Source organism: Vibrio sp. 99K-1 (genome assembly GCF_013114585.1).
Taxonomy (GTDB): domain Bacteria; phylum Pseudomonadota; class Gammaproteobacteria; order Enterobacterales; family Vibrionaceae; genus Vibrio; species Vibrio chagasii_B.
On sequence record NZ_VTXF01000036.1, the window covers coordinates 1 to 54,134 of the forward strand.

At 40.8% G+C, this 54,134-nt stretch carries 71 protein-coding genes; 41 read left to right on the forward strand and 30 right to left on the reverse strand.

Going from position 1 to position 54,134, the window contains the following annotated elements:
• Positions 1 to 1,102 precede the first annotated feature (1,102 nt).
• Positions 1,103 to 1,414 carry a hypothetical protein gene (locus tag F0228_RS22380; protein ID WP_171762759.1) on the forward strand — a complete coding sequence of 104 codons (312 nt, stop codon included), beginning with the start codon at positions 1,103 to 1,105 and terminating at the stop codon, positions 1,412 to 1,414.
• A gap of 215 nt (positions 1,415 to 1,629) precedes the next feature.
• Here the strand turns inward: F0228_RS22380 and F0228_RS22385 are convergent, their stop codons facing one another.
• From F0228_RS22385 to F0228_RS22460, 16 genes are all read right to left on the reverse strand, one after another.
• Positions 1,630 to 2,043 (reverse strand): hypothetical protein, encoded by a 414-nt coding sequence (locus F0228_RS22385; RefSeq protein WP_171762760.1) that lies wholly within the window; start codon positions 2,041 to 2,043, stop codon positions 1,630 to 1,632.
• 41 nt (positions 2,044 to 2,084) lie between these two features.
• On the reverse strand, positions 2,085 to 2,585 hold the full coding sequence (locus F0228_RS22390) for a J domain-containing protein (RefSeq protein WP_171762761.1): 501 nt from the start codon (positions 2,583 to 2,585) through the stop codon (positions 2,085 to 2,087).
• A gap of 444 nt (positions 2,586 to 3,029) precedes the next feature.
• Positions 3,030 to 3,440, reverse strand: coding sequence for a hypothetical protein (locus tag F0228_RS22395; protein WP_171762762.1), 411 nt, complete (start codon positions 3,438 to 3,440; stop codon positions 3,030 to 3,032).
• A gap of 159 nt (positions 3,441 to 3,599) precedes the next feature.
• Positions 3,600 to 3,917, reverse strand: coding sequence for a hypothetical protein (locus F0228_RS22400; RefSeq protein WP_171762763.1), 318 nt, complete (start codon positions 3,915 to 3,917; stop codon positions 3,600 to 3,602).
• A gap of 46 nt (positions 3,918 to 3,963) precedes the next feature.
• Positions 3,964 to 4,173 carry a hypothetical protein gene (locus tag F0228_RS22405; RefSeq protein ID WP_171762764.1) on the reverse strand — a complete coding sequence of 70 codons (210 nt, stop codon included), beginning with the start codon at positions 4,171 to 4,173 and terminating at the stop codon, positions 3,964 to 3,966.
• An 85-nt stretch (positions 4,174 to 4,258) separates the two neighbouring features.
• Complete coding sequence (locus F0228_RS22410) at positions 4,259 to 4,534, reverse strand: hypothetical protein (protein WP_171762765.1); 276 nt, start codon at positions 4,532 to 4,534, stop codon at positions 4,259 to 4,261.
• A gap of 119 nt (positions 4,535 to 4,653) precedes the next feature.
• Positions 4,654 to 5,037: a hypothetical protein gene (locus F0228_RS22415; protein ID WP_171762766.1), complete on the reverse strand. Its 384-nt coding sequence runs from the start codon at positions 5,035 to 5,037 to the stop codon at positions 4,654 to 4,656.
• Positions 5,038 to 5,155: 118 nt separating this feature from the next.
• On the reverse strand, positions 5,156 to 6,202 hold the full coding sequence (locus F0228_RS22420) for a hypothetical protein (RefSeq protein ID WP_171762767.1): 1,047 nt from the start codon (positions 6,200 to 6,202) through the stop codon (positions 5,156 to 5,158).
• 145 nt (positions 6,203 to 6,347) lie between these two features.
• Positions 6,348 to 6,668, reverse strand: coding sequence for a hypothetical protein (locus tag F0228_RS22425; RefSeq protein WP_171762768.1), 321 nt, complete (start codon positions 6,666 to 6,668; stop codon positions 6,348 to 6,350).
• Positions 6,669 to 6,720: 52 nt separating this feature from the next.
• Positions 6,721 to 7,017, reverse strand: a complete 297-nt coding sequence (locus tag F0228_RS22430; protein WP_171762769.1) for a hypothetical protein — start codon at positions 7,015 to 7,017, stop codon at positions 6,721 to 6,723.
• Entirely contained in the window at positions 7,014 to 7,601 is a 588-nt protein-coding gene (locus F0228_RS22435; protein WP_171762770.1) for a hypothetical protein, read from the reverse strand. The genes F0228_RS22430 and F0228_RS22435 overlap by 4 nt, the downstream gene beginning before the upstream one ends.
• Positions 7,602 to 7,655: 54 nt before the next feature.
• Positions 7,656 to 9,113: a ParB/RepB/Spo0J family partition protein gene (locus tag F0228_RS22440; RefSeq protein ID WP_171762771.1), complete on the reverse strand. Its 1,458-nt coding sequence runs from the start codon at positions 9,111 to 9,113 to the stop codon at positions 7,656 to 7,658.
• Complete coding sequence (locus F0228_RS22445; protein ID WP_171762772.1) at positions 9,113 to 9,796, reverse strand: ParA family protein; 684 nt, start codon at positions 9,794 to 9,796, stop codon at positions 9,113 to 9,115. The genes F0228_RS22440 and F0228_RS22445 overlap by 1 nt, the downstream gene beginning before the upstream one ends.
• Positions 9,797 to 9,944: 148 nt before the next feature.
• Positions 9,945 to 10,655: a hypothetical protein gene (locus F0228_RS22450; protein WP_171762773.1), complete on the reverse strand. Its 711-nt coding sequence runs from the start codon at positions 10,653 to 10,655 to the stop codon at positions 9,945 to 9,947.
• Between the two features lie 5 nt (positions 10,656 to 10,660).
• Positions 10,661 to 10,942 carry a hypothetical protein gene (locus F0228_RS22455; protein ID WP_253820320.1) on the reverse strand — a complete coding sequence of 94 codons (282 nt, stop codon included), beginning with the start codon at positions 10,940 to 10,942 and terminating at the stop codon, positions 10,661 to 10,663.
• Between the two features lie 44 nt (positions 10,943 to 10,986).
• Complete coding sequence (locus F0228_RS22460) at positions 10,987 to 11,595, reverse strand: hypothetical protein (protein ID WP_171762775.1); 609 nt, start codon at positions 11,593 to 11,595, stop codon at positions 10,987 to 10,989.
• Positions 11,596 to 11,763: 168 nt separating this feature from the next.
• Between F0228_RS22460 and F0228_RS22465 the strand changes: the two genes are divergently transcribed.
• Together F0228_RS22465 and F0228_RS22470 are read left to right on the forward strand one after the other, a co-directional pair.
• Positions 11,764 to 12,012 (forward strand): type II toxin-antitoxin system prevent-host-death family antitoxin, encoded by a 249-nt coding sequence (locus F0228_RS22465; RefSeq protein WP_345775989.1) that lies wholly within the window; start codon positions 11,764 to 11,766, stop codon positions 12,010 to 12,012.
• Positions 12,002 to 12,286, forward strand: coding sequence for a type II toxin-antitoxin system RelE/ParE family toxin (locus F0228_RS22470; protein ID WP_171762777.1), 285 nt, complete (start codon positions 12,002 to 12,004; stop codon positions 12,284 to 12,286). Before F0228_RS22465 ends, F0228_RS22470 begins: the two co-directional genes overlap by 11 nt.
• Positions 12,287 to 12,317: 31 nt before the next feature.
• Here F0228_RS22470 and F0228_RS22475 read toward each other — a convergent pair whose 3' ends face one another.
• Positions 12,318 to 12,548 (reverse strand): hypothetical protein, encoded by a 231-nt coding sequence (locus F0228_RS22475; RefSeq protein ID WP_171762778.1) that lies wholly within the window; start codon positions 12,546 to 12,548, stop codon positions 12,318 to 12,320.
• Positions 12,532 to 12,858 carry a hypothetical protein gene (locus F0228_RS22480; protein WP_171762779.1) on the reverse strand — a complete coding sequence of 109 codons (327 nt, stop codon included), beginning with the start codon at positions 12,856 to 12,858 and terminating at the stop codon, positions 12,532 to 12,534. The genes F0228_RS22475 and F0228_RS22480 overlap by 17 nt, the downstream gene beginning before the upstream one ends.
• A 120-nt stretch (positions 12,859 to 12,978) precedes the next feature.
• On the opposite strand from F0228_RS22480, the gene F0228_RS22485 reads away from it, so the two are divergent.
• The 12 genes from F0228_RS22485 (at position 12,979) to F0228_RS22540 (ending at position 19,629) form a co-directional block, all read left to right on the forward strand.
• Complete coding sequence (locus F0228_RS22485) at positions 12,979 to 13,671, forward strand: endonuclease (protein WP_171762780.1); 693 nt, start codon at positions 12,979 to 12,981, stop codon at positions 13,669 to 13,671.
• A 3-nt stretch (positions 13,672 to 13,674) separates the two neighbouring features.
• Positions 13,675 to 14,049 (forward strand): hypothetical protein, encoded by a 375-nt coding sequence (locus F0228_RS22490; protein WP_171762781.1) that lies wholly within the window; start codon positions 13,675 to 13,677, stop codon positions 14,047 to 14,049.
• Between the two features lie 459 nt (positions 14,050 to 14,508).
• Complete coding sequence (locus F0228_RS22495; RefSeq protein WP_171762782.1) at positions 14,509 to 14,703, forward strand: hypothetical protein; 195 nt, start codon at positions 14,509 to 14,511, stop codon at positions 14,701 to 14,703.
• Positions 14,704 to 14,984: 281 nt separating this feature from the next.
• Positions 14,985 to 15,170: a hypothetical protein gene (locus F0228_RS22500; RefSeq protein ID WP_171762783.1), complete on the forward strand. Its 186-nt coding sequence runs from the start codon at positions 14,985 to 14,987 to the stop codon at positions 15,168 to 15,170.
• Positions 15,171 to 15,250: 80 nt separating this feature from the next.
• Entirely contained in the window at positions 15,251 to 15,679 is a 429-nt protein-coding gene (locus tag F0228_RS22505; protein WP_171762784.1) for a hypothetical protein, read from the forward strand.
• 2 nt (positions 15,680 to 15,681) lie between these two features.
• A complete protein-coding gene (locus tag F0228_RS22510) occupies positions 15,682 to 15,930 on the forward strand; it encodes a hypothetical protein (RefSeq protein ID WP_171762785.1) in 249 nt (82 codons plus the stop codon).
• Between the two features lie 289 nt (positions 15,931 to 16,219).
• Positions 16,220 to 16,645: a hypothetical protein gene (locus tag F0228_RS22515; protein ID WP_171762786.1), complete on the forward strand. Its 426-nt coding sequence runs from the start codon at positions 16,220 to 16,222 to the stop codon at positions 16,643 to 16,645.
• A gap of 97 nt (positions 16,646 to 16,742) precedes the next feature.
• Positions 16,743 to 16,946 carry a hypothetical protein gene (locus tag F0228_RS22520; RefSeq protein ID WP_171762787.1) on the forward strand — a complete coding sequence of 68 codons (204 nt, stop codon included), beginning with the start codon at positions 16,743 to 16,745 and terminating at the stop codon, positions 16,944 to 16,946.
• Positions 16,947 to 17,262: 316 nt separating this feature from the next.
• Positions 17,263 to 17,910 carry a tyrosine-type recombinase/integrase gene (locus F0228_RS22525; protein ID WP_171762788.1) on the forward strand — a complete coding sequence of 216 codons (648 nt, stop codon included), beginning with the start codon at positions 17,263 to 17,265 and terminating at the stop codon, positions 17,908 to 17,910.
• A gap of 96 nt (positions 17,911 to 18,006) precedes the next feature.
• Positions 18,007 to 18,744 carry a complement resistance protein TraT gene (locus F0228_RS22530; protein ID WP_171762789.1) on the forward strand — a complete coding sequence of 246 codons (738 nt, stop codon included), beginning with the start codon at positions 18,007 to 18,009 and terminating at the stop codon, positions 18,742 to 18,744.
• A gap of 9 nt (positions 18,745 to 18,753) precedes the next feature.
• Positions 18,754 to 19,254 carry a hypothetical protein gene (locus tag F0228_RS22535; RefSeq protein ID WP_171762790.1) on the forward strand — a complete coding sequence of 167 codons (501 nt, stop codon included), beginning with the start codon at positions 18,754 to 18,756 and terminating at the stop codon, positions 19,252 to 19,254.
• A gap of 69 nt (positions 19,255 to 19,323) precedes the next feature.
• Entirely contained in the window at positions 19,324 to 19,629 is a 306-nt protein-coding gene (locus F0228_RS22540) for a hypothetical protein (protein WP_171762791.1), read from the forward strand.
• 55 nt (positions 19,630 to 19,684) lie between these two features.
• On the opposite strand, the gene F0228_RS22545 is transcribed toward F0228_RS22540, so the two are convergent.
• From F0228_RS22545 to F0228_RS22560, 5 genes are all read right to left on the reverse strand, one after another.
• Positions 19,685 to 20,260: a hypothetical protein gene (locus tag F0228_RS22545; RefSeq protein WP_171762792.1), complete on the reverse strand. Its 576-nt coding sequence runs from the start codon at positions 20,258 to 20,260 to the stop codon at positions 19,685 to 19,687.
• A gap of 3 nt (positions 20,261 to 20,263) precedes the next feature.
• Positions 20,264 to 20,629, reverse strand: a complete 366-nt coding sequence (locus F0228_RS22550; protein WP_171762793.1) for a hypothetical protein — start codon at positions 20,627 to 20,629, stop codon at positions 20,264 to 20,266.
• A 68-nt stretch (positions 20,630 to 20,697) separates the two neighbouring features.
• Complete coding sequence (locus F0228_RS22555; RefSeq protein ID WP_171762794.1) at positions 20,698 to 20,862, reverse strand: hypothetical protein; 165 nt, start codon at positions 20,860 to 20,862, stop codon at positions 20,698 to 20,700.
• Positions 20,863 to 20,984: 122 nt separating this feature from the next.
• Positions 20,985 to 21,158: a hypothetical protein gene (locus tag F0228_RS25750; RefSeq protein WP_216619381.1), complete on the reverse strand. Its 174-nt coding sequence runs from the start codon at positions 21,156 to 21,158 to the stop codon at positions 20,985 to 20,987.
• A 36-nt stretch (positions 21,159 to 21,194) separates the two neighbouring features.
• A complete protein-coding gene (locus tag F0228_RS22560; protein WP_171762795.1) occupies positions 21,195 to 22,076 on the reverse strand; it encodes a 3'-5' exonuclease in 882 nt (293 codons plus the stop codon).
• Positions 22,077 to 22,194: 118 nt separating this feature from the next.
• Here F0228_RS22560 and F0228_RS22565 point away from each other — a divergent pair, with 118 nt between their 5' ends.
• The 5 genes from F0228_RS22565 (at position 22,195) to F0228_RS22585 (ending at position 24,745) form a co-directional block, all read left to right on the forward strand.
• On the forward strand, positions 22,195 to 22,404 hold the full coding sequence (locus F0228_RS22565; protein ID WP_171762796.1) for a hypothetical protein: 210 nt from the start codon (positions 22,195 to 22,197) through the stop codon (positions 22,402 to 22,404).
• A complete protein-coding gene (locus tag F0228_RS22570) occupies positions 22,401 to 23,156 on the forward strand; it encodes a DUF2786 domain-containing protein (protein ID WP_171762797.1) in 756 nt (251 codons plus the stop codon). The genes F0228_RS22565 and F0228_RS22570 overlap by 4 nt, the downstream gene beginning before the upstream one ends.
• A 234-nt stretch (positions 23,157 to 23,390) precedes the next feature.
• Positions 23,391 to 23,600 (forward strand): hypothetical protein, encoded by a 210-nt coding sequence (locus F0228_RS22575; RefSeq protein ID WP_171762798.1) that lies wholly within the window; start codon positions 23,391 to 23,393, stop codon positions 23,598 to 23,600.
• Positions 23,587 to 23,763, forward strand: coding sequence for a hypothetical protein (locus tag F0228_RS22580; RefSeq protein ID WP_171762799.1), 177 nt, complete (start codon positions 23,587 to 23,589; stop codon positions 23,761 to 23,763). The genes F0228_RS22575 and F0228_RS22580 overlap by 14 nt, the downstream gene beginning before the upstream one ends.
• Positions 23,764 to 23,902: 139 nt before the next feature.
• Complete coding sequence (locus tag F0228_RS22585; protein WP_171762800.1) at positions 23,903 to 24,745, forward strand: hypothetical protein; 843 nt, start codon at positions 23,903 to 23,905, stop codon at positions 24,743 to 24,745.
• Between the two features lie 32 nt (positions 24,746 to 24,777).
• On the opposite strand, the gene F0228_RS22590 is transcribed toward F0228_RS22585, so the two are convergent.
• The 4 genes from F0228_RS22590 to F0228_RS22605 all read right to left on the reverse strand — a co-directional run bounded on the left by F0228_RS22590 (position 24,778) and on the right by F0228_RS22605 (position 27,902).
• Positions 24,778 to 25,125, reverse strand: coding sequence for a hypothetical protein (locus F0228_RS22590; RefSeq protein ID WP_171762801.1), 348 nt, complete (start codon positions 25,123 to 25,125; stop codon positions 24,778 to 24,780).
• 189 nt (positions 25,126 to 25,314) lie between these two features.
• Positions 25,315 to 26,520: a replication initiation protein gene (locus tag F0228_RS22595; RefSeq protein ID WP_171762802.1), complete on the reverse strand. Its 1,206-nt coding sequence runs from the start codon at positions 26,518 to 26,520 to the stop codon at positions 25,315 to 25,317.
• Between the two features lie 159 nt (positions 26,521 to 26,679).
• On the reverse strand, positions 26,680 to 26,943 hold the full coding sequence (locus F0228_RS22600) for a hypothetical protein (protein WP_171762803.1): 264 nt from the start codon (positions 26,941 to 26,943) through the stop codon (positions 26,680 to 26,682).
• A gap of 458 nt (positions 26,944 to 27,401) precedes the next feature.
• Complete coding sequence (locus tag F0228_RS22605; RefSeq protein WP_171762804.1) at positions 27,402 to 27,902, reverse strand: lytic transglycosylase domain-containing protein; 501 nt, start codon at positions 27,900 to 27,902, stop codon at positions 27,402 to 27,404.
• Between the two features lie 54 nt (positions 27,903 to 27,956).
• On the opposite strand from F0228_RS22605, the gene F0228_RS22610 reads away from it, so the two are divergent.
• The 21 genes from F0228_RS22610 (at position 27,957) to F0228_RS22705 (ending at position 48,258) form a co-directional block, all read left to right on the forward strand.
• Positions 27,957 to 28,154: a hypothetical protein gene (locus tag F0228_RS22610; RefSeq protein ID WP_171762805.1), complete on the forward strand. Its 198-nt coding sequence runs from the start codon at positions 27,957 to 27,959 to the stop codon at positions 28,152 to 28,154.
• A complete protein-coding gene (locus F0228_RS22615; RefSeq protein ID WP_171762806.1) occupies positions 28,138 to 28,908 on the forward strand; it encodes a DsbC family protein in 771 nt (256 codons plus the stop codon). Before F0228_RS22610 ends, F0228_RS22615 begins: the two co-directional genes overlap by 17 nt.
• Positions 28,908 to 29,258 (forward strand): hypothetical protein, encoded by a 351-nt coding sequence (locus tag F0228_RS22620; protein WP_171762807.1) that lies wholly within the window; start codon positions 28,908 to 28,910, stop codon positions 29,256 to 29,258. The genes F0228_RS22615 and F0228_RS22620 overlap by 1 nt, the downstream gene beginning before the upstream one ends.
• Positions 29,259 to 29,274: 16 nt before the next feature.
• On the forward strand, positions 29,275 to 29,550 hold the full coding sequence (locus tag F0228_RS22625) for a hypothetical protein (protein ID WP_171762808.1): 276 nt from the start codon (positions 29,275 to 29,277) through the stop codon (positions 29,548 to 29,550).
• A 2-nt stretch (positions 29,551 to 29,552) separates the two neighbouring features.
• Positions 29,553 to 30,263 (forward strand): TraE/TraK family type IV conjugative transfer system protein, encoded by a 711-nt coding sequence (locus F0228_RS22630; protein ID WP_171762809.1) that lies wholly within the window; start codon positions 29,553 to 29,555, stop codon positions 30,261 to 30,263.
• On the forward strand, positions 30,264 to 31,136 hold the full coding sequence (locus F0228_RS22635; RefSeq protein ID WP_171762810.1) for a type-F conjugative transfer system secretin TraK: 873 nt from the start codon (positions 30,264 to 30,266) through the stop codon (positions 31,134 to 31,136).
• Entirely contained in the window at positions 31,137 to 32,324 is a 1,188-nt protein-coding gene (locus tag F0228_RS22640; RefSeq protein WP_171762811.1) for a TraB/VirB10 family protein, read from the forward strand.
• A gap of 1 nt (position 32,325) precedes the next feature.
• Positions 32,326 to 32,808 carry a TraV family lipoprotein gene (locus F0228_RS22645; RefSeq protein ID WP_171762812.1) on the forward strand — a complete coding sequence of 161 codons (483 nt, stop codon included), beginning with the start codon at positions 32,326 to 32,328 and terminating at the stop codon, positions 32,806 to 32,808.
• Positions 32,795 to 35,476, forward strand: coding sequence for a TraC family protein (locus F0228_RS22650; protein ID WP_171762813.1), 2,682 nt, complete (start codon positions 32,795 to 32,797; stop codon positions 35,474 to 35,476). The genes F0228_RS22645 and F0228_RS22650 overlap by 14 nt, the downstream gene beginning before the upstream one ends.
• On the forward strand, positions 35,454 to 37,442 hold the full coding sequence (locus F0228_RS22655; protein WP_171762814.1) for a hypothetical protein: 1,989 nt from the start codon (positions 35,454 to 35,456) through the stop codon (positions 37,440 to 37,442). Before F0228_RS22650 ends, F0228_RS22655 begins: the two co-directional genes overlap by 23 nt.
• Positions 37,442 to 38,875 carry a conjugal transfer protein TraN gene (traN, locus tag F0228_RS22660; RefSeq protein ID WP_171762815.1) on the forward strand — a complete coding sequence of 478 codons (1,434 nt, stop codon included), beginning with the start codon at positions 37,442 to 37,444 and terminating at the stop codon, positions 38,873 to 38,875. Before F0228_RS22655 ends, traN begins: the two co-directional genes overlap by 1 nt.
• The gene (locus F0228_RS25755; protein WP_216619382.1) at positions 38,865 to 39,428 is read left to right on the forward strand and encodes a hypothetical protein; all 564 of its coding nucleotides are present in this window, start codon (positions 38,865 to 38,867) and stop codon (positions 39,426 to 39,428) included. Before traN ends, F0228_RS25755 begins: the two co-directional genes overlap by 11 nt.
• Positions 39,412 to 40,365, forward strand: coding sequence for a TraU family protein (locus F0228_RS25760; protein ID WP_216619383.1), 954 nt, complete (start codon positions 39,412 to 39,414; stop codon positions 40,363 to 40,365). The genes F0228_RS25755 and F0228_RS25760 overlap by 17 nt, the downstream gene beginning before the upstream one ends.
• A complete protein-coding gene (locus tag F0228_RS22670) occupies positions 40,365 to 41,114 on the forward strand; it encodes a type-F conjugative transfer system pilin assembly protein TrbC (protein WP_171762816.1) in 750 nt (249 codons plus the stop codon). Before F0228_RS25760 ends, F0228_RS22670 begins: the two co-directional genes overlap by 1 nt.
• Before the next feature lie 33 nt (positions 41,115 to 41,147).
• Positions 41,148 to 41,588 carry a S26 family signal peptidase gene (locus F0228_RS22675; protein ID WP_171762817.1) on the forward strand — a complete coding sequence of 147 codons (441 nt, stop codon included), beginning with the start codon at positions 41,148 to 41,150 and terminating at the stop codon, positions 41,586 to 41,588.
• Between the two features lie 9 nt (positions 41,589 to 41,597).
• Positions 41,598 to 42,443 (forward strand): conjugal transfer protein TraF, encoded by an 846-nt coding sequence (traF, locus tag F0228_RS22680; protein WP_171762818.1) that lies wholly within the window; start codon positions 41,598 to 41,600, stop codon positions 42,441 to 42,443.
• A gap of 2 nt (positions 42,444 to 42,445) precedes the next feature.
• Entirely contained in the window at positions 42,446 to 43,810 is a 1,365-nt protein-coding gene (locus F0228_RS22685) for a conjugal transfer protein TraH (protein ID WP_171762819.1), read from the forward strand.
• A 5-nt stretch (positions 43,811 to 43,815) separates the two neighbouring features.
• Positions 43,816 to 47,265: a conjugal transfer protein TraG N-terminal domain-containing protein gene (locus F0228_RS22690; RefSeq protein ID WP_171762820.1), complete on the forward strand. Its 3,450-nt coding sequence runs from the start codon at positions 43,816 to 43,818 to the stop codon at positions 47,263 to 47,265.
• A 64-nt stretch (positions 47,266 to 47,329) separates the two neighbouring features.
• Positions 47,330 to 47,530 (forward strand): hypothetical protein, encoded by a 201-nt coding sequence (locus F0228_RS22695; RefSeq protein ID WP_171762821.1) that lies wholly within the window; start codon positions 47,330 to 47,332, stop codon positions 47,528 to 47,530.
• 3 nt (positions 47,531 to 47,533) lie between these two features.
• A complete protein-coding gene (locus F0228_RS22700) occupies positions 47,534 to 47,875 on the forward strand; it encodes a hypothetical protein (RefSeq protein ID WP_171762822.1) in 342 nt (113 codons plus the stop codon).
• A complete protein-coding gene (locus tag F0228_RS22705; RefSeq protein ID WP_171762823.1) occupies positions 47,860 to 48,258 on the forward strand; it encodes an H-NS family nucleoid-associated regulatory protein in 399 nt (132 codons plus the stop codon). The genes F0228_RS22700 and F0228_RS22705 overlap by 16 nt, the downstream gene beginning before the upstream one ends.
• Positions 48,259 to 48,365: 107 nt before the next feature.
• Here the strand turns inward: F0228_RS22705 and mobF are convergent, their stop codons facing one another.
• Genes mobF through F0228_RS22720 form a run of 3 tightly spaced genes read right to left on the reverse strand, consistent with a single transcriptional unit; the run spans position 48,366 to position 53,768 of the window.
• On the reverse strand, positions 48,366 to 51,320 hold the full coding sequence (gene mobF / locus F0228_RS22710; RefSeq protein WP_171762824.1) for a MobF family relaxase: 2,955 nt from the start codon (positions 51,318 to 51,320) through the stop codon (positions 48,366 to 48,368).
• Positions 51,321 to 51,322: 2 nt separating this feature from the next.
• Positions 51,323 to 53,464 (reverse strand): type IV secretion system DNA-binding domain-containing protein, encoded by a 2,142-nt coding sequence (locus F0228_RS22715; RefSeq protein ID WP_171762825.1) that lies wholly within the window; start codon positions 53,462 to 53,464, stop codon positions 51,323 to 51,325.
• Positions 53,457 to 53,768 (reverse strand): hypothetical protein, encoded by a 312-nt coding sequence (locus tag F0228_RS22720; RefSeq protein WP_171762826.1) that lies wholly within the window; start codon positions 53,766 to 53,768, stop codon positions 53,457 to 53,459. The genes F0228_RS22715 and F0228_RS22720 overlap by 8 nt, the downstream gene beginning before the upstream one ends.
• Between the last annotated feature and the right edge of the window lie 366 nt (positions 53,769 to 54,134).

Consider the following 54,134-nt stretch of genomic DNA (forward strand, 5'->3'; position numbering starts at 1 on the left):
AATTCCTCCCTGTTTTAGTAGAAGTGACTTCTAGCCTTGACCTCTTGTTTTATTTCACAACTTGCGGCGATGCTTATTGCAGTGTTATGCACATATGCATGGTTACTTTCGAGACCGGAGGAATTATCTCGGAAGTGGCTGTGTGTATGTGTATAACACTGCTTGCGGTCTTTCTAACAACGTTCTCAGAAGCTAATTGAAGAATTATGCACATATGCATAGTTACTTTCGAGACCGGAGGAATTATCTCGGAAGTGGCTGTGTGTATGTGTATAATTCTTCTTTCGAGTGCGTTAGGGATTGTGTATCTGGAACTTAGAATCACATCGAGCTTGCTCGATACTTGTGATTCAAGTTAGCGATACGAGCGAAGCGAAAAGCCCGACAGCGTAGCTGTAACGCCCAAATCAGTAATCAAGATTTTTAAAAAAAAAGCCCGTTAAAACGGGCAAGCATCGAATCTGTATATTCTGTTTAGGAATGTGGATTCTTCTCTAACCAAGTAGTTTGTTTTTATTTTTCCCTCTCTAAATGCTTTGAATATCAAGTGTTCAACTGTGTCCAAGTTATGAGGATGAAATTTTGAATCTTTCATAAAGATTCCAGATGACAGTAAATCACTTGGTGATATGTCGCTACCTTTCGCTACGCTAAAGCCTTTTGATTTTGAGTTGAATATTGATTCCATGATTTCACCTATTGGAGTGTTGATTTTTGTTATTGCCTGACTTCTCAATCTCAACGTATGGTTCTTGGTATCAAGGGCGCGTAGCGGCGTAGCGAACCCTTGATACCAAGGTTCTACTTTGAGATAAATAGAAGTCAGTGCATTTAACGAAAAACAACGCGAAAGGGAGCAGGTGGATCTAAATGTTTAATTCAAAATTTTCACGCGAAAGAGGTGAAGATTTTCAGAGATTTTTTGCGTTAGGGATTGCGTATCTGGAACTTAGAATCACATCGAGCTTGCTCGATACTTGTGATTCAAGTTAGCGATACGAGCGAAGCGAAAAGCCCGACAGCGTAGCTGTAACGCCCTCTTTAAAAAAATATTATTAATGACTATAATTGCTAATGGCTTACAATTGTTGGAGTAATAAAAATGGCTGGTCTATTTACAAAAGTTGAGAAAAAAAAGCGAGTTGATTACAAGTTCAAAGTCGAAGAATCAACAGTAAAAAATATTGATGAAATTCAAGATAAGTTGAACAAAGTTAATGAGGTTTTGACATCTCAAGGTGAATCAAAGTTGGCGTTTGATCTAGATGACAAGATGAATGCAACACTTAAAAGAACTGTAGCTAAAGGTCTTAAGGAGATAAGTGAATTGTATGAAAGCCTAGTTGCTGGCGAACGTCAGTTAGAAGGGGTTGATATTGATGAACCTGAAACCACCAATGTATCACAAAGCTGATCTCAAGTTTATAGAGGATACGCTTTCTAAAACTCGATATGATGTTAGATATCGAGTTTCACGGATTTACTCATGTATTATCTTGCGAATACTTCATGAAGAATCTGATGCCGTTAAAACAGCCAATAGAGCCAGAAAAGAGGCAAACACTTGGTTAAGAGCTATGTCAGAAAAATATCCATTAAGAGAAAAGGGAAGCTAATGCTTCCCTTTTTTTATGCGATAGTAAATGACGTGCAAGTTAGCAGCCCGTTTTTACTTTTGAAGATAAATGTAGGGTTGCATTCAGATAGCGAGATAGTAACAACAAATCCAGTAAAAATTGACTGCCTGATTCTTTCAACTCTCCAGTTAATACTATTATCATGATTTAGTTTTGAAACATATTGATTTAGTTCATCGAGTGACCATGAAGACTTAGACATAATCAACTTTTTCATATCAGATACAAGATCAACGTTTGTGTCATGATCAGCGCCTTTTAGCATTGCGCTGTTACCTATAGTATTTTGAAATGAACCTACTGTTTTTTTGCATCGTTCTTTAGTGTCGTTATATGTTCTATTGAATCGCTCTTTTTGAGCGGTTCTTTTAGCAGTATTTTCTTTGCTGGCTGAAATGAGTGACATAGCGAAATTCTCCAAGGAGAGGCGCGTAGCGCCTCTTTTTTTTATCGTAGTAATTGTGTGTTGGTTCGACCTGTTTTGATTACCTGAGAGCCGTGCATTTCGCGGATTTCGCTTATGTCATGAGAACGTCTTGAACGGCTTCTATATTCTGCTGGTCGAAAATACCACATGCATTTTTTTCGAGAGAAATAACAACCTAGTTCTTTGATTGAATCTTTGTGTTTCTTTGTCTCGCCACTGATCCAAATCCAGTTACCACAAACTTCTAGATTTAATCCATCTAGTTTTGCAAGTTCAGAAATTACAGTCTGTAACGCTTCGGCAAAATCGTAATTAGTTGCGTCTGCGTCTTGCTGTACTGGATCAGCGTCTAAATTGCTAAGAAATGTGTAAGCAGCGTTGATCGCTACCATTACTTGAGGGTTTGCAGGGTTTTTATCAGGGTGGTATTTGATAGATGCTTTTTTGTAAGCTTTTTTTATTTCAAGCTGAGTAGCTTCGCCAGAAAGATCTAATAGGTTAAACGCTTCATTAATGTTCATTGTATTTTTCCTTACAAGGTGTCGCCCTAGTGGGCTTTTGGTGTGAGAACTCCCCTCACTTCTTGATATAAATTATATGCAAAATGACCGAGTTAGTCAATGGAAAGATACGCAAAATGACCAAAAAAAGCGAATGAACAAGCATTCACTTTTACAAAGTAAGGTCGTTTATTTTCTCTTGATTATAAATATTGGCTGACTGTCCGAACCAATATTATCTATAGTGAACGATTTGAGCATTGTTTTTACCGTTGTTTCTTCGCTTGGGTAAAACTTAAAATCTATCATTGTAAAACCTGCTAAGCACAAATCAGGCGGTGATATATCACTACCTTTTGCAATTCTGAATCCCTGCATAGTTTTGCCTCTTCCACGCGCCCTGTGGGGCTTTTCTTGGCTGATAGCGCAACGGTCAATACGTTTGACCGTTGCAAGGTAATAAGTCTACTGAGCAGCGTTGTAGGCAGCTTTGACCATTTCAGATAAATCAGTTTTCGAGGCGCTTGCTAATTGCTCGCACGTATAAAAAGCGTTTTGGTAATTAAAAAACCATGAAACAACGTTTCCATATAAGCGTTCGCTAACATGAAACATTTCCACGCCGCCAACGGTTGACCATTGGCAAGGTGGTAAAATTTCAAACATGTCATTGAAGCGCTCTGCGGTGCATGTTTTCGGTAGAGAGCAAAGGGATTGCTCGTAAGTGTCAAACAATTGCGTAAGTTCGTCGTCGTCGATAACGTTCCATTCGCCGGAAACGTTGCAACGTTTCAGAATTTCAGGGATTTTTGGATCTTGGTTTGACTCAACACAAGCAACGATAGAGCCAGTGAAAGGTTTTTGTACTAGATACATAACTTATTATCCTCTTTGGGTTTCGCCCTAGTGGGCTTTTGGTGTGAGAGCTTCCCTCACTTCTTGATATAAATTATATGCAAAATGACCGCATAAGTCAATAAAAAACATGCAAAATGACCAAAAAAAAGAGTTGCAGCGCTGCAACTCTATCGCATATTAGGAATAAAAAGAGATTAAAAAGCGTTTAACTTCTTGAATCGTTCTAAAAGAATTGAACCCTAGAAGATCATGATTGGATGCATTGATAGCCCATACACTATAAAGTGGCTTAGCGTCCACTACAGCGGCTTCTAGGCGGTGGTATATTAGAGCGCTGTGCTCTTTGCTGAAATTGTTAATGACATTGAATTTACGTTTTCCTTCATCAGTTAGATAAAACTGAATGAAGCGGCGCGGGGTGACAATTGCCATTTTTTTAAATGATGCTTTGCTGATGTTTGAAAGCGATTCGAAATTGTATTCCTGATCATTCATTGCTTTGTCCTCTTGGGTGTCGCCCTAGTGGGCTTTTTATGGAACATTAATATAACTTGATGGAACCTGATTTTTCGTATGTATCAATAAAAAGCTGCTTAAGAGATTCCTGATCACCTTTGCATTTATCACATGCCTCCTTTGAGACATTAACAAATGTTGCATGACCGCTACCATGATGAAAGCAAGCGGAAAGGTTAAAACTTCCATCATGGGCGTTTAGCGGAACAATTGAGCTAATATCCTTTGTTTTCATTTTGCTATTCTCTGACTGTCTAGTTAATAATTCAATTATACGCAAAATGACCATAAAAACAATATTTAAAAACGCATTATGACCGTCAACTATCCCAATCAACACTCTCTATATAATCGTTGATGTACTTAAAATTGGATGTTTCTAGTACGCTTGCTATTTTGCTTTCAAGATCATTAATCCATCGTTCTAATGGCACATCATCCAGCTTTTTGTAATAGGTGTTCATTTCATCAAAGACAGCGCCAGCTTTCCCTCCCCAATGATACTCACCCTCAAATTTAACTAATTCGATATACTCAAGCCTTATGCCTGTTGATTTAATAGCCGCTTTAATAATCATTTTCTTGGTTAAAGTCATATAATATGAGCCTTATAAATAAGCCGCTCGCCGCAGTGCTGTAGCTAATCTGAGTCTTTTTTCAGATTAGTCGGAAGCCGAGGAAGCGGAATTTCTACTGAATCTAAATTGAAATGCGTTCACACTGAAATTATTTCTTGCTCTAGGTCTAGTAAGAACGTGACTTTAATGAGCTTAAAACCCTCTTGAGAGCTTTTAAATATAATTGCTGGACGTAGGTGACGGTAATCTGAATAAATTGCATACACGCCTTGTTTGGCGGCTACTTGCCACTCTGACTGTGTTATTCCTTGGGAATGGGACTTGATCGCGCTGAGCTGTTCGCTGGTATAGCCTTTTTTGTTGCTGCTGGTGAGGTAATCGAACAAATGAGATAGCACTTCTAAACCTCTTTTTCCTGCTCTTAACTCACTGATAAAGCGGTTTTTCTTTTTGTCTAGAAGAAATAACTGTCTGGTTTCTGATAGCTGCTTTCTAACACTCAGTAATGTAGCGGTATGCATAACGTTATCCTCTTGGGTTCGCCCTAGTGGGCTTTGATATAAATTATATGCAAAATGACCGCAAAAAGCAACGTTTGTATAGAAAAAAGGCAACCAATCAGTTGCCTTTTTTGTGGGATTAGAGACTTTTTAGCATTGGAAGAATGAAGCACTCATAATCTTTTTCAGCATTCAGCGTATGCTTTCTAACCCAGGCTGCTCTATTTCGGCTCCATTTAAAAGCTCTCCGCTTGAGTTCGCTTCTGGTTTCATCTGAGGGTTTGCCGTCAAATATAATGACGATCTTATTATCACTGCTTAGTTCGGTTTTTATTCCATTGTCGAGTAATGTATAGATCGAACTAGATTCGTTCTCTCTTGAATTAATTAGTGCCTTTTGTTCTTCAAGGCGATTTTTCAGTCGCTTAATTTCTTGATTTGAGTTCGTTAGACTGTATGAGGGAAAACCTACTTTCCCTACATGATCCGGTTCTAAGATAGAAACCGCCTGATTTGGTTTTAATCCGCATCGAGTAATTAAGGCTTCTACACATTTATCATGATCAGTTGTAGGGTTCTTTAGCACCTCTCGTATGATTTTGTTTGCTAGCTTCATTTTCTCGTGAGCCGCCACTTTTGCCGTGAGTTTTATTTCAAGCAATTCAACGGCATTATTAGAATCTGAACGAATTACCGTCCCGTCTCCATCTGGTAACATATTGCGTATAATTCGCTTTGTGGCTGATTGAACTAAATTAGCTATCTGAGCTTTTTTATTGTCAGCGCTTTCATGTCGTTTTTTCTGTGAATTGACAGGAAAGTTTGACGCTCCTGTTACATGTGTAGACATGCAACGCCCTTGACTGTGAAAGTACGCTTTGTAGGCATCCAAAAGCTTTGGCTTAAATAAATTAATCTCCGCATTAATCTCTTTTTCGTGTTGTTCTGAAACTTGAATTCCGTTTTTGATAGCACGTTGAACGGCTTTTAAAACATTTGATTTTACATCACAAAGATGCTGCGCATATTGCGCAATTTCATAGGCGGCGTGACGCTCTGGAAACTGGCTTACTCCATGAAAAGCTGTGATAGCTGTTTCTAGATCGATGTCATTAATGTAATTCGTCAAACTAGGGTTACTTTCTGTAAATTCGTTTAACATTCTTTTAGTGATTTCACTGTACATATTTTTTCCTTTTTGGTGCGCCCTGCTTTGGGCTTTTTGTGTGAGAACTTTCCTCACCTCTTGATATAAATGATATGCAAAATGACCGCACTAGTCAATGGAAAAATACGCAAAATGACCGAGAATAGTTGCAGCGCTGCAACTGTTAATAGGTTTCTATCTCTAATCGAGCATTGTTTATAACTTGTAATAGTAACTCTTCATCCCTTGCCTTTGCTCTTAACAAGGCTACTTGTCGCTGTTGTTGATCTAAATCTTTAAAGGGGATTTGGGCGCGTTCTTCATCGGTCATTGGGGTTAGAACGCTTTGAGCGTAAGCTTTTGCACATAAGCATAGAAAGCGCTTATTTCCAACTATGGAAGTGTTTGACAAGAAATGTTCGATAAGAATTGTTTCGCAAGTGTCAAATAAGCGCGTGTTAGAAAGGGCTGAATCCAGCTCAGCCATAGATAGAAATGTTTTCATTGTTTTTTCCTTACAAGGTGTCGCCCTAATGGGCTTTGACTTCGATGTTAGTTTAATGCTGTGATTGCGCTAAAAGGGATTTTCGCCACTCCTGAAAATCGCCCCAATCATTCCTGTTTGTGCTGTGCGCTAGTTCCTTTAATCGGCTCTCACTCAACGTTAGTGATGAATGGGCTATAACTGGCATCATGTTTTCTAAACCAGCGTCAACATAAAAGGTCAATCGCCTTACCGTTTCTAAGTGATATTTCAGTTCTTCATGGGGTACAGATTGAATCGCATCATCTAACTTAGGTTCAAACAGCTTGCTGTGACCATCTATTGCATAGCCAATTATGAGTTTGCTCATGATGTTTTATTGAAATCAAACAGACGTGATACAGGAACGCCCATGCATAGCATTAAGCTTGCCCATGTGCCAAAATTCATTCTTACGATGAGTCTTCCAAAATGGTTTTTGTCGTAGCCAAGCATTGTTGCTAAATCTTGTCGAAACATGCCAGTGACCGAATCTTTTCCGTAGAAGAACTTCACTATTTTTTCACTTGGTCTTTCGAAGTTGTCAGCCGTAAAAACGTAGTTATCTTGGATAAGCTGCCATAGCTCTTTATTAACAGGCTCCAATGGCTTTTTGTTCTCTGTAAAAATAATCTCTCCCCCCTTTGCTTTACGCTGCCCTTTTTCAATCGCCACATCGCAACTGGCGATAGCAACGAGTAACGCAAAAGGTGAGTATTTTATTGAACTCGCTTGATCAGGGTTTTTGTCGGCATTTTCTTTCCAACGGCGAAACGTTCTTGCATCACCATCAAAATATGAATAAAGGTTTTTAACCTCACAACCAAGATTGCTTGCCGCTTTTATCATGATCGTTTCAACATCTTTTACTGTTGGTTGCTGCCAATTGGCGGCTTGCTCAAAAATACTTTTCATAATTATGATCTCTTTATGTTGCCGCCCAACGAGACTTAAGGGCGGCATTTGTTATTACATTTGCTCAATCGCGGTTTTTAGGCTTTTTGCATCTTTCTTGTCGATTTTTAATGGTAGCTTTTGGTCTTTCACATAAATCAACAAGTAACCATCCACTATTTCAAATGACTCCATTTCTGGAAATTTAGAAACTTCCTGTGGTGCGGCAGGATGCTGCGAGGGCGATTTTTCATATACCGCCACACATTCATCAACAATAGTGTCAAAGTCAGAAAATGACTTTAAAGAGGTAGGTGTCATGGATTGTAGATGCTCAGAAATAGCTTCCTCATTAATCTCATAACCCTCATCTTTAGCACGTTCCAAATTGGACTGAATGGTAGCGGCTAATTTTTCAGAACACTTTTTGCTACTTAGCGCCTCTACAACTAAGGGGTAAGTAACACTTTCCGTCATTTCAGATTCCGATTCTGCAATGCTCTTTGGTTTTAAGTTCTCACTAAAAAACTTACGCAACAAACGTGCATTGAGAAGCGTTTTAAAGGCTTCGTTTTCTTCATTAGGTAATGAAGTAATTAATACCTGACTTAACGTTTCGCTCTTGTGCCCTTCGGCTTTGAGTTCTTCAAAAACATTGGTTAGGCGTTCCGTCATTTCTGACATTCGCTCAGCATTAATTGAATCATTAAGTTGGCGTTTTTTAAGAGCCTTGTTAAGTAACGTTTCAATAGCATTATCAGAGCTAGTCAGCGTTTTTTTCGGTGATTTAAGGTTTCTAACGATTTCTCTTAGCCCTCGTTCAAAAAGCTGCTTGTCTTTGACTTGTGAAAGGTATTCAGAAAACGTTGATTCATCTACCAATGAAAACAGATCAATAAGCAGAATAAACATGTTGATGTTTTGAGATACACCATCCAAAGATAATTGCTTGATTGAATCTGGTGCTGAGGCAAGCTTCATTAGGCGTGATGTTTTCGTTTTGTCATAACCTAACATCAAACCAATGTCTTTTGCTGGTAACTCATCTTTGTGGGATTTAACCAGCAAATCTAACGCTTCTGCTTCTCGTACTAAGGTTAAGTCATTGCGCCCAACGTTCTCTGATACTTGGTAAAATAGCTTGTTCCACGCTTGCTCTGGTTCCAATGATTCGTTATCGAAGTCTTGCTTAAGGATAGAGCGAACCTTTAAGTCATGCTCTTTACATGCAGTCCAACGCCCCTCGCCAGCAATTAGCATGTATTCACCTTTGATTGATGGGTGCTTTCTAATGCTAACTGGTTGTGTATTCCCTTTGGTCTGCTTAATCGAGTTACTTACTTTTAAGAACTCGATAGGATCACGCTCTTTGCGCGGCTGATCTGGGTCTGGGTGAATAATTTGCCAAGGGATTAAAAGAATCTCATCTTCAACCTCAATTTTAAAATCCTGCTTTTGAGGCTTAGGTGAGTTTTGCTGATTACTAATTGTGCTTTTAGCTGTTTCAGCCGCTTTTAGTACAAAACCACTCATTATTTAGCCTCCAATGACAAGAGTTCGAAAACCTCTTTTTCAAACAAACGAATATCCAGCGCTACATTTTCGCTAGGTGCAAATTCATTAACAGACAGCAGATCAATTTCAGCTTGCATGACACATTCAGCTTTGCGAATGCGGTTTTTAGATACAGGAATATCTGTAAGGGTTGGAAGATCTCGAATCAACTCACGAGACAATTTTGTTTGAGCGCTGTATTTGTTAATTACAATCAACGCTTGCATACTGCCTCTGGATGCTTCTAAGTAGTTTTCAGCAGTTTGAATAAAGCGGTATGTTTTTCGGATTGCCACCGGACTAGGTTCTACAGGGATGATAAGTAAGTCTGTCTTAGTCAGGATTTTATGATTCAAAGTCTCTTGAAAATTATCATCATCACCTTGCAGATCAGCGTTAACACCTGCGGTATCAACAATAATTAGGTCGTAAGAGTTACGGTACACATCGAGCATTTTTGGAAATGATTTCTCATAACCATTAATGACCGTTAGGTTGTCAATGTCTCGGTTTCCGTAATCAAGCATTGTTCCTGATTTTTCACTGTCTACCAATAAAACACTAAAGCCTTTTTTAGCTGAATCAATCGCCAAGTTTGCAGCTTTTGTTGATTTGCCTACGCCACCTTTAGAATTAGCAACCGTTACAATTTTACCAGTCATGTTTTTATCCTCATGGGTTATGCCCTGATGGGCTTGTTAAGTAAGACAGTCTTACTTCTTGCTTACCATAATACGCAAAATGACCGCAAAGGTCAATGGTTAAATGTGCAAAATGACCAAAAGAAGTTGCAGCGCTGCAACTTCTACACTAGACCGATTTGATGTTTTTTCTTCGCTGTAAGGCTATGATATTTCGATTATATGACTCTAAAGACTCAAACAGATCGCTATAACACCTTTCGACTTTCGAATATTCATTGTGATTAATAAGGTTACGTAGTTCTTCGGCTGCCTCTTTGATTGGTTTGACAGGAATGTATTTGTCTTGCTCAAATGAGAATCGCCAAGCGTAGCTAAGGTATTTTTCAAAAGCAGTCAGCGCTTTATCTCTCATTGACCAAACATGCCTCTTTCTTAATTCATCGTCACTGGCTAGGTAGTGATTTTCTATGTTGTCGTTGATGTCTAATTCCCAACGTTCAGGTGGGAAATCATGTGGGTTTACCTTGGTAGCCGTTACCCACAAACACAATATTTCTTTATTGCAAGAGTCGAATGGAGGGCTGAAAGAGTCATATACTTTCTGAGCAAATTTTCTACTCTGTTGCTTTATATGATTGAGTTCCTGCTCTTTGCGCTTTTCAATCCTCGCTTTTTGCTCTTTAACATGGGCGAATTTTTGTTTTACTTTTGCTAATGCGTTGGCTGCGGTTCTCATTGCATCTAATTCATCTTGATCAAATAGCTCTCTAGTGAATGAATCATTAACCACTTCATTAAGCAGCCCGTTCGATAGCTTAGTGAGCGCTGTCTGCTTTTTTCTCGCCCGCTCAGAAGTCCAATGTTTTGTGAAATCCATATAAATTACTCGCTATCAATCCAATCTAAAGCTAATTCAAAGCCTTTTGGGGTAATGTTTATGTACCAATCAAACTCAACCTTTTTACGCATAATAAATCCTCGCTCCTCTAAGATTTTGCACGATGCTCTAAAGTTGTTGGGATGAATGCTTGCATCCAACATTTTGTTGACCGCTTGATTTAACACTGTCGATTTAGCCTCTTTTATATCGCGCATAAAGGCATGAGTAAGACGAATTAAGATTTCTCGTTGTACTTTACTAAAGCGATAGTTTGATGTGCTCATAGTCTTATCCATTGCAACAATGATTAATATTGTATACAGCTAAATCATTGCTGCAATGATTTAGGCTGCGTGACGATATTGAGAATTTCAAAAAGTTGCTGAGATGTGATATTGCTCAGACTTAGAGAGATCTTAGGTTCGAAGTTGGGCTTATCCATTGTGAAAAGAAAATGACCAACCCGATCACCATTGATGTTTTGCACTTCAAAGTCAGCGTTTGTGTATCGCTGCTGGCGACTCGGTTTGATAGAGAATTGAGATTTTACAGCGTTAATAAAATGCTCTTGCATTTCTTTTTCACTATTTCGTAGAAATGTCTTGCGCTCAACCTTAGCTTTGCTTTCTAGAGCGCTGGCAGTGTCACACAACAATCTGCGCTTAATATCAGCCGCTATCGTTGGTATCGGTTTGTTTAATGAGCTACCAATCTTGCTGCAACAATGAAAAGTACGCTCTACATAGCCTAACTTCCATTGAGGTAGGATGTCTTTAGCAATATAAACTCGGATTTGCAGACCGTTATCGGACGTTAATATATAGGAGAAGCGCCAATGGCATTCTTGCTTTTCCTTGTTGGTCAGAACGGAATTAAAACGATAGCCTATTTTATTGGCAACGGCTGTTAACAATTCAATCACATCTGATTCTTTCATGTCGCATTCCTTATTGGTGCGCCCTGTTGGGCTTTGTCACACACAATACGCAAAATGTCCAAAAGAGTCAATGGAAGTGCTTTTAATCGGTCTGATAGTGGCAATTATGCACAAAAAGACCTAATATAAGTGCTGATAAGTAGTTTTAATTGAGGTAAAGCAATGGATATTATTAGACCGATACTAGCCGATAACGCAACAAGCATTACAGAACTTAAAAAGAATCCTATGGCAGTCATAGAGCAAGCTGACGGGTTCCCTGTGGCGGTGTTAAACCGAAATCAACCAGCGTTCTATTGCGTCCCTGCTGATGCCTACGAGTTGCTTATGGATAAGTTAGAGGATATTGAGTTAGCTCAGTTAGTAGAGGATAGACGGGAACAGGAAGAAATTGAGGTCAACATCAATGACCTATAAGTTATTGTTTAAAAGCGATGCAGAAAAAGAATGGAAAAAGCTTGATGCCACTATCCAAACTCAGTTTAAAAAGAAGTTACGCGAACGATTAGACAACCCTCACGTCCCAACGGCAAAATTAAGTGGTATGCCTAACTGCTATAAAATTAAGCTTCGTAGTGCTGGGTATCGCTTAGTCTATGAAGTGCGAGATGCTGAAATTGTAGTCTCCGTTGTCGCCGTTGGAAAAAGAGAGCGAAATGCTGTTTATAAGACAGCGTTAAAAAGGCTTTAGCCTGGGCGCGACACTTAACAAGAAAAACCGCTCATTGAGCGGTTTCTTCTTTTAGATTAATGAGTCCTACTTCTTTAAAAAAGAGCGAGTTCGCTCCCTTTCTAGCCAGTTCCTTTTTTAGCATTTTGTGATCACCACTAAATTCGCTGTATGGAAATTGGCAATGAATATGCTTTCCGTTGACTCCGCATGTTTTTGATAAATCAAATAGCGTACTGTACTGACTTGCTATCAATACGTCTTCTTCACTGCAAACTTTCAAATGATGCTCCTTGCCTAGACGTTCTAACGATTTCTTCAATTCCTTTCTGTAGAAACAAAGAAGCCATTTCTGCTGATATAGGTTTTAATTCAGACAAAGCAGAACCGGTATTACTTAGCATTGCATAGAAGGAAGTAAAGCCATGAAAGAGATCGATTGCCTCCCACTCTGCCAACACTTTGCTTTTTACGTCACATTCTGAACCAAGCCTAAAATAACGTTGACTCTGAGGATCTTTGAAATAAAAAGTGATAGTGCTTTCTTTCTGAACACTGCGCTTGAGTTCGGTTGCAGCGCTGCAACTTATCATCCCTTTACCCTCCACAAAAATGAACATAAAAACATAATAAATGGATTATCATTTTTCATCAAGTAAATGTAAAATGAAATGAATATATACACAATAAACTATCACAAGACTGGTTTGGTTATGAATGGAAAAATATTACTTATCACCCTAGCTATATCCCCTTTGTCTTTTGCCTACCCAAATAGCTTTTATCAAGCAAAGAAAGAGGCGTATGAAATCTACAAACATCACCCATATACTTTTTATTGTGGTTGCAATATAAGCTGGAAAGGTAGCAAAGGTTCAGGAAGTCCAGATCTGGAATCTTGCGGTTATAAGGTCAGAAAAGAACCGAAAAGAGCTAACCGTATAGAATGGGAACATGTCATGCCAGCATGGAATTTTGGACATCAAATGAGATGTTGGCAAGATGGAGGTAGAAAAAATTGCTCTAAAGATCCTAGCTTTAGAAAGATGGAATCAGACTTACATAACCTTGTTCCTGCCGTTGGCGAAGTTAACGGGAATCGAAGCAACTACAAGTTCACGCAATGGAATGATAATGGTGGGGCTTCGTATGGTCAGTGCTCTATGAGAATAAAATTTAAGGATAGAGTTGCCATGCCGCCAGATGAAACAAAAGGAAAAATAGCAAGGTCATATTTATATATGAGCGAGCAATACAATATTAAGCTATCCCCACAAGAAAGAAAGACAATGGAAGCTTGGGACAAACTAAATCCTGTTACAAAGTGGGAGTGCGAAAGAGATCATAGAATTAAACAAATACAAGGTAATAACAATCCATTCGTTTCTAGACAATGTGGGAAATAAGTTATGAAGAATAAACTATTAACGATACTGGCACTGCTCTCGTCTCATTATGTAATTGCTGAGCCTCAACAATTCGATACAGACGTTATTGCTCAGTTAGCTGTAATGAAAGAACAGTGTGAGAGTTGTTCTATTGCCATGCAAGATTACATCTCTATCAAACAGGAAGCTTGTAATAACATTGTTGATTCTACTGGCTTTGAAAAAGCATTTACTAGTAGTCCAATGATCACTGCAATGATGACCGTTCATAGCATTGACAAAAATGCATACCGCTCTCAGTTCGTGCCAATCGCTAGGAAATATATCAACTGTTTGGATGACAGCCTTTGGTTGGACGCAACCAGAAAACAATACTCAACTCATTACAGCAATTAAAAGTTGCAGCGCTGCAACCCTAATCATTGGTGCAATGATTAGGGTTGTTTATTATCAACGTCCAAAGCGGCGACTTAGATAGTAATCATATACGTGCTGACGTCTTTTTTTTGCTGTTTTTTCTTCTGAATTTTGCTTTTTGTCGGTGTTAGTGTTGGTTGATTTCATGATGCTTTCTCCTTTGTGAAGTTGTGACTGAAAAACATCCGACAGATTTAATAAAACAATATGCTCGCCGCAAGCCGCAGCTAAGCAAGGTCTGAACGGGTGAGGAAGCCAACGCTTGATATTGTTTTATTAAATCAAGGATGTAAGTTGCAAATATCTGAACAAAGAAAGCTTCATTAATTTGTTTCTACCAACACTAATTCAACAAAAGCAATCAAGTGAAATCACTTGAAAAGGTACGCAATGCGTACTATTATATATCTAAGGTTAAACAAATAATGAGATAAAGACATGAGCGATAAAATGACCAAAATTAACGTAATTGTTAACCATCTGAAAGCTAAGAATCAGGCAGAGAATAAAGAGCTTTGCAAACAAAATCTTCATTCTCAACAAGTGCCTTTTGATGCGGGTGATGCAACGTTAGCTTTGATGTTTAGAACTGACGCTGAAATCAATAAAGCTTTTGATATATTGGTTCGTTAGTTTGCTCGATGCGCTCCGAAAGGGGCGTATACGTTGTGCTTTATCTCAGGGGAATATATGGACTTACCAGATTGGACGCCTCCACCATGCCCCAAATGCGGGGCTGATGAAATGTATCACAAGCTAGTGAGTCACGTTCCTTCATCAAAAGCATTTAGAACTCAAAATGGATGGTACTGTGCGAAGTGTAATGCAGGGGCTTTTCAGTTGGGTAACTTCTCAGAATCAGATGCAGCTCAGTTCGCTGTATCGCTAGTAAACAGATAACGAGGGAAAATCAAATGGCAGGTTTAACCATTTATAGCATTCGACCAGAACCTAAAGAGGCGGTATGTGTCGGCTGTGGATGCAGTGATACCAATGCCTGTTTTGAAAACAACCAGGCATGTTATTGGTTAAAAGTGGATAGAGAAAAGCAGCAAGGCGTTTGCTCAAACTGTCCTGAATTCTTAGCTCAATTTAAGTAGGGAATATAGCCCTCTTACCAAACCACAATATCTAGTATCGGTCGCAGATGTTACAACCACTAAATATAGGATTTATACATATGGCTAGGACATTTTTTAGAGTTACCCACGAATATGATATTGGTGATCGCTCTGTCTATTTCTCTTTTGATGAAAGTCAGATTGATGAAACCGCTAAGGAGTTGGCCGTTTATCTTCAATTTAAAGCTGAACACGCGATAAATGATGAGCTAGCACTTGATAACGTCACAGTTGTGCGCTTCTTGATCTTATTTGGCGCTAATCAGCTTGAATCCGAACCTAATGGTGATATCACCACGATTGATATGTATTGGGATAGAGAACGTAGTTGTGGCCCTTGGTATCTTGAAAATTACGAATCGCTAGATGAGAAATACGGCGATAAGGCTCATGAGTTCTTGCTGTCTGAAGTGGAAGAAAATCAGCTTATGGGCGAATGTGAGGTTCATGATAGCCCGATGATGCAAAAGCTAGAAGAGGGGCTTTGAGCATGGCATTTAGAGAAGAGGTTGAAGTGTTGCTAGTAACTAAATCTCATGTTGTGGAGCACATCAAGGGCGTAGAAATTGAGATTGTCAGTGACAAGCTTGTTTCTACAGTGTCCGAGCTTAAACACTTGCACACTCATAAACTTGAGCTTTCTTATGAAGCAGCAGAGGCACTTTACATCAAGCTTGGTCAACGACTTAAAACGGCTCAAGAAATGGTTGAAGACAATTCAGCTATCATCGCCGACTAACGAGGGAAATTCGTATGCTTGATGTTTTCGGATGGTTCGAAAGCTTAAGGGACATTAAACAAGTTGACACGATCATTGTGGACATCGTTCAGATGGTTTGGGCTAGGGTTAATAGCCTTAGCCTGAACCAACGTTTAATTCTGGCTGTGTCTATCGTGGTGGCTCTGTGTATTATGAAATGGCTACTTAAGATGCTGAGACGTGCTTTTTTCAGATTGAGACTTAGGGTTCGAAGAAAGTTTATACCTAAAAAAGTGGATCTTCACTTAGATAGGGAGCAAAGAGATCGGTGAGTGACTTGCGAGGGGTACTGCTGACGTTCGTTTTTATCGGTGTTGTCGGCGTTGTTGGTGTCCGTCTTATGGAGGTTAATAGCATTAATGACAAACCATTACTCGGCGGTGATCAGTACCATGTGGACTTTATTAAACACTACGACAAAAATACGCTGACAATTAAACAAATCGAAGAGTGTTTAAATATAAAATACCACCTTGACCATGCAAAAATGCAAGCGGTGGAGCTACAGAGCCAGATAGAGCACCTTAGCGCAGAAAATTCTATTCAGGCTTATAATGAGCAAGTAAAGCAGCATCGAGCACAGATTGAAAATCTCAATTCAATCACTCGTCATTACAATGCGCAATGCGCTAATAAACGCTACTACTTGGATGATTATAATTATAGCCAATGGCAAAAGACCGTAAAAATGTAAATTCGCATTTTGCTGCTATAACGATGCGAAGCATCTTGTAGAGCGAAATGTGAATCACGGGGTTTGGGGTGTAGCCCCAATGATCAGGAGAGTATGAATGATAAGTAAAAAACTTGGAGTCGCCGCACTATGTATCTTCTTATTGACCTATTTGGGTTTAGGCGTTTTAGGCTATGGTAACGATCACTTAACGCAGTGGACACAAAGCATTACAGTGTCACGGTTTTTGCTCGGTGGACTCTTGTGTGTGTCTGTGGTTCTATTGACTCTGGAATTGAGCGATAATGATATTGTCGTGTAAAGTTGCAGCGCTGCAACTTCCTTTTTGCTTAAAAGTTATTCAGTCACTTATCCCCCGCTTTTGTGCATAACCATTTTACCCGATCTTTCCTTTTCCAGCAGACCGTAAAACCCTTATATCTACCCTCATTACTTCGCCTTAACTACTATATCTAGTGGTTTTGGTGGATTTTGACCTGCCTTGCTATTGATTAATTGCTTTACAAAACACTCATATACAGGGAAAAGAAAGCCAGCACATCGACAAAAGATCATTAGCGATCCTTTTTTTACTGCGGTGTAATAGAAGCTTGTCAGTTGAAATGGAGTGCCAATGCGTGAGCCTAGACGATTCCCAACACATCGCTTTTCGTAATGAAGTGTATAACCTCTATCCCCATGATGAACACCCTAAATATCTGCTTGCCAGCGAGATCCGCGCCTTGGTTCGTCTGCCTACGATTAAAGAACACCATAGAATGCTCATGCTATTTTTGTTTAATACTGGCGCGAGAATAAGCGAAGCATTAGCCGTTACACCGCTTGATATAAAGCCGTGTAATGGTCGAATGGGTGTGAGACTTAAAACACTCAAACATCAGCGAGAAAAGCCTATAGGGACACCGAAAGAGGGCTATACGCGCACGATTCCTCTGTTTGACCGTGATTTTGAAACGGCGCTGTCTCGTTATGTCAATACGCACTGCTCAAACAAGAAAAAACCACTCTTTTCAGGCATTACCCGACAAGCGGCACGAAATTGGATTAAAGAGATAGAGCAAGCTGGCAAAGCGGCTGATCTGCACTTTCCATTGTCGATCTCGCCCAAAGTTTTACGACATAGCTTTGCTATTCACTTGATATTGCATCAAGTTTCAGTCAAAAAAGTACAGTCTCTTTTGGGGCATCGTTATGCCAGTTCGACCGACATTTATACCCGTTTGCTGTCATGCGACATAGATTTGGATTATGAAATTCAATTCTAATCATAAAATAGGTATTTCAATTTATTAAATGAGAGTCTAAAATATAATCGACATTTTAGTTAATGACTCAATCATTTATGTTAAGGAAAATTCAGAATGAAAAGAAATAAAACAACGCTCATTGGTTTGGCTTTAGCCTCTGTTATGGCTCTGTCTGGTTGTTCTGCGGTGACGACCGCCGTTAAGAAACGCAACCTTGAAGTGCAAACGCAAATGTCAGAAACCGTCTGGCTCGATCCGGTTGGGGCGGATAAGCGCACGGTGTTTGTGCAGGTGCGCAATACCACGGATAAGCCGATTGATATTATGGACGCGCTCAGCACCAAATTGTCGAATAAAGGCTATCGCGTTGTGCAAGATCCCGATGCAGCACACTATTGGGTGCAAACCAATATTCTCAAACTCGATAAGATGGATTTACGTGAAGCCCAAGGTTTTCTCTCTTCTGGTTACGGAGCAGGGATCTCTGGTGCGGCGCTTGGCGCATTGGCAACGGGAGCCTTTACCTCTCACAATAACACGTTGGCTGCTGGCGGTTTGATTGGCGCAACGGTGGGACTTGTGGCTGACGCAATGGTAGAAGACGTGAACTATGCCATGATCACCGATGTTCAAATTGTGGAAAAAACTGACCAGAAAGTGCAGACCACTGAACAAGCCAACATCAAAAGCGGCAGTTCGAGCAGCACACAAACCACGCTAACCACTCTGGATAACAAAAAGCGTTTTCAGACTCGTATCCTTTCAAACGCAAACCAAGTGAACCTTGAGTTTGAAGAAGCGAAACCTGCATTAGTTGATGGTCTCACGACCTCGATTTCTGGCGTGTTCTAAGGGGGCATTATGGCAAACGGTCTAAGTCGGTCTGGACTGTCATTGTTTGCGCTGTTTGCAGCGCTGCCTTTGTCGGGGTGTTTTTCTGAGGATGCGCTCGATGTGAAAGCGTTACCCGATCCTGTAGAGGCGCTTGATAGCGTCTCTCAGTGGGTTAAAGAGCAAACCCATTTGGAACCCTTGCCCGATGCATTAGCGGCGCTCAATACATTTAAGCGAGCCAATACCAGTAATCCTCATTTGTATTGGGTAGCAAAAGATGTGGTTGAAATGAAAGTGGCGCATTGTCAGCTTACCTACAATCGCCAGCTAGTCGAAGACGTGATACAAAATAGTGTCGTGTTTGCGGTGAGTGTGGCGGTTGCCAATGTAGATACTCGTGATAACGTCAGATATAAGGCGTTCATTGAAGCGTTAGAGCAAACTGTGGATTGCACTAACTATGATCAAAGCTGGCTCGATGCGGCGCAATTAGCCTTTACGTCAACCTTTAAATATGCCGAGCTTTAGAGGCAATCGGCAAAGTCTACACACTATAGCCAATCCTAACGGGCTGGCTTTGTTTTAAGTGAGGAAGTTATGATTTACCAATGCGAAAAAAATACCGTCAATGTCGCAGCGGAAACCAACACACAATTATGTGACCACTGCGCCCCTGAGCTTTTTGAGCGCTACGGGTACGATGTTGCCGATGTTGGGGAATGTTCGCAATGCCAAGGCAACGGTGAGTGTCTTGATGTTGCCTTGATAGAGTTCTACCGAAAAAATAAGATTGACGATGAGACGATTTATACGTCCTTGCCTAGAGTAAGAAAGACGGTCAACAACCCGATGATTACATGGGATGAAATTCAGAAAGCTTGCTCGAATATAAATGGAAGTTAAATTAGTAATCATGAATAAAAAGGCACATTGTGCCTTTTTTATTCAATTAAATGTATCATAGAGATACTCGTTTTAAGAACTCTGTCATTTGTAGTTCTATATCACTGGTATTGATATTTTTTGCAACTGCAATGGAATAGCTTTGGACTAATTCAAACCCTTCTTTATACAATGCTGCCAGATCCGAATTTGGGTTTTCAGCCATTTCAGTCTCTAACCTGTCCATCACCGATTTAAATTGACTGACACTCAATGCCCCTTGATAATCTACGTCCTTTAGTTTTTCAGTTTCTAACACATCTTTTGTATCAGCGATCCATTGATCGGCATTCCAACAAGACGCCGTTTTTTCAATCGCTTGATACACAGTATCAAGTGACTCTTTATCCCCTGATAGCATACTATTTAGAGCTATAGAAAAAGCATACATAGGGTGACTTTTACCGACATATTGAAGGTTCTCTGATGTAAGAGGAAATCCACACTTTTTATTTAAGCTTTCCGACACAGTTCTTAGGGAGCGCTCACAAGAAGGGCAGGTTGCTTGAATTGCATCAAGTGTGGTTTCGTATGTAGAGTCGGCATAGGCATTGCCTGTAGCCAACACTGATATTAATAATATTTTCTTCATCGTTTATCCTTTGTTTGGGCTATCATTCAGCAATGACACAATCATTACTCTTAAAGAAGATTGCACTCTAGTATCAAGAGCCGAAAATTCAAACCCTGCAACTTTTGCAAATTCTTTACTATCAGACTCTTGAATAAATCGCATTAAATCAGAACGTTTTTGATTGAATCTTGGCAAAGATTCCAGACTATTAAGCAATGACTTGGCTTGTTTGTGCCAATCCCAATCACTATCTTTCCCTATTGTAATAGTGTGAGCAGCGTTACCAGAGATAGCTTTAATTTGTTCTTCCGACAGGTCTTTAACGTCGGAAATGTCCAAATTAACCACCTGCTTAACATCTCTTGTACATGTATTTTTATCTTCCATAAGCCTTCTACCTTGTTTGTGTTTATTAGAGTCTATTATTATATTGTGACTAGTCACAAAATCAACTATTATTGAGCGAGCTTAAGCCTCTTATCAAGAAGTGCTTTGGCATAATTCTTCACTGACTTTTCATCGTCCTTATGAACTCTAATATTTATCTGTTTGATTCCCAACTCTTTATCCCGCTCACGTTGTTCTTTTTTTCTTTCGCTAGCAGACTTAGCTATATTCAAACCATCCCCCTTAAAACAAAAAAATGTGAACAGTCACATCTTTGCGTAAAAACCTCTTTTTTACAAGCGGTGAGACAGATAAGGAAGCATGATCATGAAGAGAGCAAAGTCTGATTGGCTCTCTAATACTTCACTTTCCCTAAAGCATGAGCAATGACCGCTAAAGATATGTACATGAGCAGCATGGAGGCTGCGCCCCAATCCGGTGAATACTGACCTACTTTCAATCCAACAAAGCCAGAAATCAATATCATGCAAACTACGGTTAACTTTGATCTGGTTTTAAATAACATCATCCCTCTCCTTAAGTTGCAGCGCTGCAACTTATTTCCCTATTCACTGATCGCTTGGTGTGCAATGTGATGCAAAATGTCTACAGTGGCAAGCGCATCAACACTCGCATTATGAGCACGTCCCTCAAAGGACAAACCACAATAATCTAAAGTATCGGCTAGTGAAATCGTGCCATGACGATTTGTTGAACCGAATACGGGAACCGCTACGCCATACATGACACAACGAGAAACACGATCAAACCATTGGCAATCTGCTTGTTCGGTACGTGGTGTAACACTATTCATAAGCACCCTTTTGTCAAACGGCAAGTTAAACGCTGTCCATTGCCTATCACCCAATATTGCATTGATTTCCTTAACCACGACCTCAAAGGGCGGCGCTCCATCAAGATCACTTTGACAAATACGGTTGACCTCAAATGCACCTTGCGAAATGTCTTTGTCGGTGAAAACGTTCGAATGATAGAGCACTTCGCGGCTTTTTGATGAGACCAACGAGATTTGAATGACCACTCCATCAAGATCCGTGGTTTCAGTGTCGATGACTACCACATCCTCTTCTATCATAGAAAGGGCAAGTTTTGCCGCTTGATTAGCAGGGCTATGAATGTGATTGTGTTTGATCAGGTTATCCGTTGCCGCTTTTTGCTTGTCGGTTCTAGGCTTGTTCGTTAACGCTCTCATGGGAATGCATTGCGCAAGAGTAAAGCATTGAACCGTTGTGCCAAAATCATTTTTATATTGATATTGGCTCTTTGCATCGTTGGCTGGCTTGACTCTAAACACTTCCTTAAGCGTTGTTTTAGTATGTTGCTTATCCTCTAGATTTGCTTTCTTTGCCTCGGCTCTGCGTTCTTCAAACGTCATGGATTTGAAGCCCGTGATCTTTCTGGAATAAAAATCTAGTGCTGATTCCATCGTCATTTCCTGTCTAATTGAGTCATGCCTAAATGTTGTGACATACAGTATATTACAGCTTGCAATAGTACGCAATGCGTACTATTATTTAATACATAATTCAAAGGGGAGTTGTGACGTGTACAACAATGCAGAAGTAAGATCGCTGACGATTCAGGACAGCAAAACTAATCAAGCACATCATGTTTGGTATTCCCTGTTAACACCAATGGAACGACTTGAAATTGCCAATAAGATCCATCCAAACCTAAAAGGGATTCGCAAACTTAACGCTTGTTTGAATTACGTTGAGGATCACATTGAGAGTTTGCTAGGAGCGAAAAAATGAACAACGAAAAGATATTAGAGCGCATAAAAAAGTGTCTCGCTCTCGCGGAATCAAGCAACCCAAATGAAGCGGCACAAGCCGTTAAAGTCGCTCAAAAACTCATGGAGAAGCATCAGATCAAACACTTTGACGTGATGATTAGTTGCCAGAAAAGCGACATTAAACTGGCTAACACCCTGCAAAAACATGTTGATCTCTTGGTTCGCTTTATCAGCTCTGCATTTGGTTGCGATGTAATCTTTCACTCGGTATACCGTGAAGTGGAAGTTTGGAGTGATATTTATCAATGCTATCAGTATCGACCTCGATACCATCAGTGCGTTAGTTTTATTGGCACGGAACACGCTGCAAAAATATCGGTGTACGTTTTTGAACATTTGCACCGCTTAATGAACGATGCCAGAAAAAACTTTATGCGGTCATTGCACGGCAACAGTAAGAAAAAAACCAAGACAGAAAAATCCGATGCGTTCGCGCTTGGTTGGGTCATGGCGGTTGGTAAACAACTGCCTGATATGGATGTATCTAAAGACGTAGCTACAGATAAGCAAGCCTACATCAATAAGCATTTTGGAGAACTCGACAATGTGGACGTTCGAAAGCTTGATGAAGACAAATTTCTACATCAAATGGTCGTGGGATACCAGGATGGGCAACACGTTAATGTTCATACTGGCGTGAACGGAAAACAAGGGGACACTACATCTAGTGCGGCTTTATGTTTGCCGGTACACAACATAGAGGATTACTAACGATGTATGCTACCCAAGCGATTGAAAAAATAAATGAACAACTAAAAACGCAACACAACATTAATCTCACAAACTGTATTTGCAATAATAAAGAGTTCAATAGCATTGTAATCCAGTACAAAAAAGGACTCATGACTCTTGAAGATGCTACGTTGGCAGTGAAAAACACAATTATCCAAAACCTATCAAATGAGTAGTTGCAGTGCTGCAACTCAACAATGAAGACCTCTTTCAATGGATCAAAAAAAATATCTTAACGATGCCAAAAACCAGCTAAATATGACGTGGGATGAATTAGCAGCAAAGACAAAAATTCACCCAAGAGCACTCAAGACGTATCGAATGCCAACAACGTCAAAGGACTATCGCACTATGCCTGTTTTAGCAAAAGATGCGGTCGATAACTTGTTAAAGGAGCAGGTGAGTAAAAATGAAAAACCGTGAAGAAGAACAAGCCATATCTAATGATCTAGCAACATCATTTTGGCTTAAAGAACAACTAGAGGTTACTCAGAAACGAGATCCGATTGATGCGCTCAATGATGCTGAAATATTGGTATCAGCGTTAAAAACAAGAGTAGAACGCATTCTTAACGAGTCCAGATGACACCTAGATTCATGATGTAACGAAAAAGTTAGGCAAACCTGCGCTTCTGCTTCCAAACGTCAGCGCAGGGCTGGCAACGATGAGGTTACGTTACCAGCACATGCAGCCTAATTGTTTTTAATAATGAGGTAAACAGAGAATGGTAAAAAAACAAATTCCCATGACAGAAGAAGAAATAGCGCTTGTTTCTTCTTATTTTTTTACGGCTAAAGGCTGGAACCTGTTTCCCGAAGTCGTGCTGCCTATTTTTGGTGGTCGCCCTGATCACCTTGGCGTAAAAAACGACTATCTAACCGCCGTGTTTGAATATAAAAAGTCCCTCACGTATCCGGTTATCGAGCAACTTACGCGGTGGCATCATGAAATGACACGCGCCATCAACAGTACACATACAAACGAGTCTAAAAAAGCCATACCTCATCTTTTGATCGCGGTTTGCCAGTATTCCAATAATGGATTCAAGTTCCCTGCTCTTAAATCTGAAATCCTAAATCAATACCGACTAGGTTATTACGAGATAAGTAAAGTAAGAGGAAGCAAAGAGTTTCGCTTTGCTACAAAGGACTTGAAAGATGGGGAAGTGTTTCATGAAAATGCTTACCCAACTCTCTGGATTGATGAACATGAATACCAACTTTACGAAATCATGCCACCGAAGATACAACATGGCTCACGCACAACTGCTCATCGTTTATTAGAGCATTTGAATGAGGATATGAAAATCGGACAGTCGGGAACCACTGGAAGAAAAGATGCTTTCATGACACCGTTTAAGCGAACCATTAATAAAGCTAAAACGGTTTTAGAGCGTGGGGGCGAGTGGCATATAGATACGCTGATCAAAGTGATTAATGCTGAGCTAGGAGGGCATCATTATTGTCATGATAATTCAGCCAAACAAGGCATTAGTAAGTTTTTAGTTGAATTAGGCGTTGGGGAAAAGGTCGATAATCGTCCCGTCTACAAACTGAAATCTGAGTAAACCAATCAAGAGTTGCAGCCCTGCAACTCTTTTTAATATCCATTCGCATTAACCACTAAAAATACGTCTTTGTCTTGTTGGTTCACCGTTTGTAGCATCGGTTGTTCACTATGTGGCGGCATTTCCACAATAACCGCACGAACGCGATCCTTTGCTAACTCGGCTTGAATAAGTTGCTGTATTGTCGAGCGATCATAAGTAGAACCCAAATCAATATACGCTACTTCATGAGCAATTTGAGGCTTGGCTATCCAATGCTGATACCCTAAGTAACCTAATACGATAGGCAAAAAGATAGCAACCTTGAGCCAACCTAACTGTACTTGGCGTACATACATTTTTGCAGCTTTGGCTATGATCTTTTCATCGTCTTCTTTCATCACTAACTCCAATATATAAGCTATGTATTGAGAATAGCAGAGAATACATAGGATCATTGAAGCTCGCTTTTGGCTGCTATAACGATGCGAAGCATCTTGTAGAGTCAAAAGGAGTACCCGAAATGAAATGGAGGGATGTATACGCTTGCTCTACAGTGGAATCATTAACCCAAGAGGTATGTTGACTCTCTATTCTTCTAAAGGTCTATTTCTGTCATTAAAAGGAAATGAATAGATTACGGTCTGGTTAATAGGGGATGCAGAAGATCCTGTATTCTCTGAAAGATCTTTAGCAGGGCTGATATCTGATACAGCATACTTAACAGGTTGTTTAACGCGAAAAATTTCCTCCAATGAAATGATTTGAGGTTGCTGGATTACACTGTCGATGATTGATTGGTACTTGCTGACCGTCTGGCGGCTGAGTTGACATAGCTTCGCTATAGCCGTGTAAGTGACTTTCTTTTGGGCTTTAAGGAGTTTCTGAGTGGCAATGAGTACCTTTTTAGCGCTATTGGCTTTACGTTCGCCGTGAGTTCGCTTAGCGGCTAAAGATTGGCGTTCTTCTTGGGATAGTGACTTATCTAAGTTCATTATGCCGCGATTGGCGCATTCATTACCGACATAGTTATCCCACGTCCACCGTGCCACGCTTTTAGTTGTTGCTCTGACTTCACTGTAACTAAGATTGCAATCAAAACCTCTTAGAGCGAAGTCGTTACGTTGCTCTGCATAATGTTCTAGTCTCGATTTAAACGCTTCATAGTGGCTATGCTCTCTGGCGTAATCAACAATGCTGTAAGCAAAGTGGCGCAACTCTTCAAATAAAGTGCAATTGCGTGAATGACTGGTATCCACTTCCTCTTTAGTCGCCCAATGAGGTACGTATTCAATCTCAACGTGTGCTGCTAACTCTGATAGTTCGTAGACGTAACCGTGAAATTCTGTCGTTGACCATTGGGGATGATGGGGCGTTTTGGCTACTGTGCCAGCATAAGACGGGTCTGCGTCCATCGACTTAGCCATTGCTTGATAGACACGCTTCATGAACTGGATAGGTTTGCTTCTTGCTTTGTCGCTTGTGCAAACTGGAACGATCGCATAGTACAGGTGCGCCGTGTTCTTTTGCTTGTCTCGGACAATGAAATTTGGGGCAGGTAAGTCCTTGTCGTCCCAAATGTTGGGGTTGGCATGGTCTAAATCAAAGATAAGCCATGACACCATATCAGGACGGTTGATCTGCATGTACGACCATCGGATCGCATAATCTCTAGGGCGAATATGCGAAGCCGTTTTGTTGTCGCTGCATCGAGCAAGGTGCGGCGCTGTATCTAACAGGCGGCGCATTGCTGCATGACCAATTTTTGCATTTGCTTCTTGTATTAGGGCATTCATTCCAATTTCTTACAGGAAATTTACTTGTAAAAGTCCAGCACCCTAACTACAATGTTTGAGCGTTGCTATAGAACGCATCTGTAGAGGGTGTTCTTCTGTATAGGTGTTTCTATAAAGGTGATTTAGGCAAAAGCCTTACGCCGTTGGGACGTTTGGTATTTAAACGATAAAGACCTCCTTTTTGGTTGTTGTATGTAGGCTGCTTAAAGCAGCAAAAGAGAGTTGAGGAACTGTCTGACAACATTTGGCGATGCGTCTTTTTCGGCAATTAAGCCACTTTGTCTCTATTGTTGGCGCAATAGAGCAGTCATTCATCAGGTGGTTACGTTGGCGCGTAACGGTCTGAAAAACAACAAAAGCCAAGCCACCTCGTAAAGAGGGAGCTTGGCTTTTTTGTTTCCACTGACTTTTGGCAGTATTCATTATCATTTTCATTCTTATGTATTTTTTTATCCTAGCCACCATCATACACAAGCACACGGATGCGCGACTAGATATACCTTGACTAGCAATAAAGCACTGAGATAGAAAAGATAGTCGAGCGAGTGTTAACTCATGTCGGGTGGTTAATCCAACTAAAATGATACTAGCGCAAATGAATATGTTGATCAATGAAATGATCAGTGAAATAGATCGCGGTCTATAAAAACAAAAAAGTTGCGCCCCGACTATAAAGGCGCAACTCTTTGCAAGATGCTCAACGCAAGGGAACCACCCACTTGCACATCTTAACCCACTCAAGAAAGGTTCTTTCATGGGACAAGCATTGTCTGGCGACAACACTGTACAACTTGTCCTCATATCATAGACAGAGTTCCAGATTAATGTCAACAAAACACCTCCCAACCGATTGATAAAAAAGCAAGTGTCTTAAAAACGAGCTATAAGCACTGGGTATTCGTTCGATTTACACCTAGTTGAGCCAAGCGCTTGTCGTAAAATCCGTCCTGAACATTTCTATAGATCATTTTTATGTCTTCTATGTATGCCTCTCTTGTTTCAGAAAGGCGACTTGAAAAACCCGTATTGTAGGCTCCAATGGATAGCCATTGTCTACCATGTGATTCAAAGTTCTGAGCCAATACCCAAGCCCCAATTTCAACACATAAATAGACATCCTCTTCAATTTGCTCCCTGCTGATATGAGGCAACTTTGGCAACCACTCTTTTAAGTTTATCTGCATCATACATACATCTATCGAACCGTCAGAGTTAACGTTTTTAGCTCTTGTTTTTAAACTACTTTCTTTGGCTGCAATGGAAATCAAAAGATCTTTGTCAATGCGATATTTACACGATGCATTCAAAAATGGATCTGCAAATAATGAACTAGAAAAAAATAACAATGACGCACTAAAAATAAAAGTATTAAAATTTGACATGAGCGAACCATATAGATAAAATTTAGTCTAATTGTACAACAATGGAATGCAACAATGAAAGTTTTAATGTATGCATTAATGAGTTACCCGTTAACGGTAATGGTGCAAGATAATGACGGGTTCATTTTAATCACTAAGCAACAAGAAACAAAACAGGTTGTTGAAAAGGTAGAGAAAAAAGAAACGTCTAATCAGTTCAATCCCAATTTAATCAAACTCAAGATTAAGGTTAACGATGAAAAAACTAACTAAGAAACTCATTGGCTCAATGGTCAGCGCTTTAGTTCTAGTGCCTACACTTGGTATGGCAAACGAGTACCAAGCTGTAGAAGATAAGCTAAAAAAGACGTTTACCAATTTCACTGCAACGTACATTCAAGAAGCTCCGGTCAAAGGGCTTTATGAAATACACACCACGGACAACATCATTTACTTTAGCCCTGAGTCTGAAACTATGATTTTTGGGCGCATCTTCAATAAAGACGGTATAGACCTTACGCAAAAGTCATTGGCACAGGCGACCAAAAAGCGCATGGAAGATGCAGGTTCTTCTTTGCAGTCTCTCTTTGATAAGGCGCTTGTTCTCGGTGAGGGTGGGGATATTAAGTTAACCATTTTTACTAATCCTGATTGCCCATATTGCCAGCAAGCCGATGAATGGCTAAAGCAGGTTGAAACCGCGAAGAACATAAAAATAGAAAAACATATGATTTTCTTATCTACGCCTCGATTTGCGGATTCAGACTCAAAAATACGTCATATCATCTGTTCGGATGATAAGGACGCAACCTATAGCAACATCCAACAAATACCAAAAGAAATTCGCCGTAATTGTGATGAAGCTGACGACATTTTGAAAGCACATAATGATTTGGTCAGTTTCTTCGGTGTTAACGGCACACCTAGCTTCTTGCTTGACAATGGAGAAATCATTGGCGGGCTTGATAGAAAGCGTTTATCAGACGTGATAGACGAATTAACCAAAAAAAATGGAGATCTCAAATAATGAGTAATCAACAACGTTCAGCACTGCTAAAAGACAAGGCAAAGGCGGTATTTAATAACACCAAAGGCGCGTACTTTTTTGCCGCTACTGCTCTGGTCTCAAACTCTGCAATGGCTTTCACTAAGCCAGCAGCAGGGGCGGCAGGTTACGACCTTTACACACTAATCATCGAGAATGGTTTACAAGGTGTGCCTGGTTTCGTAGGTGGCGCATGGCTTATTGCACAAGCTGGTCAAATGATGAAAGAAAGCGTTTGGAAAGCAGGTTTGCAAGCCGTTGGTGGTGCAGCAATCATCAAAGCCGATGCGGTATTGCCGACCTTGGGCGCAATGATCACCAGTCTTAGCTAAGTAAAAGGGATTTAGTATGCATCAGTGGGATCAGCGTTTAATGAAAACACTTCATATGCCAGCACAATACCTATGGTTTGATACTGTCGAATGGCTTGTTTTCTTGATCCCTCTGTTTTTTGGCTTACTCGGTCACTCAATTTTATTTCTGCTTATGCCTATCTTGCCGTATGCGATTTTTCCTTTCATGCGTAAACAACGCCGTGGCTTTGTTATGCATTTAAAGCTTTCGTTCGGTCTAGGGACGCTGTACGGCTATCCACCAAATATTTATGCAAAGTTTGAGGAATAGAAATGTTCTGGTCTAGAAAGAAAAAAGCCAACAAATCAGAGGAAAAGGGAGAGGGCAACACTTCTCCCTCTAAAGGTTTCGATGTTGATAGCTACAAAATGAAAGGGTTAGATGCCGTCAATATCGAAAGTGAAATGTATGTCGGGGACAACGCTTTTGCGCAAGCGAAATTTTACAAAGGCTTGTTAATTGCAATATTCATTGTTCAATTATTTTCCTATCAGACAGCTTCAACACTTAAAGACACAGAGCGCACTAACTTAGTGCCTTTGGTCGGTCAAAGTATGACGATTGGCAATGACTACGTTGATGATGCGTATCTTATCAACATGATTAGTTTTATTAACGCTAATTACGTCAGTGCTACACCAGCTAACGCCAGAATCCAACACGCGCTTCTGCTGCCTCACGTTCATCCATCACAATACGCTGAAATGCAAAAACGAATGGATATTCGTTCAAACACGCTTAAGCAATTAGCGAGTACCGCGCTTTATGCTTCTGTCGATTGGGGACGTTCTTTTGCAAACAAAGAACAACGAGAACATGACTACGAGGGCGTGACAACAAAGCTTTGGAAAACGGAATTTCACACAAACCGTTTGCTATTTGTGACAGGTAAACAGCCAGAAATAGAAAGCATCAAAGTGGAGTTGTATTACACCGTAGAGAACGGTCGTTTCTGGATTGTGGATATTATCGAGGTTTTCTAAATGAAATTAACAACTGTCAAGCTAGGTTTCGTGTTGTTTTCAGTGGCTTTTGCTGCTCAAGCATCAACGAATGACGCCCCGAATACACCAATATCGTTTTCACCAGTTAACGTGAACAAAGCGTTGTCTGTTCCTGCGCCGAGTCCTAGAGGTCAAGTTGCCTCTAACACAACGAGCAATACGGTTATCGTTAGACCTAATCGCATGGAATATGTGCCTATTTCGGTAAAGGATGTGAACTACTTACAGTGTAAGAATGGCGTTATCAATGACCGTACATTCTCCGAAGAAAAGCCGTTGATTTTTAATCGCGGTAGTTCTGGTAATGACGCATTCATTAAAACGAAAGCCCGAAAAGAACAAAACACCCAAAAGGTACTGTACTACACAGAAGATTTAGATCTGTATGTCGTGTGCGATGGTGAAGTGTACTCGATGATGCTCCAGCCGAAAATGATTGAGCCTCAAAGAATTATTCTAGACGGCGGTAAAGGTAAACAAATCGCTTCAAATGTCCAAAAAATTAACGGTATGCCACACGAAGAAACCGTTATTGACATTCTCGACAAAGTACACAGTGAGCGAGGCAACTTGCCTCATGTCTTTCAAGTGACTAAAGCCAACTTAAACGAACCGTGGAATAGAGTGACGGAAAAAACCAGTGCGCGTCTGAGAGAAAAGATAAAACTCGAAGGTTCAGGCATGACGGTTTATGTGTACCAAATGTATTCACGTTTAGGTGACACGTTGCACGAAATGGATGTGGTGAATGCTCAACTACAAGCTGGAACGTTCGCAGTTCGTTTATACAATCATGCGCCTAAGCCTGACACTACGTTTTTAGGTTATGTCGTCACTTGGGAGGCGTTATAAATGGCTATGAATGTAAAAAAAGCATGGGCGCGAGTCGTAGACCGTTGGCAGTCAATGACCATCAACGACATTATGGCGCTTGTCAAAAAGTTAATGGTTCTTGCGATCATTTGTTCACTCGTCTTTCTGTATTTTTTGAACAAAGGCGAAAAGCCGAAAGTGTACACACCGCCTGAACAGCGCGACATTAAGTTAACTGATGAAGCATTAAATCGTGATTTGGATGCTCGCATTGAAGATCGTGTCAAAGTGGCATTGGATGAGTATTTCAACAAGCTTGATGAAAGACTAAGCGAGGATGCTACCAGTGAAGACAGCAATCAAGGCGTGACCGTTCCAGAAGATGACGAAATGCAAGACGCTGACGAGCTGGATTTTGAAGACACGTCAGAGGTAGAGAATGGTGGTGACTACCCTCCTGCAAGTGGCGACACTCAACAAGGCGACCAAACACCGCCGCCGCCAGTGTGGGTTGAGGTGGGATCAATTTCAAGACAGACCTTTGAACCAATCAATGAGCAAGTTGAAGAAGACGTTAGCGTTGAAAAGTTCAAAATTCCTGTGGGTTTCATGCCAGCAAAACTTTTGGTTGGGGTTCGTGCTCAAACGTCACAAGATGGGGCGCAAAATCCAAAACCCGTTCATTTCCGTGTACAAGCACCTGCAACGCTACCCAATAAAGTGAGAATGAACCTTTCGGGTTGTTTCGTTATTGCAAATACATGGGGCAATCTCGCAACAGAACGAATCGAAGCAGAACTGAAATCCATTCACTGTGTATCACGAGATAAGAACACATTAATTGAGGGTGATGTGTTCGGTTATTTAGCGGATACGGACGGACAACGAGATATGCATGGGCGCGTGGTAACGAAAGCCGGTGCATTACTTTCTCGACAAGTGGCGGCTGATATTCTTGGGGGGATTGGTGATGTTGCAGCAAATAGCGCTGGAACGACTCAAACCTCAGCACTAGGAACGGTAAAAACACTCGATGGTGATGAAATGTTCCAAGCTGGTCTAGCATCAGGCGTTTCTAGCGGTTTCAAGCGCACCTCTGAATTTATTTCAAATCTTATTGTTCAGTCGGGTCCAATCATCGAGTCTGGCGCCGCAAAAGATGTGGTGTTGATGATTCAAAAATCGAGCGAAATTGAAGTTAAAACATTAAATACAGGTGGGCTATAAGATGAAAAAGATTCTTTTACTAACAGGGATTATCTCACTCGCTGGTTGTTCAGTTCTTCCTTATGAGTCCGAATTTCAATGCCCTAATGCTGCTGGTACAGGTAAATGCGTCAGTGTTGAGCAAGCATACGAAGAAGCAGAAACGGGAATTGATGCCACAAAAAAGACGGAGGCGACTGCTCCTGCTGCCACTGACGATAAAACGTATAACACGTTGTACGAATACGAAAATGAACAGTACAAAGCGCTTGCTGGTTTATTGCGTGAGCCTGAAACGCCAGTTGTTATGCCAGCAAAGGTTGTGCGTACTTTGATCATGTCTTATCCCGACAACCCAATGGAACAAACTCGCATTTACATGCCTCGTTTTGTGTACTCGATTGAGAAAAAACCTCAGTTCGTGTTTGGTCAATACAAGCTGCAAGATGATGTGGGCGTCGATATTTTCAAAGCATTAGGAGGTCAGCCTAATGGGACTAATTAAAGACACTTTAGGCGGCTTGCTTGGTCGCCCTGATTCCGTCAGTGTGGATGAAATCGTGAACATGGCTAAACGTAATCCATACTCACGTTATTTACCTTGGTTGACATACCATCCAAAGAAAAAGGCGCATTTGTTAACCGATAATACCATCGCTTATTTCTATGAACTGACGCCTCTTAACTATGCTGGTATGGAGCAAATTAAGAACATTGCTTCCGCTCTAAAACAGCCCTTTCCTGACGGAACAGTAATTCAATTTATCATGGCTCCTGATTCAGATATTGAATTTATTATGAATTACTACAAAGAGCGCAAATCGCGTAAGAATGAAGTTGGTGAGATCATGACAGATGAAACCGCTAAATTTATTCAAGACGGGATTCAAGGACTAGCGAAAAACGCCAACATTCCAGTTCGTGTTTTTCGTTGTTTTGCCTGTGTAAAGAGCAATAAAAATGTTGAAGAAATCATTCCAACATTTGAACAGATGCTTAAGAGTGCCAACATCAACCCTATGAGAATGGATGATAAAGATCTCATAGAATGGGTGCGTTCTGTTATTAACAATAAACCTCAGCGTGACACTCAAAGTGTTAGCACTAAAACGCAAGAAGAGGTCTACACACGCGACAAGCCAGTGCGTGAATATTGTGTTGATAGAGAAACCGTTTTGGATTTTCGTAGCCGCCCTGCGAAACTCGCTGGACGCTATGCCGCTTGCCTCACGCCTACGGTGATTCCTGACTCAATGAACCCTCAACAAACTAACGCTATGTTTGGTGGGATTATGGGGCTTCAAGATGATCAGATTCAAATGAATTTCCCGTTTCTGTATTCACTCAATATTGTCTATGACACGGACAGGTCAGCCCTTGATAACAAAGCTGCCGTTACAATGTCACAAAACTTTGCTGGAAAATTTGTTACCAAGATTCGAGACCGTTTAGAGGAATTTAGTACCTACCAGCGTGAGATTGAAAAACGCCGTTATGTGAAAGTTATTCCTACCTTATGGGTGTTTGGTGATACGAAAGAAAAATTGAGTGACGCGATAGGTCGAACCAAAACCGTTTGGGCTAAAGAAGACGCTGGCGCATGGCAAGTAGAACGAGAAGGCGCTCTTGAGCAAACCTTGTTTATTACGTCTTTACTTGGTGGTTTGTATAACGTGTACGGCAATGTAAACACTATCGACCGTCACTTATATATGACACTGGATGCTGCTGCAAACCTTGTACCCATTCAAGGCGATTTTTCAGGAAACGGTTTGCCAAACACAATTCTTTTGGGTCGTAAAGGTCAGTTAGTCGGCGTTGATGTATTTGCAAAAGGATCAACCAATCACAATTACTTAGTGTGTGCGGAATCAGGCGGTGGTAAATCGTTCTGGTTAGGGACTTTGCTTATGGATGCGTTTATGTCCGGTGAAAAGCTCCGCATTGTCGATTTAGGGCGTTCATACGAAAAAATGTGTCGTATTGCAGGGGGCAAGTTTATCGACTTTAACCGCCGTAGTGGAAAGCAAGTCATCAACCCTCTTGATTTTTACGCCAAAGATGAGCAGGACTTTGAAGCTAACGTTGTTGCGGCTGCAACGGTGTTTGCTGCAATGATTTACTCGAAAACACAAGAGCAAATCCCTGAGCATGAATGGGTAATTGTGACCGATGCGGTCAAATGGGCGGTTACAAATGAACGTGCTATGGATGGTACGGACGCAATCTACGACTATTTGCGCAATTACAAAGCATATTGTGAAAACGAAGAAACCTACATTCCAGATTTCGTTGATATTGCAATGCGTATGGCGCATAACATGAAAGCATTTACCAGTAACGGATCATATGGTTCGTTTTTCGTTGGTAAAAGCACTATCAATATCGCTGACGATGATTTCGTTGTAATCGAGCTTGATGACATCAAAGGCGATCCTGAGTTATTCAACGTTGTTGTGCTTCAAATGATGAATGAAGTTACACAAGACCTTTACCTGAGTAATCGCCAACAACGCCGTTTCATTTTGTTCGAAGAAGCCCCAACAATTCTAAAAGAAAATGGCGTGGATAACCTTTCTTATCTTGGACAAATGACCGCAGAGGGATACCGCCGCGCTCGTAAGTATGGTGGTTCTTTTGGTGTGGTGATGCAGTCAATCAATGATACTCAGCTTATGGGTCAGTTAGGACAAGTTGTATTGTCTAACGCTGCATACAAGTTCATGTTGACATCAAACTCTGGTCAATACGCGAAAGCCTGTAAAGATGGTGTGTTGGATTATGACGAGTTCAGCGAAAGCATTCTGACCTCTCTAAAAAACAACAAGCCTTACTACTCGGAGTTGTTTATCGAAGCTCCGCAAAATCGCGGTGTGGGTCGATTAGTCGTTGATCCTTTCCGTTACCACATTAACTCAACCGAAGCAGAAGATGTCGCATTGTTCATGGCATTAACGGACAAGCAATGCGGTGGTTTAAGCGCTAAAGATGCACTTATGTTGGTATGGAGACGTGGGCTTGAATCTAACTTCTTCCAGAACATGACAAAGAATGGCGTGGCTGAGCGTGTAGCGTTGCGTGAAACGTTACTTAAGGCTGGCGTAACACCAGACGAATATCCATTTATCTTTGAAGACGTGAGGGATACAAATGAAACAATGGTTAGCGCTTAGTATATGTCTTGTTAGCTTTGTCGCGTTTGGGAAACAGACTATCCCACAAGACTCTCAAGACAGAGCTAAATCAATGGCACAATCGGTAAATCAGCAAATGGGTAGCGGCGAGAATATTCGCCGCTTTGCTGCTAATCCGCTTACGACAGACGATCAAATGTCTACCTTTGACGGTAAAAAAAACTTTGATTTCAAGCTGCAATGTAAAGGTAGCAATAAGTTTCTAAATATGATGGTTCAGCCTAAAAGCAATGGCAACCTAACACTTCGAACTATTCAACAAGACACCTCGATGAACGGTGAGTTTGATACCGTTTTAACACCTAACTACGAAATGACAGGTATTTGCTCAAACGGCTTTCTTAAATGCGACAATCCAGCAACAGGAGAGGGTTGTACAAGTTACAAATGGACAGCGAGTAGCAATGCCATGCTTGGTACAATTAAAGTACCTCTATCCGATATGGGCGGTTGTTATTGCATTTCTGGCTCATGCGGCTCAAATCTAGCATGGAACAACTTAGATCTTGTCTTAAAAGATTTGGCAGTTGGGGCGTCCAGTGCCCTTTCTCAAATAAACCCGTTTTACACAATTACCGATGTAAAAGTGCAAGATGTCACTGTATCGGTATCCGGCTCGAATGGTGGTAGTTGCAGCGCTGCAACTGCTGATGGTGTTGGGGGGACGCAAGAGTTAAAAGATATAGCGAACGCCAACTATCAAAGCAACCCTCAAAAGCTCACCACTGACGGATACGCCGCAGCAAACAGTAATACTTGGTACAACAACATACAAAACAGTATGAAAAATCAAGATTACACGACTAGTCAATGTTCGATTAAACGTCACCTAAATTATGATCGCGTCACCATTGAAGACATTATCGCTCTAGATAGTGGCTCATCTTCGTCTGGCGGCGTGTACATCTATGACGATGAAACGGCACGAATCGTATTAGGTAGAGAGGGTGATAACTATTGGGCTGGTCATTGTAAATACTACACAGAACGCACCTCCTTTTACATAAAACGCCCTGAGTTAATCCGCTCTGCTGTTCTTAAGAAAGCCTATTTCGATGACTGGATTCAAGTGTCACTTAATGGGAGCCATATTTGGAATGGACCGTATGGTAACTGGACGAGTATCGGTTCGCCAGTACCAGGAGCGTGTGAGCTAAGCACAAACTGGCGACAAAACATCAATAAGAACTTTACCAACCTATTCACAAAAGAGGGACGTTATAGCTTTGACGTTCGTGTTGAAGTGAGTGGTAATGGTGAGGGGTACGTTGTTGGTGAAGTAAAGGTAAATCCTAAATGCGAGATGCTAGACGATGTGATCACTAATGGTTGTCGCGCCCAACAGGAAGATAAAGATTGCACACTACTTGAAGAGGTTGTTGATGGTGTCACGACTTTCCGAAATGGTCACTCTACAGGCTTATCCCCTCTTCCGTCTAATGGCGGTGTTTACTGTGGTCAACCACAAATTAGAGATTGGTTTGAAAGAAAAAGAACATACCAATGCAAGAGTAATTCAAACGTAAATTGGAACGAGGGAATAAAACGAGTAGAAAACGTAAAGAACACAATAAATGATGATGGTGATTTTGTAGATAGAAGAACAGAAAAGAATGGAAATGTCATTTATGAAAATGGTAAAGTAGACTTCTTTGATATGGGTTCTAATAGTTGTATAAAAAGCTGCAAAACACGAAAGAAAAGACCTGCGCCTGAAATTGCTCTTGAGTCTCCAACGAGTGACAAGCAAGTGACAGATGATGCTTATGATTTCTTTTATCATCAATGCACTACGGATGATGTTTGCCCTACTGGGACAGATGAGGAAATAGTCAAGGATTGTGGATGCTTGAATGATTTCTCGGAAGCTGCGGCTGCAATGCAAGTATTGAGACTTGTTGGTAAGGATATGATATGCAGCGATGGAACAAGGGGTAAGCTCTAATGTTTAAAAAAATAACCTCAACAATATTAATTCTTTGTTATCTATTAACTTCGCTATCAGTGAATGCAAACCCTTATTATGAGGCTGTCCATTGCTTTGATGAGCGACTGGATAATCCTCAAGAGGGTGATATTGCTCGTTGTTTAACAGGGAGCAATGGTCAATATATGTGCCCTATTAACTCTGTGGCATGTTCTACCGATGTGGACAAAACAACCGCACCTCCTGAATGTTCTAAAGGCACACTAAATAGCTCAGGGGTTTGCGTGCATAAGTCCCAACAATGTAGATCTGATGCGGATAATGGGTGGGTATACATTATAAGTAATATAAGTGGTAGAAGCGATCCTATTGTCTTTTGGGATAATGTCTATAGAGGGCTACCTGTGCCAAGTCAGTTTTGGCGAGGCGCATTTGTAAAAAGATCCACTGGTGATTATGGTATAATATCTGAAGCATACCAAGTATGCAGCAACGTAAATACTACATCCCTGCCGACAAAATGCCCTTCTGGGATGACATATAATGCATCTACTAAAAATTGCGAAAAAACGATTACTAAAAACGTTTGTCCTTTAGGAGAACAGTACCAATGTACACCTAATGGCAGTGTATCATATTGCTCCCCTAACACCTGCTTTAACCCTGATGCTGATAAAGAAATAACAGAAGATCAAATAGACGGTTCGATGCTGAATAATAACGGGGCTACAGATGATTCTGGTATGTGTTTAGATCAGGTTTATATTTTCAGCGGTAGAGCGCAAAAGTGCCGTCCTAATGGTGTACAGACTGCTTTTAAAGATTGTTGTGCCACTGACGGTAAAGTGCTGAAAGACTCCAGTGGTTCCAGTGCTCAAACAGAAGCATACACCCAAAGTATTAACGCTGTTTATCAGGCTAGTGCGGCGGCTTATCAAGCATACGCGGCAGGTGCTACCGCAGCAGAAGCCAGTAGCGCATTTAGTAGCGCTTTTGTTGGCGCGTTCGATCCTACCTCTTTAGCGATTGCGGTCGCAATTGCAATTGTTATGGACTATTTAGCAAAGGCATGTGACCAAATAGAAACAGAAACTGCCATAGCGAATAGCTCAGGTCGCTGTGTGGACTTGGGCGAGTTCTGCAAAGAAAAATGGTTAGGAAAATGCGTTCAAAAACAAAGAAGTTTCTGCTGCTTTAATTCTCAACTTGCAAAAATCATTAATGAGCAAGGTCGCTTACAGTTAAAGGCGTTTCAAAATTTGCCTAATCGTGGTTTTGGGGATCGCGGTAATCCACAATGCAGAGGGTTTACGCCCGAAGAGTTCCAAGCGTTAGACTTTTCTAATATAGACCTTACTGAATATTACGAAGAGTTGATACATAAGAGCCAAGCTGAAATTGAAAGCACGATGGAACAAATGACAGCGGAGCACTTTAATAATGTTCAATAAATTACTTCTACTAACGGCGCTGCTTTGTTGCAGCGCTGCAACTTTTTCAGCTACCTACCCTGTTGTCGAGCCTGATCCGATTGAACAAATTAAAGAGCGATTGGAATCAGTGGACGTGCAAGATTACATGAAAACACCAAGAAAAGATTGGAGTGTTTTTAAAGGTGAACCCTACCCTGTTGCGACTAAAACTCGCATAAGAAGATACATTCCTTGGTACACAACTGAGTTTGATATTCTTGGTGAGAATGGAAAGGTAATGTACCCAAAAGGATATACGTTCAATCCTTTAACATACGCAAAATATCCAAGAAGAATTGTGATATTTAAGCTTAGTCAGTTAGATAAAATCAAACCAATTTTAAGACCATCGGATGAACTGATTGCAGATTCAGGTGATGTAATTGAAGCGGCTGAAAAGCTTGGTCGTCACATATCATTGGTAGAGCCAAGAATGCAAGAAAGGCTTGGTGTTCGAGTTGTCCCAAGCATTATTGAACAAAAGGGTGAGCACTTCGAAATAAAGGAGATAGACATTGAAGACCTTGATTAGATTGTTGATAACATCTGCATTGATTGTAAGCGCTCAAGCCAATGCAATGTTGAACCCTATCACTGATATTTCATGGCGTTGCATGTTCCCTCTTACTATAGCAGGAATCACTTTAGTTGCTGGTGAAGGTGGAGATCGTGGTGATATAGGTAATCCAATATGCACATGCAAAACAGGGTCTGGTATCCCTTTTTTTGGTTTGAAAACTCAGTTTTGGGAACCCTCACGAATGATTGATACCGTTTCAGAGCCTTACAAGATGATGATTCTAGGTACTTCTCTTGGTGGAAGCAGTAAAGCAAAATTAGGCGGTTCATTAAATACTGGTAATGGTACTGGTCGTGCATTTCAGCAAATGCACTATTACATTTTTCCAGTATGGAAAATGCTGGATATGTTCTATGACATTCCTTGTTTGGAAAGTAAGGGATTTGACATACCCATTATGACCGAACTTGTTCCTACGTGGAATAACGATACTCTCGCAATGATCATGAATCCCGAAGCTATATTGTTTGGTAATCCAGTAAGCGCGATTGCGTGTGCGGCTGACGCTAGTTCAGCTTTAGTCGGCAAGCCCGTTGATTACTTATTTTGGTGCATGGGTTCATGGGGTAATGCTTACCCGTTGGCTGGCTCTATAACATCTACAGATTATTTGGAAGCCAATGCAGGTCTAGCGGCTAGAGGGATTTACTTTGCGGCAAGAACATCATTGCTTTGGGAAGATACAACGGACGGTTGTTACTCTCAAATCGCGCCTATCTGGACAAAATCACGTTACCGCTTGCAATTAGCACAACCTATCCATTCGCCTGAGTGTTTACCTATTGGGCGTGATGCTTTGATCTGGGGGGCTGGTAGGCATAACCTCAATGAAGATAACTTCTTGTGGACAATGTTTACTAAGCGAGATTGCTGCGCGAGGTACTACTAATGAAAGTGAAAGTTATCTGTTTGTCTCTGATTATTGCTAGTTCGTTATCTTACGCAAATGAGAACCAAAATGAATTACTGAACAGGCTCGACAAACTCTCAGAAGTTGAAAATTACCAACCAGATATGAACCTTATTCAAGGCGTTAAAGAGCCTACTTTGTCTAATGAAGATAGAAAAATTGTTGATAAGGTTAAGTCTCAATATGAAGATCCGAAATTCAAGAAACAAATAGACCAATGGCAAAAAACACTATCAAAACAAATGGGGGCTAAGTCATGGAAGTCAATAGATGAACTGGAGGTGAATCAAACCATTCCTTTTTCTGATAAGCCTATCTTATTCATTAGTAGCTCAATGCCAATGCACGTACTTAATAGATATGCTCATGATCTAGAAAAAATTAATGGCGTCATGGTGCTTCGTGGCGGTATTGGGGGGCTAAAAAAAGTCATGCCGACTCTTCAATTTATCGCTGACGTACTAAAGAAGAACCCTTTGTGCAAAAGTGAACCGTGTGAGAAGTATGCTGTTGAGGTGATCATTGATCCAATTTTGTTTACTGAGTATCAAATAGATCGTGTTCCTGCCTTTACTGTTCATGGTAAGGAAAATTTTACCGCCTATTGCAACCAGACAGAGCCATTAAATAAAGGTGAAAAAGTATCATTTGGTGATTACACAATTAAATACCACTTACAAAACATACAGAAAAATAACGAGTACAAAAGCGCAATAGAAATGCTATAATGACCAAAACATAAGCAATAATGACGGTCATATATGAAAAGAAATATTACCTTTATACTGATGTTGGCTATCAGTGCATTTTCAATTGACGCTTTATATTCAAAGCTCACCATCAATCTAACAGAAAGTCTTCCCTATCGTTTGTTTTGGATAGGGAACGCCCCCTTTGAAAAAGGGGGGTATGTCATGTTCGAATCTCCTACGCCAAAACTCATTCAACCATTTGTAAAGTCGGTAGGCTGCGTCAGTGGTGACACCTTAGAAAATAGACAAGGAAGCTTTTACTGCAATGAAAAATGGCTTGGTAATGCATTGGACAGCATGGGAGATCCAGAACTAGAGGCATTCGAATTTAGCGGAAAAATACCAGAGGGGTATTTTTTTGCATTAGGCACACATCCATCTAGCTACGATTCTCGATATTTCGGTTTGATTGAAAGTGCTAAAGCTCAACCTGTAAATCCAATTTTTTGAGGCTTAATCATGCAAGGAAAACTATTATTTTTGCTCTCATTTATGCTGGTCAGTCACTTAGCAGTAGCAAATCCCTCCCCAGCTAAAAAAGAACGGGGACGCTACTGGTACGAAGAACCTAAAGCAGATGAGCCAAAAGAAGAAGTTGCAGCGCTGCAACCTACACAAGAAACCTACTCCCGACCTGAGCTACCTCCTATGGCAGAGATCATGGAAATGCACCCTAAACAGATAGAGGCGCTCTATGATGAAGTGAACGATTACCACACGATGAAGCCGACCGTTGACACTGCCGTAGATTTACTTGTACTCGATAACGTATTGGCAAAAAAAATGCGAGCGGCGGCGGCTGTTAAGCAATTAGCCGTATTGAAGAACCCTGCACTGAGTGGTCAGTTCGAAAATCCTATCGCGCCAAGCATTAAAAATATTTCTAATCAAAAGCAATCAATGATTGTCCATGAACGCTTAATTAATGACCGTGAAGAGTTTGCATTTATTGTATTCACTCAACCCTCTTGCGGTGCTTGCAAGATATTCAGAAACACACTGGGTTTGTTCCAAGACAAATACGGTTGGGGAATCAAAGAATACAACATTCACGATAACATTGAGTTAGTAAACCGCTTTAATGTTTATGGCACACCCACAACCATCTTAGTTCGAAGAAATAGCGATGATTGGATACCCGTTGCGCAAGGCGCTGAGCCATTCACGAATCTAGTAAAAAACACTTCTCAAGGTGTGAGGCTACTACGTGGTGAAATCACACCGGAACAATGGTTCACCAGTGATGTGCAAACCGATAGCTATTTCGATCCATCGTACACGCCTATCGAGCTTAGAAGGAACTAAATATGAAATTCAAAAGTATCACTCTATCCATGTTGATAACCGTTAGTGCTCCTAGCTTTGCAGGTGGTTGGGTTGAAGATTGGGTAGATAATGCCGTGTACTCTGGCGCGGATAGTTTTCAAGGGCGAGAAAGAACATTCCTCAGTGGAGGAAATTTTGCGTTAAGGAACAAGGTAAAAACTGATTACCCTATCACTATCTCTCCTCCTAGATTCAGTGCTGGCTGTGGGGGTATTGACGGTTTTATGGGGGGGTTTGCCTTTCTCGATGCAGATTATTTAGGCGATAAGTTGCAATCAATGATCACTGTCGCCCCATATATTGCAATTGATATGGCGTTGAAGTCTATGTCTAAAGAAATGTCTGATACGTTAAAAAATGCTGAGCAAATCATTAACGCTCTAAACGGTATCCAAATCAATGAATGTCAAGCAATGAAACCCGTTGTTTCTATGGCGTTTGGTGAGGGAACAGGTCAAGACGTTGTTGATACGTGGGGCGAGATGCTAAACACTCAAGCAATCACCGACAATACAACTCGATTTTGGAATGAGTTTAATAAAGACACCAACGCGAATGATGGTCGCGCTCCCTCTGGTTCAGACCTGACAAAAGAAATAGCTCAATGCCCTGCCAACGTTACGAATCTGTTTAAAGAGGGTTCGCTAATTAAGAATGTCTCAAAAGCAACGGGCATGGATAGCTATGCAGATCTGATTCGAGGATATTTAGGTGATGTGCAAATAAAATATGACACTGTTGTTCAGGGGATCTCGATTGAATCCTGCCCTAACAATGCCAACTCTATTGAGGGCTTCTTGTACGGTACAGGACAAGAAAAACTCGAAGATGGCACATGTAAGGCGATTGGTAAAAGCTTATACTACTCTATTTATGACACGTTGGGCGTAATATCCGACTCTATCCAAGATCCTGATACAGTGTTACCAGCTAATGCGCAAGACCTTATCAAACGCTCTCAGCTTCCTATTGTGCCCATGCTAAATGCAGGTCTCCAATTGGGTGCGGCAGACCATATCAAAGCCAGCATTGCGGAAGTGGTCGCATTAAATTATGCATCAATGGCAACAAGAGACTTTTATCAAAATACCTACGAATCATTAAGACGTTTACAACAGACTCTTAAGAATCCATCCGATGAAGGAAAGCGTTGTAACTTTCAGGTGTATGTTCAACCAGCAGAGTTAGCAAAAGACCTTTTAAAAGAAGCACGCGATTTTAAAAAGCAAATTGATTCGGAATTGACGGCTAGAATCAATGTCATTAACCAAAATCAGCAGTTTGTAGAGCAATTCTTGCGACTGAAAAAAGAAGCGGCGAGTACCGTTACAAGCATTAAGGAGTGATCATTATGTGGAAGAAAATCGCTATATTCGCTGCAATGATGGTCGTCTCAAACCAATCATATGCTTTTGTAGATATGGACTATTATACGCATGGTTCGTTTCAAGAGACAGTCGATGCTTTTAAACGCGCTGCGTTATTTTTTAGTTTAACCGCCTCACCATTTCAAAGTTTGATATTTGCCTTTTTTGGGGCTGGATTAATTTCAGCCGTGTTGGTCAGTGCATACAGTTCAACCAGTAATGCACTGTCAGGACAGGCAGGTTCGAAAATGCCTGTCTTTCTCTACACAGCGATAATTGGTGCAGGAGTTGTCTCGGTGACAGTTGCCCCTAAAAACACAATCCATGTGTATGATCAAACGTTCAACCGATATGAAAGCGTTGGTAGTGTTCCATCGATTTTAGTTCTAGCCGCAGGGGTGGCTAATTTGGTGACTGAAACCTATAAGGAGCAGTTGTCAATATCTACGGCGTATCCCTTTGGTGAACTGACTAACGGCTCTCCTTTCCAGTTAATTAAGACAGCGACTAATTCCCCCTCTAAGTTCTACAGCAATTACTTGATGCAATCTCTTGGGAACTATTATGTTGATTGTGCGCCTACTGCTAACGCACTTGGGAATGTGAATATAGACACAATGAAGTCTGGCACAACAAGTTTAATGAGCGAATTGGCGAAGATGAAACACAACACGATTTACACAACATACTACAGTAGCAGTGTACCTAGTGGTGAATATATCAGTTGCGGATCTGCATACGATAAAATAGCCATTCTCATGAACAACCCTACCACCTTTAAACGTCATTTTGACGAGATGTGCTCTCAACTTAGACTTGATCCCAATAATGCGGTAGATGCGTCTACATGCCGTGGCATGATCGAATCAACCTTTCAAACAGCGTATAACGTTGCTGGAACAAATTACACAACCGCCCTACAAAACGTATTGGCTGCTTCGGCTATAGAAAGAGCAATTGAAACTGGCAATGTGGAAGATGCTGTAAAAATCCAAGCAAATCGAACACAAGTTGCAGAAGCGGTCGGGGTATGGACGATAGCCAACGAATATATACCAACCATTAAAGGTGTGATGTTTGTGCTTATCTTGGCATGTACACCGTTCTTACTTTTGGCATGTTTAACGCCATTGATGCCGACTGCTCTCAAAACATACTTCTCGCTATTTGCTTTTTATATGCTCTGGGAAATATTAGACACGAGTGTTGTGTATATGTTCGAAGATCAGTTAATGGCTGTGATGCACGATCTTCAAACCTCAAAAATGGGCTTAATCAGCATGTGGAGTAGTCCGACTGATAGCATGAAAGCGTTAGCCCTATTGGGTCAACAACGCTCAGCCGCTATTACCTTGGCTACCTTTATCGCGGTTGCTCTTTTCCGTGTAAGCGCTCATGCATTAGCTGGTATCGCTTCAAAAACAGAGGGGAATATTGAAAATACTGGTGAGCAACTAGGTAAGGATTTCAATATTCAGGAAAACGCGGGACATAGAATGACCGACATGGCGGCAGGTAACGCGAGTCTTCAAACACTTCGAAACACTGGCGGTCATGATGGGTATGTTAGTGGTGTCAGTGCGAATACCACTGCGAACGTTCGTAGTGGACAGCTTTTAGCTCAGTCAGACTCAGTAGAACTCGCGGCGCAAGGTTCGGCGTTTCATCAAATGGAAAGCGGCGAAACTGCGCAACGTCTTGGTGATGAGTTTGGGGGTATGAGTGGTGCTGCAATGGCAATGGGTCAAGCTAATGCTACCAAACAAGCTGCTTCGTCTATCGCTACGAACACAACACCTAATGCTAAAGAGAAGTTAATTGCCAGTGAACAACACAGTTTAGGTCAAGGCAAGGGGTACATGGAGGCTAGAGCAAAAACGGGAGCAAGTATCGAGGAAATGGGCGCTTACGCCTCTTCAACTTCTGCCACTCAAGCGATGTCAGAAAAAGGCACTCTACAGCAAAATGGTATCAATCCACTAGATGCTTACGAAAGACAAGGCGATTTGGAAGCTGGTCAGAAAGCAGGTGATAAACGTTATGTTGATAAGAATCCAGATCAAGCGTTCGACACTGCACAACAGACAGCATACAATCAGCATATTCAACAAGGTGCAAATGTGGGCGCAATTAGGAATCTAACACCTAACCCTGAGACGTATTTCAAAGGTGCTGAGACTAAGAATGTTGCAGACGATGTGGCACATTATGAATTAAGAGAGCAACTGTCCAACACGTTCAATGCTAATGACGTTGATGTTGCTAGAATGCTGTCAGGTAATCAGAGATTAAATCTAACAGCAGATCAAGTTGAAAGTGGTTATCAAGCTGGTTTGATTAAAGAGGATGCTTATAACCTTGGAATGGCAAACAATGGCTTAGCGCTTGAATCGGATATGGTTGTAGATAATGGGGCATTAAGAACTAACAAAACCGCCGCTCTTAGTGGGGATGCCGTGCATTCTGATAACTCCACTAACTTTGATTCGTCATTTGTCCAGAATTCAGGTTACACGGTAACGGATGAGGTTAGAATTAATCAGGGTGAGAATACTGAGAATGCATACAAATCAATGCAGGATGAAAATTCACTTCGTCTAATTGGTCGTTCTGCTTCTCAAGGAGCACCAACGCTAGGGCATCAGCAACAAGCAATTACACAAGCAATGGTGAAAGTAGCATCGGACGGTATTGGAGACACAATACGTCAAACCAAAGAAAACAGCTCTGTGGACTCTAAAATTGGAACTGCATCCGTTGGTTGGGGGCTTCCTGACTGGATTACCGGAATTGTTGGGGCAAGTGGTGGTGTAGATCTTCGTTATGACAAAATGAATCAAGACTCACTGGAAAACACTATGGATACGTTCCGTTCTAATTACTTGAATCCAGCTAACAATATGATTTGGGAGCGCGTCGAACATGAAGTTGCACAAGGCGTAATTGATGAAAAGCAAATGCCTGAGAAATTCTATGAATATGCAGCAGATCACCACCAGTATATTGCTGAAATTATGGATGGTGTTAAAGCGAACCCATTAGATCAGGTTGGTGCTCAACCTTGGCAAAATGAGACTATGGCGTTGTTTTATAATTGGGAAAAGGAACAGTTTGGTGATGTTTCATATACTAAACCGATTGATAATAACGACAATAGTAATAATAATGTCAAAAGTGAGACGAAAGATAGCGTAATGCCTTATCAGACGTATACTTCACCTCAAGCGTCTTCAACCTACGGTATGGCTATGGGTGGTTACGGCTCAGGTGGTTATATTGAAGAAGCTCAAAAGCAAAGAGAAGAAAGCAACGCCAAATCGTTTGAGCACAAAGCTAGATTGCGTAATGAGGTGAATGCAGCTAACTTTAACAAGCCACCTATACCGCAAGGGAATTTTGGTTGGGGAACTAGGGAGTTTCCACCAAAGAAATAGAGATTGAAAAACAACCAATGATTATATAAAATAAAGGCAATAAAAAGCCTAAAGGAGAAGTAAAATGAATGCAGAAACTCAAGTCGTCATTCTTGCTCTGGTTGTAATTGTACCAGCAGCTATCTTTTGGGCTTTCAATAAAAAACCGGATGACACTCAATCAGATAGCGTAAAAATGAGCAAACCTCGTGATAAATCACCTCGCAAAAAAAGAGAAGATTTTGTGAGTGATTATTACCTAACTGGTCGTTTTGGGAAGCGCTAATGTATGAGAAAGGTTCTTTATTTTTCTTCTATAGTGGCTTTATTTTTTTCTCCATCTGTTTTTTCCGTGCAGTTTAATGGTCAAAACGAGTCTGAAAAGCTCCAATATATAGCCGATGTGAATAAGCGCTCTCCGCATGAGGGCGCAATTTTGTATCAAATGGACGGGTACTACACATTCCAATGTGGCGAATCAGCCTCACTTAACCAACTGCTTCAATTAAAGAAAACGAAAAGTTTTCAATCTCTTGTGGTAAGATCCCAAAAAAATGAACTGTATGGTATCAATACGGTCATGCAAACATTCAAAGAATTTAAAGAAGAACTACCATGCAAGAATTTGTAAAACCATTCCATCACATAAAGACTCTTCGCTCAGCGTTAAAGTCGGTAGACTCTAGCGAGTTGCAAAAATTCATTGATAAAATGAATGTGATTCTTCAAGAGAAACAAACAAGTGAAAAAGAAGAAGAACAACGCCGCCGCGAAGAAAATAAAAAGCTAAAACAAGCTTTGTCTGAGGTTGACAAGATTTTGGAATCCACTGGATTTGACATGGAAGACTTGGTAATAGCTAAAGCGACCAAACGTAGAGTTCCTACTCATGTTTTGCATAAGGATGGTAAAGAGATCTTCTATGTGGGAACTGGTAGGATGCCGAAAGAGTTTGAAGAGTATGTTAACAGTGGTGGAAACCTAGATGATTTAAAAATCAAAAAGGAGCGGTGATATGAACTACTATTTGATTCTTTTGGCTAGCTTAAGTGGATTTATGATTCTTTTGGGAGCTGCAATCTGGGTAATGAAAACCAAGACTACACTCCCTAAAGAAGAGATTACCGACTGAACCCTTTCCTGAAATTGACTTTCTGAGACTGTCGAATCTCTTTTGATTTGGTTTTATCCTCTTTAGAGGTGGCTGAGTGATTCTTAGTCGCCTTTTCTTTATGTTTCGATTCTTCAACGTTCCGCGCAAAGGTGCTCTTTAATAGATCAGCCTTAGCTCTATCAGTAGCGTGTTCAAGCGCAGACTGTTTATCACCAGATCGTGCTGCCAGCGCACCAATAAGGTGTTCCTTGCTCTTGTTCGTGTAGATATGAACAAACTCTTTCATACGGGATAGCTTGACGTAAAAGCTTTTCTGGTTAACAAGGTTTCTACGATGAAACTCAGACATCATAAACACACGCTTTGCATCAAGACCTTGAGATACAAAAGCTGTCTTAACGTAATTGTAATCAAGAGTATGAGCATCGTTATCGTTTAAGTTGATGGTTCGTGTCGTCCCGTTTTCATACTTTAACGTCACTTGTCCTGTTTGAGCATTTATGTCAGCTATAATGCCTCGCTCCCCATTGCGGTTTTGTCTGTCGGTCTTAGTCCATTTAAACTGTTCGCCAAGTGAGAATCGTCTTTGTTTTACATTGAAGACTTCAACGCCACGTTTCGCTTTTCCAGCAATCGTGTTTGGGTTCCAAGTCATTCCTCCAGCTTTCCATTTGTATGAAGATAAATCAGCAGGGTTGACTAGAAGATGAACAGGCACGTCTTCCAACTTCGCTAGATGCACTGTCTCGATGTCGCTATCTGGTTTGCCTACAACAACAAACCTCTGTCCCTCTTTTACTCCAAGACGTTTAAAGTCTTTCTGGAACTCAACCACATGACCAACTTGATAAAAGCGTCCATAGGACTTTTGAGCGTCACTAAACCGACTGTTAGTTAAGATGTGCAACTTGTGATCGTCATTACCAATTTCACCTCTCTCTGCTTTGAACTCATGAATAGCTTCTGATGCCGTATCGCGGCTGGCAATATCTGGAATAACAATCAAAGATTCATCTCGTTCTTCCTGTGGTAACTTTTGCCAATCTTCAATTAAATCGCTAACACGAGCGTCCGTTTTTGTTCGGGTGTGCAGCAAATCAAAAACTTTTTTATAATCACGGTCAATTGCTGACTCTACAGCTTTGCGCCCTTGTTCTGTTTTCTGACGCATAATTTCAGCCATTTCGACACTGCTCATCCCATGCTCTATGAGTAGGCTAAATATCTTGCCCCATTCCACAGATCCTAATTGGTCAATGTCTCCCTGAAAAAGAACACGGGCGTTATCTTCACGGGCTGCTTTCATCACGTCATGAAAGTGTTGCGCATTCGCTAGACTGGCTTCATCAAGAACCCAAAACTCTTTTTTCTTCGGCTTAGTGCGTCTCGATTTACGTTGTACCTGTTTGCGTGTTTCACGTTTATGCAGAAAAGAGTCAATCGTGTGCGATTCAATGCCCGATTCAGCTTGCAGTTTTTTCGCTGCTTCACCAGTTGGAGCCATACCTTTCATTACATACCCTGCCCCCTCAATCATTTGCTTTAGTTCTTTTTGCATAAAAGTTTTACCAGTACCGGCACGACCATTAACACCGATGAATTGATCGCGTGTTGATAATGCTAAAGTAAAAGCCTCTGCTTGCCCTTTGGTGAAGCCATGACTAAACCCTTGCTCTTTTGAGCGTTGTTCAACTAGTTCAATGTGAGATTGAATTTGTCGTTCATTGTAAAGTGGATTAAAAGCCCCTAAGCCACCACGACAAGCGTTAATAATGCCAATTTCGGTATCTAGAGCCTTAGTTGTGACAAGGTAGTGTCCTTGTCCTTTAATGGATGTTAAATTGGAGTCAAAAATAACACCCTCTTTTTTTAGTTGCATTAGGGCTTTCATGTATTCTTCTTGAGTATTGCCACCTAACGCATGTTGGTGAGTGAACTCTAAAAGCTCTGGCATCTTGAAAGCGGCTTCGAACTGGCTAAAGTGGTCGATGGAAATTGTTAGTGCTTGTTTGGCTTGCTCAATTCGTTCTGACTTAGGCTGAATATGTTCTTCGTAGTTTCGCTGTTTAAGGTGTTCAGGAATGTGATTATCTGGCTTGAAGTCGTGTTGCTCAGCTTCTTCATGCCACATGTTTTTACAAGTGGCTGAGTTTGCTTTGATTTTACTATTTCGAGTGAGCAAAGCGGCGCGTTGCATTTGTTTGCCGCCGTGCAAATCCATTTCAATTGCAACTTGCTCTATTTCTTCTCGGCGCTTAGAGAATTGCTTAATTAATGAATCGGGAACGCAAGAGAGTTCGAACGTACCATCCTTACCTTGCGTCAGTTCATAACCCAAACGCTTACAAGCTGTAGCTAACTCGTTCCTGTATAAAAGTCCCATTTTTAGCATGTTATCAAACATGGGTTTAGTTTCGAGACTGCGAAACTTGCCCTCGTCAAGAGCCATGTTAAAAACAAAGTTGTGACTGTGTAATTGGGGATCGAGCAATCGAGATGTGCCATGTTCAAAGGTTGCATAAGCAAGCCCCTCAACCTTTTGCAATACATTTTTATCTCCAATTGTTCGTCTAACAAAAGCGAGATTTTCTTCAATGTATTTCATCGTTTCCTCAACTGCTTGACGGTGAGCTTCAATCAGTCGGGTATCTCCATTCTCCATCAGAGCCATGATAGAAACGGATTTTGGTGCGCTAAAGGTCAAGTCCCAACCAGGTCTATGTTCGAACTTATCTCCAAGCTTTCGACCTAGTTGAATTTCATCATTGACTCGACCATCGAGCAATTGGTCAAAGGTCTCTCGATCAAATTGCTTACCAATGCCTAATTTTTCAGATAAGGAACCGCCGAAAAACTGTGTCAATTGGCTTTCAGTTTCGTCATTACCTTTGGTGTAGTAGTCCCCTTGGGTGTAATAGCTCTTAGCGTGACCGGATGATGTTGAACCATAAATTGTTAACATACCTATAGCCCTCTAGTGAACATTGATTGCGTATCTCGCTGTTTTGTCTCTTGTTGCTTGTCCTCCTGCTTGTCATGAGGCTTTTCATTGTTCTCTTTTGGTGCTTCTTTAATGTTTTCCTTACTTACAGGAACACCCTCGGAGGAGTCAGATTCAGTTGTATTTGCTTGTTTTTTTCTAAGGTTATCCATAAATTCGGATGGGGCGGTAATGCCTACTATTACATCATCGTTATCAACTTTAGAATGCGCCATTTTATGAGCAGTAGTGCCATATTGAGGGACGTAGTTTGTTGTGTGAACTTCATTTTTTACTACTGGTCTTACTTGAGGTTTGTCAGGCGAAAAAGCAGAAGCGATCGCAGCTTCATCTAGTTCATCTAACGGAGATTGCTGACCTTTATCCATAGGCATGAAAGGTAGGGCTACTTCTTCATACTTAGGGTATTTCTGTGTGAACTTAAGCAATCCGTAACCACGACCAAAGCGAATGTAACCTTGTAAGTCCGGTAAGTTGACAATTTCCGAAGGAGTAACCAACACTCGCTCTTTTCTGTTTTTATTCATGTTTAGCGAGTCACGAACATCAGCATGACCAACTGTTAAGTTGTCATTAACCTCCTGAATTTCTTCTTTCATTAGTAACTTGCTAGACCATTCCGCGCCGTCTGGTGAGTTGTTACGGAAGATAACATAGTTACCTATAGAACCTGTCAACTTCTCAGCCCCTTTGTTGCCATAAATATCCTGTATTTGAGCTGAACTTTGAGTGCCTAAAAGCGCATTGCCGCCAAACTTACGAGCTTCACTTAAATAGGTATCAAGAGTTGTTAACTTTTGAAGAGATGCTAACTCATCAATTACTAAGTTGAATCTCAAGTTCTGTTTATGGCTATCGCTTGAACGTTCCAATATTGTCTTTGAATATTGCTCCGCCCATACAGTTATTAATGGTTTAAAGAGATCGATTTCAGATGCTTTTACTGGAATGAATATCCAAGAGTCACTGTCGCTTTCTACCCAATTTTTGAAGCTGAATATTTGACCACTTTCACGCTGCATGTATTTCAATGGTTCAATGTACGTTGTCAATGTTGACCTTATACTTGCTGCCATTTTTTCAGAGTTCATGTTAAACACTGAACCAGCATCAGTTCCCTTAAGAATGGAAGCCATTTTCTCATCATCCATTCGAAGAAGAACTGTCATTAAGTGTTCCATGCTAGGCTTTGTTCCTCTGCTTAAATCAATTTCCGCAATCTTTTTACAAAGTGATTCAAACACAAGTCTTGCTGCCTGTGACCAGAAAGGGTCATTACCAACATCAGGGATTAGAGCTTTACTAATAGTTCTATACTGGAGTTGATCGTAACCCTCACTCCAAACAGTCCAGTTAGCTGTTCTAGCGTCATTTGGGTTGAGTATAATATCGACACCTTCACGATAGAATATTTTAGTGAAGTCGCCGTTCCTATCATAGATAAAACACCGACCACCTTGAGATCTTACTTGCTGTAGATATTCAATTATTGTCGCAGTTTTACCGACCGATGGAGCGCCAAGTAGTAGTATATGAGTGTTATCAGATTTTGGGGGTAGCTTATAACCTGCTATGGTTATGTTTGATGTTCTTCCAGTGTCTTTTTCTTCTTTCTTTACGAGCTTATTGTGTTCCTTTTCTGTGGCGAATTTAGCACCTCTTATAAAACTATCATCAGATTGCTTTTCGCCAAACCTACTGATAACAAAGAACCACATCCCATATAAAAAGAAAGTTATAAATCCAGAAGCAGTAGCGATAGAAATACTTTGGTTTTTAAATGAAATCCAATGGTTTTTCATTGTTTGATTTGATTCAATGTTTTTCCAAGGAACTAAGGTTTTTCTACCGTCTTTGTATGTAATTTCTGTCGTAACATCCCCATTGAAAAAGTAGTTTGTATTAAGTGAAGATAATGCCCACTTCACGCCATAATCTCGGTGAATTTCGGTTGTAACATAGTAGCAACCTAGCGCGGTAATAATCATCCATGCATAGACAAACATCATGAAGTTTTTCTTGATAACTCCAACTGTCATAGCAAAGAAACTAAAGAAGAGTTGCCCCCCTCTCATGAAGTTAAAAACGCTACCTTTACTAGCCATTATCTACTCCTAATGATTTCAATATTTCAAGTTCATCTTCATATGCTTTTTCGAAAACTTCTGCCGCTACGCTTTCACCAAGCTGTGTGCTTATGTAACGCTGGACTATGGTTAACTGCCTAACAGAAGACTTAAGCATTGTGATTGTTAAGTCGTTTATGAGCGCGTCTTTCTCTATAAAATCAGTCAATAATTTTTTTGCAGCAAGGTTAGAACTTATCCCCTCCTTTGTAGAAGTCTCCTTTATTATATCCAATACATGACCGCTGATTTTGAAAGCGATGTGCTCTTGATTTGATGACATATTATCGTCCCTCCTTATCTTCTTATGATAATCCAAAACCGTTAACCACACAAACTACAACAATATCAATCACTTAAAGCCAAAACATGAAGTTTTGTGTTAATCAAAAAATACGCAAAAGGTTAACCTATGTAAGTAACTGATTATAAACGCAAAATTAAGAAATAATATCACTAGCAGTTTACTGCGTAGGGTGTGATAAAAATATAGTAACTGGCTCGGTCAAACACAAATGAAAGATTACCTGCATACGTAAGAACTAAATTCCTCCCTGTTTTAGTAGAAGTGACTTCTAGCCTTGACCTCTTGTTTTATTTCACAACTTGCGGCGATGCTTATTGCAGTGTTATGCACATATGCATGGTT

Coding starts and splice junctions, on each gene's coding strand:
- F0228_RS22440 (WP_171762771.1), bottom strand. CDS start 9,113: ATGAGTGGTTTTGTACTAAAAGCGGCTGAAACAGCTAAAAGCACAATT.
- F0228_RS22535 (WP_171762790.1), top strand. CDS start 18,754: ATGGCAAACGGTCTAAGTCGGTCTGGACTGTCATTGTTTGCGCTGTTT.
- F0228_RS22615 (WP_171762806.1), top strand. CDS start 28,138: ATGAAAAAACTAACTAAGAAACTCATTGGCTCAATGGTCAGCGCTTTA.
- F0228_RS22670 (WP_171762816.1), top strand. CDS start 40,365: ATGAAAGTGAAAGTTATCTGTTTGTCTCTGATTATTGCTAGTTCGTTA.
- F0228_RS22605 (WP_171762804.1), bottom strand. CDS start 27,902: ATGTCAAATTTTAATACTTTTATTTTTAGTGCGTCATTGTTATTTTTT.
- F0228_RS22640 (WP_171762811.1), top strand. CDS start 31,137: ATGGCTATGAATGTAAAAAAAGCATGGGCGCGAGTCGTAGACCGTTGG.
- F0228_RS22385 (WP_171762760.1), bottom strand. CDS start 2,043: ATGTCACTCATTTCAGCCAGCAAAGAAAATACTGCTAAAAGAACCGCT.
- F0228_RS22510 (WP_171762785.1), top strand. CDS start 15,682: ATGGCATTTAGAGAAGAGGTTGAAGTGTTGCTAGTAACTAAATCTCAT.
- F0228_RS22410 (WP_171762765.1), bottom strand. CDS start 4,534: ATGACTTTAACCAAGAAAATGATTATTAAAGCGGCTATTAAATCAACA.
- F0228_RS22695 (WP_171762821.1), top strand. CDS start 47,330: ATGAATGCAGAAACTCAAGTCGTCATTCTTGCTCTGGTTGTAATTGTA.
- F0228_RS22620 (WP_171762807.1), top strand. CDS start 28,908: ATGAGTAATCAACAACGTTCAGCACTGCTAAAAGACAAGGCAAAGGCG.
- F0228_RS22415 (WP_171762766.1), bottom strand. CDS start 5,037: ATGCATACCGCTACATTACTGAGTGTTAGAAAGCAGCTATCAGAAACC.
- F0228_RS22625 (WP_171762808.1), top strand. CDS start 29,275: ATGCATCAGTGGGATCAGCGTTTAATGAAAACACTTCATATGCCAGCA.
- F0228_RS22505 (WP_171762784.1), top strand. CDS start 15,251: ATGGCTAGGACATTTTTTAGAGTTACCCACGAATATGATATTGGTGAT.
- traN (WP_171762815.1), top strand. CDS start 37,442: ATGTTTAAAAAAATAACCTCAACAATATTAATTCTTTGTTATCTATTA.
- F0228_RS22705 (WP_171762823.1), top strand. CDS start 47,860: ATGCAAGAATTTGTAAAACCATTCCATCACATAAAGACTCTTCGCTCA.
- F0228_RS25755 (WP_216619382.1), top strand. CDS start 38,865: ATGTTCAATAAATTACTTCTACTAACGGCGCTGCTTTGTTGCAGCGCT.
- F0228_RS22395 (WP_171762762.1), bottom strand. CDS start 3,440: ATGTATCTAGTACAAAAACCTTTCACTGGCTCTATCGTTGCTTGTGTT.
- F0228_RS22650 (WP_171762813.1), top strand. CDS start 32,795: ATGGGACTAATTAAAGACACTTTAGGCGGCTTGCTTGGTCGCCCTGAT.
- F0228_RS22530 (WP_171762789.1), top strand. CDS start 18,007: ATGAAAAGAAATAAAACAACGCTCATTGGTTTGGCTTTAGCCTCTGTT.
- F0228_RS22655 (WP_171762814.1), top strand. CDS start 35,454: ATGAAACAATGGTTAGCGCTTAGTATATGTCTTGTTAGCTTTGTCGCG.
- F0228_RS22390 (WP_171762761.1), bottom strand. CDS start 2,585: ATGAACATTAATGAAGCGTTTAACCTATTAGATCTTTCTGGCGAAGCT.
- F0228_RS25750 (WP_216619381.1), bottom strand. CDS start 21,158: ATGATGTTATTTAAAACCAGATCAAAGTTAACCGTAGTTTGCATGATA.
- F0228_RS22490 (WP_171762781.1), top strand. CDS start 13,675: ATGAAGAATAAACTATTAACGATACTGGCACTGCTCTCGTCTCATTAT.
- F0228_RS22595 (WP_171762802.1), bottom strand. CDS start 26,520: ATGAATGCCCTAATACAAGAAGCAAATGCAAAAATTGGTCATGCAGCA.
- F0228_RS22580 (WP_171762799.1), top strand. CDS start 23,587: ATGAAAAACCGTGAAGAAGAACAAGCCATATCTAATGATCTAGCAACA.
- F0228_RS22405 (WP_171762764.1), bottom strand. CDS start 4,173: ATGAAAACAAAGGATATTAGCTCAATTGTTCCGCTAAACGCCCATGAT.
- F0228_RS22600 (WP_171762803.1), bottom strand. CDS start 26,943: ATGAATACTGCCAAAAGTCAGTGGAAACAAAAAAGCCAAGCTCCCTCT.
- F0228_RS22500 (WP_171762783.1), top strand. CDS start 14,985: ATGGCAGGTTTAACCATTTATAGCATTCGACCAGAACCTAAAGAGGCG.
- F0228_RS22380 (WP_171762759.1), top strand. CDS start 1,103: ATGGCTGGTCTATTTACAAAAGTTGAGAAAAAAAAGCGAGTTGATTAC.
- mobF (WP_171762824.1), bottom strand. CDS start 51,320: ATGTTAACAATTTATGGTTCAACATCATCCGGTCACGCTAAGAGCTAT.
- F0228_RS22685 (WP_171762819.1), top strand. CDS start 42,446: ATGAAATTCAAAAGTATCACTCTATCCATGTTGATAACCGTTAGTGCT.
- F0228_RS22455 (WP_253820320.1), bottom strand. CDS start 10,942: ATGAGCACATCAAACTATCGCTTTAGTAAAGTACAACGAGAAATCTTA.
- F0228_RS22400 (WP_171762763.1), bottom strand. CDS start 3,917: ATGAATGATCAGGAATACAATTTCGAATCGCTTTCAAACATCAGCAAA.
- F0228_RS22545 (WP_171762792.1), bottom strand. CDS start 20,260: ATGAAGAAAATATTATTAATATCAGTGTTGGCTACAGGCAATGCCTAT.
- F0228_RS22485 (WP_171762780.1), top strand. CDS start 12,979: ATGAATGGAAAAATATTACTTATCACCCTAGCTATATCCCCTTTGTCT.
- F0228_RS22700 (WP_171762822.1), top strand. CDS start 47,534: ATGAGAAAGGTTCTTTATTTTTCTTCTATAGTGGCTTTATTTTTTTCT.
- F0228_RS22570 (WP_171762797.1), top strand. CDS start 22,401: ATGAACAACGAAAAGATATTAGAGCGCATAAAAAAGTGTCTCGCTCTC.
- F0228_RS22495 (WP_171762782.1), top strand. CDS start 14,509: ATGAGCGATAAAATGACCAAAATTAACGTAATTGTTAACCATCTGAAA.
- F0228_RS22645 (WP_171762812.1), top strand. CDS start 32,326: ATGAAAAAGATTCTTTTACTAACAGGGATTATCTCACTCGCTGGTTGT.
- F0228_RS22430 (WP_171762769.1), bottom strand. CDS start 7,017: ATGAGCAAACTCATAATTGGCTATGCAATAGATGGTCACAGCAAGCTG.
- F0228_RS22635 (WP_171762810.1), top strand. CDS start 30,264: ATGAAATTAACAACTGTCAAGCTAGGTTTCGTGTTGTTTTCAGTGGCT.
- F0228_RS22720 (WP_171762826.1), bottom strand. CDS start 53,768: ATGTCATCAAATCAAGAGCACATCGCTTTCAAAATCAGCGGTCATGTA.
- traF (WP_171762818.1), top strand. CDS start 41,598: ATGCAAGGAAAACTATTATTTTTGCTCTCATTTATGCTGGTCAGTCAC.
- F0228_RS22425 (WP_171762768.1), bottom strand. CDS start 6,668: ATGAAAACATTTCTATCTATGGCTGAGCTGGATTCAGCCCTTTCTAAC.
- F0228_RS22420 (WP_171762767.1), bottom strand. CDS start 6,202: ATGTACAGTGAAATCACTAAAAGAATGTTAAACGAATTTACAGAAAGT.
- F0228_RS22590 (WP_171762801.1), bottom strand. CDS start 25,125: ATGAAAGAAGACGATGAAAAGATCATAGCCAAAGCTGCAAAAATGTAT.
- F0228_RS22550 (WP_171762793.1), bottom strand. CDS start 20,629: ATGGAAGATAAAAATACATGTACAAGAGATGTTAAGCAGGTGGTTAAT.
- F0228_RS22445 (WP_171762772.1), bottom strand. CDS start 9,796: ATGACTGGTAAAATTGTAACGGTTGCTAATTCTAAAGGTGGCGTAGGC.
- F0228_RS22690 (WP_171762820.1), top strand. CDS start 43,816: ATGTGGAAGAAAATCGCTATATTCGCTGCAATGATGGTCGTCTCAAAC.
- F0228_RS22560 (WP_171762795.1), bottom strand. CDS start 22,076: ATGGAATCAGCACTAGATTTTTATTCCAGAAAGATCACGGGCTTCAAA.
- F0228_RS22435 (WP_171762770.1), bottom strand. CDS start 7,601: ATGAAAAGTATTTTTGAGCAAGCCGCCAATTGGCAGCAACCAACAGTA.
- F0228_RS22675 (WP_171762817.1), top strand. CDS start 41,148: ATGAAAAGAAATATTACCTTTATACTGATGTTGGCTATCAGTGCATTT.
- F0228_RS22470 (WP_171762777.1), top strand. CDS start 12,002: ATGACCTATAAGTTATTGTTTAAAAGCGATGCAGAAAAAGAATGGAAA.
- F0228_RS22450 (WP_171762773.1), bottom strand. CDS start 10,655: ATGGATTTCACAAAACATTGGACTTCTGAGCGGGCGAGAAAAAAGCAG.
- F0228_RS22630 (WP_171762809.1), top strand. CDS start 29,553: ATGTTCTGGTCTAGAAAGAAAAAAGCCAACAAATCAGAGGAAAAGGGA.
- F0228_RS22480 (WP_171762779.1), bottom strand. CDS start 12,858: ATGATAAGTTGCAGCGCTGCAACCGAACTCAAGCGCAGTGTTCAGAAA.
- F0228_RS22610 (WP_171762805.1), top strand. CDS start 27,957: ATGAAAGTTTTAATGTATGCATTAATGAGTTACCCGTTAACGGTAATG.
- F0228_RS22715 (WP_171762825.1), bottom strand. CDS start 53,464: ATGGCTAGTAAAGGTAGCGTTTTTAACTTCATGAGAGGGGGGCAACTC.
- F0228_RS22575 (WP_171762798.1), top strand. CDS start 23,391: ATGGATCAAAAAAAATATCTTAACGATGCCAAAAACCAGCTAAATATG.
- F0228_RS22520 (WP_171762787.1), top strand. CDS start 16,743: ATGATAAGTAAAAAACTTGGAGTCGCCGCACTATGTATCTTCTTATTG.
- F0228_RS22585 (WP_171762800.1), top strand. CDS start 23,903: ATGGTAAAAAAACAAATTCCCATGACAGAAGAAGAAATAGCGCTTGTT.
- F0228_RS22460 (WP_171762775.1), bottom strand. CDS start 11,595: ATGAAAGAATCAGATGTGATTGAATTGTTAACAGCCGTTGCCAATAAA.
- F0228_RS22540 (WP_171762791.1), top strand. CDS start 19,324: ATGATTTACCAATGCGAAAAAAATACCGTCAATGTCGCAGCGGAAACC.